The 42956-nt window shown below is 66.9% G+C and carries 43 protein-coding genes and 1 pseudogene (1 of these 44 only partly in view); 29 read left to right on the forward strand and 15 right to left on the reverse strand.

What is annotated here, in order from left to right:
* From trxB to ACZ9BC_RS14080, 4 genes are all read left to right on the forward strand, one after another.
* A protein-coding gene (gene trxB / locus ACZ9BC_RS14065; RefSeq protein ID WP_476246440.1) for a thioredoxin-disulfide reductase crosses the window boundary here: on the forward strand, positions 1 to 239 show its 3' portion. 739 nt of this gene lie to the left of the window's left edge; the window shows 239 of its 978 coding nt (coding positions 740-978); the start codon falls outside the window, past its left edge; it ends in the stop codon at positions 237 to 239.
* A gap of 145 nt (positions 240 to 384) precedes the next feature.
* Entirely contained in the window at positions 385 to 609 is a 225-nt protein-coding gene (locus ACZ9BC_RS14070; RefSeq protein WP_476246441.1) for a hypothetical protein, read from the forward strand.
* A gap of 85 nt (positions 610 to 694) precedes the next feature.
* Complete coding sequence (locus ACZ9BC_RS14075) at positions 695 to 928, forward strand: hypothetical protein (RefSeq protein WP_476246442.1); 234 nt, start codon at positions 695 to 697, stop codon at positions 926 to 928.
* Between the two features lie 74 nt (positions 929 to 1002).
* Positions 1003 to 1266 carry a GlsB/YeaQ/YmgE family stress response membrane protein gene (locus ACZ9BC_RS14080; protein ID WP_476246443.1) on the forward strand — a complete coding sequence of 88 codons (264 nt, stop codon included), beginning with the start codon at positions 1003 to 1005 and terminating at the stop codon, positions 1264 to 1266.
* Positions 1267 to 1284: 18 nt separating this feature from the next.
* Here ACZ9BC_RS14080 and nhaA read toward each other — a convergent pair whose 3' ends face one another.
* Entirely contained in the window at positions 1285 to 2640 is a 1356-nt protein-coding gene (nhaA, locus tag ACZ9BC_RS14085) for a Na+/H+ antiporter NhaA (protein ID WP_476246444.1), read from the reverse strand.
* Between the two features lie 144 nt (positions 2641 to 2784).
* Positions 2785 to 3459 (reverse strand): PAS and ANTAR domain-containing protein, encoded by a 675-nt coding sequence (locus tag ACZ9BC_RS14090; RefSeq protein ID WP_476246445.1) that lies wholly within the window; start codon positions 3457 to 3459, stop codon positions 2785 to 2787.
* Positions 3460 to 4031: 572 nt separating this feature from the next.
* Here ACZ9BC_RS14090 and ACZ9BC_RS14095 point away from each other — a divergent pair.
* The 3 genes from ACZ9BC_RS14095 to ACZ9BC_RS14105 all read left to right on the forward strand — a co-directional run bounded on the left by ACZ9BC_RS14095 (position 4032) and on the right by ACZ9BC_RS14105 (position 7436).
* Positions 4032 to 6170, forward strand: a complete 2139-nt coding sequence (locus ACZ9BC_RS14095; RefSeq protein WP_476246446.1) for a heavy metal translocating P-type ATPase — start codon at positions 4032 to 4034, stop codon at positions 6168 to 6170.
* A gap of 92 nt (positions 6171 to 6262) precedes the next feature.
* Positions 6263 to 6748, forward strand: coding sequence for a hypothetical protein (locus ACZ9BC_RS14100; protein WP_476246447.1), 486 nt, complete (start codon positions 6263 to 6265; stop codon positions 6746 to 6748).
* Between the two features lie 70 nt (positions 6749 to 6818).
* Positions 6819 to 7436: a DUF305 domain-containing protein gene (locus ACZ9BC_RS14105; protein ID WP_476246448.1), complete on the forward strand. Its 618-nt coding sequence runs from the start codon at positions 6819 to 6821 to the stop codon at positions 7434 to 7436.
* Between the two features lie 112 nt (positions 7437 to 7548).
* Here the strand turns inward: ACZ9BC_RS14105 and ACZ9BC_RS14110 are convergent, their stop codons facing one another.
* The 3 genes from ACZ9BC_RS14110 to ACZ9BC_RS14120 all read right to left on the reverse strand — a co-directional run bounded on the left by ACZ9BC_RS14110 (position 7549) and on the right by ACZ9BC_RS14120 (position 10232).
* Positions 7549 to 8403 carry an IS3 family transposase gene (locus tag ACZ9BC_RS14110; protein ID WP_476246503.1) on the reverse strand — a complete coding sequence of 285 codons (855 nt, stop codon included), beginning with the start codon at positions 8401 to 8403 and terminating at the stop codon, positions 7549 to 7551.
* Complete coding sequence (locus tag ACZ9BC_RS14115) at positions 8400 to 8726, reverse strand: helix-turn-helix domain-containing protein (protein ID WP_476246449.1); 327 nt, start codon at positions 8724 to 8726, stop codon at positions 8400 to 8402. The genes ACZ9BC_RS14110 and ACZ9BC_RS14115 overlap by 4 nt, the downstream gene beginning before the upstream one ends.
* A gap of 288 nt (positions 8727 to 9014) precedes the next feature.
* Positions 9015 to 10232 (reverse strand): FAD-dependent oxidoreductase, encoded by a 1218-nt coding sequence (locus ACZ9BC_RS14120; RefSeq protein ID WP_476246450.1) that lies wholly within the window; start codon positions 10230 to 10232, stop codon positions 9015 to 9017.
* A 269-nt stretch (positions 10233 to 10501) separates the two neighbouring features.
* On the opposite strand from ACZ9BC_RS14120, the gene ACZ9BC_RS14125 reads away from it, so the two are divergent.
* From ACZ9BC_RS14125 to ACZ9BC_RS14145, 5 genes are all read left to right on the forward strand, one after another.
* On the forward strand, positions 10502 to 11164 hold the full coding sequence (locus ACZ9BC_RS14125; protein ID WP_476246451.1) for an arsenate reductase/protein-tyrosine-phosphatase family protein: 663 nt from the start codon (positions 10502 to 10504) through the stop codon (positions 11162 to 11164).
* Positions 11165 to 11360: 196 nt separating this feature from the next.
* Complete coding sequence (locus tag ACZ9BC_RS14130; protein WP_476246452.1) at positions 11361 to 12485, forward strand: LCP family protein; 1125 nt, start codon at positions 11361 to 11363, stop codon at positions 12483 to 12485.
* Between the two features lie 181 nt (positions 12486 to 12666).
* Positions 12667 to 14358 (forward strand): alkaline phosphatase D family protein, encoded by a 1692-nt coding sequence (locus tag ACZ9BC_RS14135; protein ID WP_476246453.1) that lies wholly within the window; start codon positions 12667 to 12669, stop codon positions 14356 to 14358.
* Positions 14359 to 14458: 100 nt separating this feature from the next.
* Entirely contained in the window at positions 14459 to 15235 is a 777-nt protein-coding gene (locus tag ACZ9BC_RS14140) for a histidine phosphatase family protein (RefSeq protein ID WP_476246454.1), read from the forward strand.
* Positions 15219 to 16142: an NAD(P)H-hydrate dehydratase gene (locus ACZ9BC_RS14145; RefSeq protein ID WP_476246455.1), complete on the forward strand. Its 924-nt coding sequence runs from the start codon at positions 15219 to 15221 to the stop codon at positions 16140 to 16142. The genes ACZ9BC_RS14140 and ACZ9BC_RS14145 overlap by 17 nt, the downstream gene beginning before the upstream one ends.
* Positions 16143 to 16317: 175 nt before the next feature.
* Here ACZ9BC_RS14145 and ACZ9BC_RS14150 read toward each other — a convergent pair whose 3' ends face one another.
* Complete coding sequence (locus tag ACZ9BC_RS14150; protein ID WP_079597450.1) at positions 16318 to 16740, reverse strand: Hsp20/alpha crystallin family protein; 423 nt, start codon at positions 16738 to 16740, stop codon at positions 16318 to 16320.
* A 665-nt stretch (positions 16741 to 17405) separates the two neighbouring features.
* On the opposite strand from ACZ9BC_RS14150, the gene ACZ9BC_RS14155 reads away from it, so the two are divergent.
* On the forward strand, positions 17406 to 19646 hold the full coding sequence (locus ACZ9BC_RS14155; protein WP_476246456.1) for a S9 family peptidase: 2241 nt from the start codon (positions 17406 to 17408) through the stop codon (positions 19644 to 19646).
* 19 nt (positions 19647 to 19665) lie between these two features.
* Here the strand turns inward: ACZ9BC_RS14155 and ACZ9BC_RS14160 are convergent, their stop codons facing one another.
* On the reverse strand, positions 19666 to 20118 hold the full coding sequence (locus ACZ9BC_RS14160; protein ID WP_476246457.1) for an SRPBCC family protein: 453 nt from the start codon (positions 20116 to 20118) through the stop codon (positions 19666 to 19668).
* 315 nt (positions 20119 to 20433) lie between these two features.
* On the opposite strand from ACZ9BC_RS14160, the gene ACZ9BC_RS14165 reads away from it, so the two are divergent.
* The 4 genes from ACZ9BC_RS14165 to ACZ9BC_RS14180 are packed head-to-tail and all read left to right on the forward strand — an operon-like array spanning position 20434 to position 25011.
* The gene (locus ACZ9BC_RS14165; RefSeq protein WP_476246458.1) at positions 20434 to 21177 is read left to right on the forward strand and encodes a peptidoglycan-binding protein; all 744 of its coding nucleotides are present in this window, start codon (positions 20434 to 20436) and stop codon (positions 21175 to 21177) included.
* Between the two features lie 6 nt (positions 21178 to 21183).
* Positions 21184 to 23595, forward strand: coding sequence for a M50 family metallopeptidase (locus ACZ9BC_RS14170; RefSeq protein ID WP_476246459.1), 2412 nt, complete (start codon positions 21184 to 21186; stop codon positions 23593 to 23595).
* Between the two features lie 8 nt (positions 23596 to 23603).
* Complete coding sequence (locus tag ACZ9BC_RS14175) at positions 23604 to 23810, forward strand: hypervirulence associated TUDOR domain-containing protein (RefSeq protein WP_009356625.1); 207 nt, start codon at positions 23604 to 23606, stop codon at positions 23808 to 23810.
* A gap of 4 nt (positions 23811 to 23814) precedes the next feature.
* A complete protein-coding gene (locus tag ACZ9BC_RS14180) occupies positions 23815 to 25011 on the forward strand; it encodes an NAD(P)/FAD-dependent oxidoreductase (RefSeq protein ID WP_476246460.1) in 1197 nt (398 codons plus the stop codon).
* Positions 25012 to 25054: 43 nt separating this feature from the next.
* On the opposite strand, the gene ACZ9BC_RS14185 is transcribed toward ACZ9BC_RS14180, so the two are convergent.
* Both ACZ9BC_RS14185 and ACZ9BC_RS14190 read right to left on the reverse strand, forming a co-directional pair.
* On the reverse strand, positions 25055 to 25630 hold the full coding sequence (locus tag ACZ9BC_RS14185) for a GNAT family N-acetyltransferase (protein ID WP_476246461.1): 576 nt from the start codon (positions 25628 to 25630) through the stop codon (positions 25055 to 25057).
* Between the two features lie 15 nt (positions 25631 to 25645).
* A complete protein-coding gene (locus ACZ9BC_RS14190; RefSeq protein WP_476246462.1) occupies positions 25646 to 26806 on the reverse strand; it encodes an acetate kinase in 1161 nt (386 codons plus the stop codon).
* Between the two features lie 139 nt (positions 26807 to 26945).
* On the opposite strand from ACZ9BC_RS14190, the gene ACZ9BC_RS14195 reads away from it, so the two are divergent.
* Positions 26946 to 27233 carry a hypothetical protein gene (locus ACZ9BC_RS14195; RefSeq protein WP_476246463.1) on the forward strand — a complete coding sequence of 96 codons (288 nt, stop codon included), beginning with the start codon at positions 26946 to 26948 and terminating at the stop codon, positions 27231 to 27233.
* A 65-nt stretch (positions 27234 to 27298) separates the two neighbouring features.
* Here the strand turns inward: ACZ9BC_RS14195 and pta are convergent, their stop codons facing one another.
* Positions 27299 to 29377, reverse strand: a complete 2079-nt coding sequence (gene pta, locus ACZ9BC_RS14200; protein ID WP_476246464.1) for a phosphate acetyltransferase — start codon at positions 29375 to 29377, stop codon at positions 27299 to 27301.
* Between the two features lie 199 nt (positions 29378 to 29576).
* Between pta and ACZ9BC_RS14205 the strand changes: the two genes are divergently transcribed.
* The 5 genes from ACZ9BC_RS14205 (at position 29577) to ACZ9BC_RS14225 (ending at position 33768) form a co-directional block, all read left to right on the forward strand.
* The gene (locus tag ACZ9BC_RS14205) at positions 29577 to 30041 is read left to right on the forward strand and encodes a hotdog fold thioesterase (protein WP_476246465.1); all 465 of its coding nucleotides are present in this window, start codon (positions 29577 to 29579) and stop codon (positions 30039 to 30041) included.
* A 7-nt stretch (positions 30042 to 30048) separates the two neighbouring features.
* Positions 30049 to 31410 (forward strand): phenylacetate--CoA ligase PaaK, encoded by a 1362-nt coding sequence (paaK, locus tag ACZ9BC_RS14210; RefSeq protein ID WP_476246466.1) that lies wholly within the window; start codon positions 30049 to 30051, stop codon positions 31408 to 31410.
* 60 nt (positions 31411 to 31470) lie between these two features.
* Entirely contained in the window at positions 31471 to 32109 is a 639-nt protein-coding gene (locus tag ACZ9BC_RS14215; protein WP_476246467.1) for a TetR/AcrR family transcriptional regulator, read from the forward strand.
* 205 nt (positions 32110 to 32314) lie between these two features.
* Positions 32315 to 33436 (forward strand): S1C family serine protease, encoded by a 1122-nt coding sequence (locus ACZ9BC_RS14220; RefSeq protein WP_476246468.1) that lies wholly within the window; start codon positions 32315 to 32317, stop codon positions 33434 to 33436.
* A 26-nt stretch (positions 33437 to 33462) separates the two neighbouring features.
* Positions 33463 to 33768, forward strand: coding sequence for a hypothetical protein (locus ACZ9BC_RS14225; RefSeq protein ID WP_476246469.1), 306 nt, complete (start codon positions 33463 to 33465; stop codon positions 33766 to 33768).
* Positions 33769 to 33838: 70 nt separating this feature from the next.
* Here the strand turns inward: ACZ9BC_RS14225 and ACZ9BC_RS14230 are convergent, their stop codons facing one another.
* Positions 33839 to 34246 (reverse strand): VOC family protein, encoded by a 408-nt coding sequence (locus ACZ9BC_RS14230; protein ID WP_476246470.1) that lies wholly within the window; start codon positions 34244 to 34246, stop codon positions 33839 to 33841.
* 69 nt (positions 34247 to 34315) lie between these two features.
* Positions 34316 to 35263, reverse strand: a complete 948-nt coding sequence (locus ACZ9BC_RS14235) for a manganese catalase family protein (RefSeq protein ID WP_476246471.1) — start codon at positions 35261 to 35263, stop codon at positions 34316 to 34318.
* Positions 35264 to 35497: 234 nt separating this feature from the next.
* Here ACZ9BC_RS14235 and phnD point away from each other — a divergent pair, with 234 nt between their 5' ends.
* The 5 genes from phnD to ACZ9BC_RS14260 are packed head-to-tail and all read left to right on the forward strand — an operon-like array spanning position 35498 to position 39467.
* Complete coding sequence (gene phnD, locus ACZ9BC_RS14240) at positions 35498 to 36403, forward strand: phosphate/phosphite/phosphonate ABC transporter substrate-binding protein (RefSeq protein WP_476246472.1); 906 nt, start codon at positions 35498 to 35500, stop codon at positions 36401 to 36403.
* Positions 36403 to 37221 (forward strand): phosphonate ABC transporter ATP-binding protein, encoded by an 819-nt coding sequence (locus tag ACZ9BC_RS14245; RefSeq protein ID WP_476246473.1) that lies wholly within the window; start codon positions 36403 to 36405, stop codon positions 37219 to 37221. The genes phnD and ACZ9BC_RS14245 overlap by 1 nt, the downstream gene beginning before the upstream one ends.
* Complete coding sequence (gene phnE / locus ACZ9BC_RS14250; protein ID WP_476246474.1) at positions 37205 to 38056, forward strand: phosphonate ABC transporter, permease protein PhnE; 852 nt, start codon at positions 37205 to 37207, stop codon at positions 38054 to 38056. The genes ACZ9BC_RS14245 and phnE overlap by 17 nt, the downstream gene beginning before the upstream one ends.
* Positions 38053 to 38817, forward strand: a complete 765-nt coding sequence (locus ACZ9BC_RS14255) for a tyrosine-protein phosphatase (RefSeq protein ID WP_476246475.1) — start codon at positions 38053 to 38055, stop codon at positions 38815 to 38817. Before phnE ends, ACZ9BC_RS14255 begins: the two co-directional genes overlap by 4 nt.
* On the forward strand, positions 38814 to 39467 hold the full coding sequence (locus ACZ9BC_RS14260) for a TetR/AcrR family transcriptional regulator (protein WP_476246476.1): 654 nt from the start codon (positions 38814 to 38816) through the stop codon (positions 39465 to 39467). The genes ACZ9BC_RS14255 and ACZ9BC_RS14260 overlap by 4 nt, the downstream gene beginning before the upstream one ends.
* On the opposite strand, the gene ACZ9BC_RS14265 is transcribed toward ACZ9BC_RS14260, so the two are convergent.
* Both ACZ9BC_RS14265 and paaZ read right to left on the reverse strand, forming a co-directional pair.
* Positions 39464 to 39688 (reverse strand): hypothetical protein, encoded by a 225-nt coding sequence (locus ACZ9BC_RS14265; protein ID WP_079597472.1) that lies wholly within the window; start codon positions 39686 to 39688, stop codon positions 39464 to 39466. The two genes, ACZ9BC_RS14260 and ACZ9BC_RS14265, sit on opposite strands and share 4 nt — an antisense overlap.
* A 56-nt stretch (positions 39689 to 39744) precedes the next feature.
* Entirely contained in the window at positions 39745 to 41856 is a 2112-nt protein-coding gene (gene paaZ / locus ACZ9BC_RS14270) for a phenylacetic acid degradation bifunctional protein PaaZ (protein WP_476246477.1), read from the reverse strand.
* A gap of 164 nt (positions 41857 to 42020) precedes the next feature.
* Here paaZ and ACZ9BC_RS14275 point away from each other — a divergent pair, with 164 nt between their 5' ends.
* The gene (locus tag ACZ9BC_RS14275) at positions 42021 to 42470 is read left to right on the forward strand and encodes a PaaI family thioesterase (protein WP_476246478.1); all 450 of its coding nucleotides are present in this window, start codon (positions 42021 to 42023) and stop codon (positions 42468 to 42470) included.
* 65 nt (positions 42471 to 42535) lie between these two features.
* On the opposite strand, the pseudogene ACZ9BC_RS14280 reads toward ACZ9BC_RS14275, so the two are convergent.
* Positions 42536 to 42956, reverse strand: a pseudogene (locus ACZ9BC_RS14280) (S1 family peptidase); the annotation flags it as partial.

A 42956-nucleotide genomic window follows, 5' to 3' on the forward strand; every position in this document is an offset into this window, starting at 1 on the left:
TGGCCGGGCAGGTGGACCTGGACGCCGAAGGCTACATCAAGGTCGATTCCCCCACCACGGTGACCAACATCTCCGGGGTCTTCGCGTGCGGTGACGCCGTGGACCACCGCTACCGCCAGGCCATCACCGCCGCCGGAACCGGCTGCGCCGCTGCGTTGGACGCCGAACGCTACCTCGCCGCCCTGGACGACGCTGACAGCATCGCCACCGCCTTGGTCGAAGAACCAACCCACGCCTAGAAGCTCCACCTACGGGAGGCGCGCCGCTGTCAAAATGCTTGGCCCGACACACACCAGTAAGTACACTTAGCATACTCATCGGGCGGGCTGGGACCTGCAATTCGCTCCCCACGAGGGAGCCTGCGATGGTACGAAGGCGGCAACCATGCACGGAGACCGGCAGCCCACCCGCAACATCTGCGCTGAAGTGGCACATCTGGGCCTGCAGCTGCAGGCCATGGAGATAATTGACGAGATTCTCAGCGGAACCGAGCCCTGCGAAGCGGACGTCCGGAGCTCGTTGACCTGGCATGTGGAGCACAACCCCGGCCAGCCGCAACGGGCACTCCTGATGCACATGCTCAACCTACGGCGCAGCGATCACAGCTGACACAGAAAAAACACCCTCCTGAAACACTCCGGCAACTTCGCCACGGCAAGCTGTGCGTACGGGGATACAACAGCAGGAGGCAGCCATGGAGGCACAACGAGTCAGTACCGGTCAGCTCCGCATCGGAGACCACATCGAGGCGTGGCACAGGGGCAAGCTGTTTCACCGGGGCCGCGTGACCGACGTCGTACCCGCGCTTGAACTGTTCTGGATACTGGACGCGAGGACCGGCACGCGGAAGCTGCTGGACCCCGAAGCCCTGGAAATCCGGCACGTGGAGGAACCGGCCCAGCCGCTTAACCGGCTCTCACCCGCATAAGCCCGGGCGGCCGGGGTACGGTCAGGGCAAGGAATGCTGCCGTTGCGGCAGAAACCACCACGAAGGAGCACACCGTGATTGGATTCATCGTTGCCGGCCTGATCATTGGCGCACTGGCCCGCCTCATCAAACCCGGCGAGCAGAACCTTGGCCTGCTCGCCACCCTCCTGCTGGGCCTTGTGGGCTCGGTGATCGGCGGAGTGGTGGCGTCACTGCTGGGGACCGGGGATATCTTCGAGCTGAATGTCCTGGGCTTCATCGTGGCCGTCATCGCATCGGTGCTCCTGGTGGGCACCGCAGAAGCAGTCGCAGGCCGCCGGAAGTCCGTTCGGCGCTGAGCTAAAGCAACGCTGTTATCAGGCGCGGTCCTGGTAGACGTCCGGGATTCCGTCCAGGTCCGCGTCCACCTTCTCCAGCTCCTCGGCGGCGCGGTACTGGCGGTTCCTGGTCCGCAGCACCACTGTGGCGAGCAGGGCGGCGAGCAGGGACGCGGTGAGGATTCCCACCTTGGCATGGTCGTCGTACAGGCTGCCGTGGCCAAAGCTGAGCTCAGCCACCAGCAGTGACACCGTAAAGCCGATGCCGGCCAGGAGCGCCACACCGAAGATATCGATCCACTTGAACGAGCCGTCCAGGCTGGCCCTGGTGGCCTTCGTCAGGACCCAGGTGGTGCCCAGGATGCCGATCGGCTTGCCCAGCACAAGGCCAAAGATAATGCCCAGGGCCACCGGATCCGCGAGCGCCGAGCGAAGTCCTTCCCAGCCGCCCACGGCCACGCCTGCGGAGAAAAACGCAAAAATGGGGACCGCTATGCCGGCGGAGATGGGCCGGAACCGGTGCTCGAAGATTTCGGCCAGTCCGGGACCGGCTTCCGGGCCGCCGCCGGCCTTCGAACGGATGACGGGCACGGCAAAGCCCAGCAGCACACCGGCCACCGTGGCATGGATGCCTGATGCATGCACCAGTGCCCATACAACCATTCCCAGGGGCAGCAGGATGAACCAGGCCGCGGCCGCCTTGCGCCCGAAGAAGTGCCGGTATTTCTGAGCCAGGAAGGTGTAGAGCGCCAGCGGGACCAGGGCCAGGAGCAGCGGCATGACCTGGATGTCCGTGGTGTAGAAGAACGCGATGATGCTGATGGCGATGAGGTCGTCCACTACGGCCAGCGTCAGCAGGAAGATCCGCAGCGCGCTGGGCAGGTGCGACCCGATGATGGCCAGCACGGCAACAGCGAACGCGATGTCCGTGGCAGTGGGAATGGCCCAGCCGCGGAGCGTCTCCGGGCTGGTGAGGTTTACGACGGCGTATATCGCCGCCGGGACCACCACACCTCCCGCAGCGGCGGCGACGGGGACGATCGACTTGCTGATCTGCCGCAGGTCGCCGGCCACGAACTCGCGCTTCAGTTCCAGGCCCACCAGGAAGAAGAAGATGGCCAGCAGCCCGTCGGCTGCCCACGCCCCCAGGCTCAACTCAAGGTGCCAGGGCTCGTAGCCCACCTTGAAGTCGCGGAGCGCGAAGTAGCTGTCCGATGCCGGGGAGTTGGCCCAAATCAGTGCGATCACTGCCGCGATCACCAGGAGGGCGCCGCCCACGGTTTCCTTGCGGAGGATTTCCCCGATCCGCAGCGCCTCGGCATAGGAGCCGCGGGACAGAATCGTGGATCCGCGGGGAGCGGCTGGCGGCGGTGTTGATGGCGGCGTGGAGCTCATGAAGGCGTCCTAACATGTGGAGTCGACAAAATCATGCCGACCAGACTTCCCGGCGCACCTTCCGTCCATAGTACGGGCCCTGCCGCCGGCATGAAAATGCCGGACCACGGAAGCGCCGCGCGGGGCAGTGCCGAACGGTTCAGGCTAGCTCGCCCGGCTCCGGCCCGCCGGAGAGACCCGGCCATCGGCCTGGATGGCCCTGACGGCGGTGTCCAGATAGCTCTGGGTTTCCGCGGAATTGGCCAGCTGCACCAGCTCCGCGGCCACCACCACCAGCTTGACGTTCCGGTGGCTGCTGGTACTCACGAGCATCTTGAATGCGTCATCGGCGCCCATCTTCAGCTGGCCCATCAGGATGCCGCGGGCCTGGTCAATGACGCTGCGGGTGGACGTGGCACCGAGGACGGCGTCCCGGGCTATCTGCTCCGTTTCGCGCTGCAAGGTGGTGGTGAGATCCACCATGACCCCCTCGATCACGGTGACCACGCCTTCATCGTTCACGATTCCGTCGCCGGAGGTGAGCACCCGCCGGGTCCGTCCGCGGGCGTCAATGATGCGGTGGTACATGCAGAAGTAACCGCCGCTCTGCGCCACCTGGGCCACGATGGCTTCGCACTTGGGCCGGTCCTCCGGGTGCTTGTGGGCGTACAGCAGGTCCAAGGTGGGGACCACCTCGCCCCGCTGGTATCCGTGCAGCTGGTACATGCCGTCCGACCAGTGGATCTTCAACCCGTCCATCTCCACATGAAAAGTCCCCGCGACGCATTCGTTGTCACCAAGGGCACTCGAAAACGTATAAGGGCCGTTCAGGTCAGTCACGGGGCCACCTCCATGTAGCATCCAGCGCGCCCGCAGCAGGCCTGGTGGCTCCGTGGGCGTTCCTACCAGTATGGCCGGAGCGGGCCGCAGTTGATAGGGCCGGACGTCCCCGTGACGGGAACCACCGTCAGAAGAGCGCATATCAGCGCCTTGACTCTTATACCCCCGGGGGGTATATTCAAGGTGTTGTCAGTGAAGTGGTATGTCCCGGCCGGTGCCCCGCACCGCCTTCACAGCCGTTCAACCCCAGCACCCCGCTTCTCCAGCAAGGAATGCTCCTTCGCAAAGGAATGGAACTGACATGAACCTCGAACACCGCACAGCACTCCCCCTGGCCGCCTCTTCCGGCTGCAGCTGCTGTCCGCCCGCAGGCAGCGCACCCAAGGCTCCTGCCGCCGTCGTCCTCCCCCGCCCCGACGCTCTCTCACCTTTCGCAGTAATCCGGACGACGCTCTCTCACCTTTCGCAGTAATCCGGGCGACCCTCTCTCACCTTCCGCAGTAATCCGGGCGACCCTCTCTTACCTTCCGTGCCGCTTTTGACAGCAGCGACTGTCCTCCGAGGAGGAAACCATGCAAGACCACACCCAGCACCACCATCACGACGACGGCGGCCAGGACGGCCGTACGCTCACCGAAGCGCACGTTTCGCCAGCCCCTGCCGGACACATGCACGGCGGTCACCTGCAGCAGAACGGCGATGACCACACCGTTCACACCCATGGCCAGCACGCCGGCCACAGCACCGCGATGTTCAAGAACCGGTTCTGGCTCACGCTGGCACTGTCCGTCCCCGTGGTCTACTTCAGCCCCATGGTGGGCCACATCCTTGGCTACATGGCCCGGATGTTCCCGGGCTCCGCCTGGATCCCGCCCGTCCTGGGCACCGTGATTTTCCTTTATGGCGGGCAACCGTTCCTCAAAGGCGGCCTGCAGGAGCTGAAGGACCGCCGGCCGGGCATGATGCTGCTGATCGCCATGGCGATCACCGTGGCGTTCGCTGCCTCATGGATCACGAGCCTTGGAATCGGCGGCTTCGACCTCGACTTCTGGTGGGAGCTCGCCCTGCTGGTGACCATCATGCTGCTGGGCCACTGGATCGAGATGCGGGCGCTGGGATGGGCACAGGGCGCACTGGACGCCCTCGCGGCACTGCTGCCCGATGAAGCAGAACGGATCACCGACGGCGGCACGGAGACCGTCCCCGTCTCCGAGCTCCGGCCCGATGACCTGGTCCTGGTCCGCTCCGGCGCCCGGATGCCGGCTGACGGGACTGTGGTGGAAGGACAGGCCGAGGTCGACGAGTCGATGATCACCGGCGAGTCCAAAACCGTGGCCCGCGGCCCAGGCGAAACTGTTGTTGCCGGTACGGTGGCCACGGACACCAGCGTCCGGGTCCGGGTGACCGCCGTGGGTGATGACACCGCACTGGCCGGGATCCAGCGCCTCGTGGCGGAGGCCCAGGCCTCGTCCTCACGGGCTCAGGCCCTGGCTGACCGGGCCGCCGCCTTCCTGTTCTACTTCGCCACCATGGCCGGCATCCTCACGTTCATCGCCTGGACCCTGCTGGGCAGCGTCCCGGAGGCCGTCACCCGCACGGTGACCGTCCTGGTCATCGCCTGCCCGCACGCCCTGGGCCTCGCCATTCCGCTGGTCATCGCCATCTCCACCGAACAGGCTGCCCGCGCCGGGGTCCTGATCAAGAACCGGATGGCCCTGGAACGGATGCGCACCATCGACGTTGTCCTCTTCGACAAGACCGGCACCCTCACCACCGGAGCGCCCGAACTGAAGGACGTGGCCGCCGCCCCCGGCGTGGAGGCCGATGAACTGCTGGCCCTGGCCGCCGCCGTCGAATCCGACAGCGAGCACCCCGTGGCACGGGCCATCGTCCGCGCCGCCGCCGCCCGCGGCCTTGCACTGCCCGCCGCCAGCGGCTTCAGCTCACTGACCGGTCGCGGGGTACGGGCTGTGGTTGACGGCCGGACCGTGCACGTTGGCGGGCCCGCGCTCCTGCGCGAGCTTGCCGCCGTCGAACCCGCTGCCCTGGCCGCCACCGCCCGCGGGTGGATGGACCGCGGTGCCGCCGTCCTGCATGTGATGGACGACGGCGGCCGCGTGCTGGGAGCGGTCAGCCTGGAGGATGCGGTGCGGGCGGAGTCGCGGCAGGCGGTTGCGGCGCTGCAGAACCGCGGCATTAGGGTGGCGATGGTCACCGGCGACGCCCGGCAGGTGGCGCAGGCCGTGGCTGCCGACCTGAACATCGACGAGGTGTTCGCCGAGGTACTGCCCGCGGACAAGGACAAGAAGGTGGCCGAACTGCAGGCACGCGGACTGAAGGTTGCCATGGTGGGCGACGGCGTCAATGACTCGCCGGCGCTGGCACGGGCCGAGGTGGGCATCGCGATCGGCGCCGGCACGGATGTGGCCATGGAGTCGGCCGGTGTGGTGCTGGCCGGCAACGACCCGCGGGCCGTGCTGTCCATGGTGGACCTGTCACGTGCGAGCTACCGGAAGATGTGGCAGAACCTGGTGTGGGCGACGGGCTACAACGTCCTGTCGGTGCCGCTGGCCGCGGGCGTCCTGGCATTCGCCGGTGTGGTCCTCTCGCCCGCTGCCGGTGCCGTGCTGATGTCGGCGTCCACCATCGTGGTGGCGCTGAACGCCCAGCTGCTCCGGCGCCTGAAACTGAACCCCGCGGCGGTACGTTAGACAGAACGCTCTCTCACGTTTTGCCGCTTTATCCAGGACGCTCTCTCACGTTTGGTCACCTGACCCGACCCTGCTGGAAGGAGGAACCGCCAATGACTGCATCCATCCATGGCGTGGCGGCCCTCCTCGGCAGGGTTGCACTGCTGGCAGGTCTCTTGGTGATCGTGGCCGGAATCCTCGGCATGCACGTCATGACGGCCAGCCACTCTGCGCACGCGTCCCACTCCGTTACTCACGGAACAGTGGTGCAGGATGCCGCCGCCCTGCATGACCACGGCTCTGCACCGCGGCACACCGCTGCGCACCACTCCATGGCTGCGCACTCTGCTGCGGACCGCCCGGGGCACGCGACGCAGCCAAGCCTTGCCCCGGCGTCGTGCGAAGGCTCCTGCCCCGGAATGCAAACTTCCGGTACATCCTGCGTCCCGCTGGCCAAGGCAGGATCGCTCGCCGTCGCCCCGCCCGAGCGATCCGTCGCCGCCGCTCCGGTCCTTGCGGCAAGCATCGGTTTGGCGCCTGGCTACTCGTACATCGCGGACAGCCCCACGCCCTGCGAACTGTCCATCAGCCGGACGTAAACCGGACTGCTGCGTGCTCCCGCACGCCATCATTAGCCCGGTTCAACACCATTCCTGAAGGACATTTCACGTGAACACGAAGATCAAAACACTGTCCCTTGCTGCCGCCCTGGCAGCCTCGCTCGGCCTTGCCGGGTGCGCCGCCGACTCCGGAACCCCCGCCGACAACGGCATGCACGGCAGCGGCCACGCCGGCTCCAGCCCGATGTCCAGCATGATGCCGGATGCAGCCGCCGAGCATAACCAGGCGGACATCGTGTTCGCCCAGATGATGATTCCGCACCACGCCCAGGCCGTGGAGATGAGCGACATCGTCCTGGCGAAACCGGGCGTGCCTGCCGAGATCACGGCCCTGGCAACCAAGATCAAGGATGCCCAGGCCCCGGAAATCGAGACGATGACCGGTTGGCTCAAAAGCTGGAACGCGCCCCTGATGGGTGACCATTCCGGCCACGGCATGTCCGGCATGGTGGACGACGACGGTATCGAGAAGCTCAAGGCTGCGTCAGGAACAGACGCCGTGCGGCTCTTCTTGGAGCAGATGATCGGGCACCACGAAGGAGCCGTTGACATGGCACAGCAGGAGATCGGCGCCGGCAAGTACCCCGCATCAGTCCAACTCGCCCGGGATATTGTCGCGGCCCAGGAATCCGAGATCGCCGAAATGAAGCAGCTCCTGGCCAGCTGACCGGCCCTCCCCCGGACGCTCTCTCACCTTCTGCAACGATTCGGGCGACGCTCTCTCACTTTCGAGAAGAAAGTGAACTGGTCCCCGGTAGTTGGACTGGCTTAATGGGATTCTAGGCCGCGAGGGTCTGGGCCCGGTATTGCACCGGGCTCAGACCCTTGAGCTTTGTGGAGATTCTTTCGTTGTTGTACCAGCGGATGTACTCGTTCAGCGCCGTTGCCAGGGCCTCGGTGTTGAGGAACCGGACGCGGTGGAAGAGTTCTTCCTTGAGGTGGCCGAAGAAGTTCTCCATCACGGCGTTGTCGTAGCAGTTGCCCTTGCGCGACATCGACTGGACAGCGCCGGCGTCCTTGAGGAGGGTCCGCCAGGTGACGTGCTGGTATTGGATGCCTTGGTCCGAATGCACGAGCGGCTGCTGGCCGGGCTCGAGGCAGGCCAGAGCCTCCTTCAGCGAAGCGTTCGTAAGCGCCAGGTTCGGGGACGTGCTGATGGCATGGGAGATGATCTGCCGGTCGAAGAGGTCCATGACCGGGGAGAGGTAGAGCTTCCCGTCCCCGACGCTGAATTCGGTCACGTCGGTTACCCACTTCTGGTTCGGGGCATCGGCCTCGAACTGCCGGTTCAGTAGGTTCGGGGCAATCCTGCCCTGTTCGCCCTGGTAAGAGTTGTAGCGCTTCCTGCGCCGGACCTTGCAGAGCAGCTGAAGTGAGCGCATCAGTTTCAGCACGGTCTTCTTCGCAACCGTCCACCCTTGCTTGAGTAGCTCCGTATGGATCCGCCGGTGCCCGTACCGGCCATGGTTCGTTTCGAAGATCTCCGTGACCGCCGCTTTGAGCTTCTCTTTCGGGTCCGGGGCCTGGAGACGGGCCTGGTGATAGAAGAACGTCGAGCGGGCCAGGCCCGCGACCTCCAGCAGGACCGGGAGAGGGTAGTCAGCCTTGAGGGAAACGACGGCCTGGACCTTCAGCGTCGTCCCTGATCCCTCAAGGCCCGCAGTTTTCCCAGGTACGCCACCTCCGCGCGGAGCCGCTCGTTCTCCCGGCGCAACCGTTCCAGTTCAGGTAACTCGGCCGGTGGAGGTGGAGCCGAGGACTTCGCGGGCCTGCCTTTGGCCTTGGGACGTAATGCCTCAGCACCCTCACGGCGATACGCCCGGACCCACTTTTGCAGCAACTGACGCGAGGACAAGCCCGCCTCCACAGCCAGGTCCGGGCCGGTCTCGCCCGCGAGGAACCGTTCAACTAACGCCAGCTTGAACTCAAACGAGTACGACTTCGCCGGTTTGCTCACCAGCACTCCTTGACCATGAATCCTCCACCGCCCATACAGTGCCCTGACCGGCACGCAAGGCGCCTCAAGCAAACGAGCCACAGCCCGGTACCCAACGCCCTTCTCAAACCACGCTACCGCCGCCTCGCGCTGGACCTCAGACAAAGAACTATTAGCACGCATAAAACTGCTCCCCGGAAGTCGAAACTGAATTTCTCAGTCCAACTTCCGGGGAGCAGTTCAAAAGCGAGAGAGCGTCGCTGCGTAACCTGCGAAAGGTGAGAGAGCGTCGGAGCGGCGCAAACAGGGTCAGGCGTCCCGGCTTTTGACGTGTTCGGGGAGGACGCCGATGCCGATGAAACGGGCAGTGAAGCGGCGCAGCAGTGGTGAGGCGGCCCGAAGAAGCCGAACCGCCCAGCGGGGCGCGATCCGGCTGCCGGTGGTTGCCCTGACGATCACTTTGTGGGCGTTGCGTTGCAGCCTCTGCATGACCTTCACTGGCCATTCCCGCCGCCGTTGCACCCGGGCGAGTTTCGCCGTCGGGGCAGCTCCGGCCGCGAGGTCTGCCGCGATGGCGTTGGATAGTGCCACGGCGTCCTGGATGGCGAAGTTCACACCGACGCCGAAGACGGGGGACATCGCGTGGGCGGCATCGCCGATCGCGATGAACCCGGGACGGTACCAGCGCCGGAGCCGGTTGATTTGGACGGTCAGCAGCTTGACCTGCTCCCAGTCGGTGAGGCTGCCGACCACCGGCCGCAGTACGGGCGCAGCGTGGGTGATCTGCTCGCGAAGGCCTTCGATTCCCGCGCCGCGAAGCTGGTCAAATCCGCCTTTGCGGATGACCATTCCCGACTGGTATCTGTCGCCGCGGTCAATCGTCAGGACCATCCCCCGCCGGGACAGGTATCCCAGGGTAGGGGGCGGCGCCTCCGGCGGTTTGGGAAGGCCGAACCAGAGCACGTCGATGGGCACCCCGAACTCGTCCGGAACCATCCCGGCAGCGGCGCGGAGGGCCGAAGCGCGTCCGTCTGCGGCAACGGTGAGCGTTGCGCGGATTTCAAGCGGACCGCCAGGTGATGTGGCCCGCACCCCGCGCACCTGGCCGTCCTCGATGATCAGGCCGGTGGCCTCGGTGAGCATGCGCAGCTCGAAGTTGGGAACCGCCGCCACCTCGCGGGCCAGGAAGTTCAGGAAGTCCCACTGGGGCGCGAGGACTAGGAAGTTGTCAGGCGCCGGAAGGGTGGAGAAGTCCACGATGGTGAGGCGCTGGCCGTCAATCACGGCGTCCATGGTCGGCAGGCGGGTGAGCGGCAGTTCCAGGAATTTCTCCCTGAGTCCGAGTTCGCCGAGAAGGGTCACCGTGGAGGGGTGCACGGTGTCGCCCCGGAAGTCCCGTAAAAAGTCCGCATGCTTCTCAAGCACGGTCACACGCAGGCCGGCGCGCGCGAGCAAATAACCGAGCACCATGCCAGCCGGTCCGCCGCCGGAAATCACGCAGTCGCGTTCGATACGGCTTTCAGTCATGTCATGCTGCCTTTCTCCGCATACTCCATGGTGGTGGGATGGCACATGGATTGGTAGTGCGAGAGGATCCGGGAAAAAGCGACGAAAGGTGACAGAGCGTCCTTGGTTCGGCTGCGAAAGGTGATAGAGCGTCCGGGGTTTAGCTGCGAAAGGTGATAGAGCGTCCGTGGTTTAGCCGCAGGATATGAGGGGGCGTTGGGGCGGGGCGTGTTAAGTTGAAACGCACGGGCTGAACGGTCCGTGCACCGGCTGGGAAAAGAGAAATCTCCTTGGATACATCCGCACCAGTAAGAATCCTGACCGTCTGCACCGGCAACATCTGCCGCTCCCCCGTGGCCGAGCGGCTGCTGCAGGCAGGGCTCAACCAGGTGGTGCCGGGCGGCTTCCAGGTGACCAGCGCGGGCACGCGGGCCATGGTGGGCGACCCCATGCAGCCCATCTCGGCCGACATTGTCCGCACCTTCGGCGGCGACCCGGAGGACTTCGTGGCCCGCCAGCTGAGCCCCAAGATCCTGCGCGGGGTGGACCTGGTGCTCACCATGACCTCCGGGCACCGCGGCGAAGTGCTGCAGCTGGACGCGTCGCTGCTGAAGCGGACGTTCACCATCCGGGAGTTCGCCCGTATGCTCGACGTCCTTGACGCGCGTGCTGAGGCCAACGCAGGCGGCCCACCCGTTGCGGAGGAGTACGACGACGGCGACTGGCTGGGTGCCAACGCCGCCTTCTGGCGGGGCTTGCCGGCCCGGGCCGCCGGGGTGCGGCACCTCGCCCTGCCGGCCGACGCAGCCGAGAACGACATCGTGGACCCCTACCGGCGCGCGCCGGAGGTGTACCGGCAGATGGAGGACGAGATGGCCCCCGCCATCGTTTCCATCCTCCGCCATGCCCGCCTCAACGCCCCGGTTCGCGGGAACGCGTCCACCACGCTGTAACGTTCCGGCGTCCAGCCACCGTTCCGGCGTCCCCGGCGGTACCCCGGCGGACGGGCAAATCGTCGTGTTGGCTGCCCACACTGCCGTTGCCGGAATTTCCTTGGCACTCGCAGGTGACAGTTTGGATAAGTCTGTAGCCAACAGGGGGTTGGCGGGCGGACACTGATCCCACCCAACACGACGAGGTGACGGCACCATGAGCATGCCAGGCGGCTCCGACCCATCCGGGGCCACGGGACCCGGCCCTTCCGACACGCATCCGCACGGCCTCGCATGGGTGGCCCACGGCCGGCGGCGCTGGATCGCGGCACTGCTGGCGCTGGTGCTGGCGGCAGCGGCCGTCGTCGCCGTCGTCAGCCTGAACCGCACCGGGTCCGAAGCCCAGCCGGCGGCCACCCAAACGCAAAGCGAAACGCCCAGCCCCACGCCGTCGGAGACGCCGACGGAAACCACCCCTGCGCCTCCGCCGCCTCCACCGCCGCCGCCACCCATCCCGGAGCTGCCCGCTGTACCCATGAACGTGCTGGTGATCGGCAGCGACATGCGTGGAAATGCGAGGGAGGCAGCAGCCCACACGGCGGCAACCGGCCAGCCCCAGGACCAGCGCGCCGACACCCTGATGGTGGTCCATGTCCCGGCTGACCGGAGGGCGCTCTATATCGTCTCGATCAACAGGGACACGTGGGTGGACATCCCCGGTTTCGGCGGGGCCAAGATCAACTCGGGCCTGCAGTACGGCGGCATCGACATGCAAACCGCCGCCGTCCAGGCGCTGCTGGGGATCACCATCGACCACACCCTGATGATGGACTTCCACGGGCTCAAGGTCCTGATCGACGGGCTTGGCGGGATCGACGTCAACGTGCCCATCGCATTCCAGTCCACGCACGATACCGGGCGCGTCTTCGCCGCCGGCGTGAACCACTTGGACGGGCAGTCCGCGCTGGAGTTCTCCCGGGAACGGTACGCGTTCGTGGACGGCGACTTCCAGCGGGTCCGCAACCAGCAGATCCTGCTCCGCGCCATCCTGGCCCGGCTCACCGCCGGCGGCGCCCTGAACGACGTCAACGCCGTCCGCGGGCTGGTGGACTTCGCCTCCTGCTGCCTTACCGTGGACAGGGCTTTTGACCCGGTCCAGGCCGCCATTCTGGCCTACAGCCTCCGCAACCTGGACCCGAACGCGATCGGCACCATGACCCTCCCGACGGCGGGTGCCGGGTTTGTTGCCGGGCAGTCCGTGCTATTCCCCGATTACGGTGGCGTCGCTGCCGTGGGCGCTGCGCTGCGGGACGGCCGGATCGCCGAGTTCGCGAGACCGTAGGACCGAGCCAGTGCATTGAGCGCCGGGTTCAGTGCGCATCGACTGCCCCTGCGCACTGAATCTGAGCTTCACTGCGCACGGACGCCCGCTCTGCCGGGCCCACACCGCTGTTCAACCCGGGCTTACCGGCCGTTCACCCGCGGGAAAGGATCCGTGCGCCGGGCGGCGACAGCCTGAGGGCATGACGTCGAACTCCCGCACCGAAATTTCCCGCCGCACCATCGTTAAGGGCTCGGTCCTCGCCGCCGCCCTGGCCTCCGTTCCGGCCGCCGGCCACGCTAACACCACCCGCCCGTCCCCCGCCGGCGTGGCGCTGGTCCGCAACCGGCTCACCCTTCCCAGCGGCATCGCCACCGGAGACGTGACGTCGGATTCGGCCGTGCTGTGGTCGCGTGCGTCGGGCGCCGGCCGCATGACCGCAGTCCTGCGGGCAGTGAACGACGGCGGCGAGATCCTGCGCGGGCGAGGCGCCTTTGAGCGCACCCTCCGCGGTCCCCGGGCCACCCAGGCGTCCGACTTCACCGCCAAGATCCACGCCGGGAACCTGCCGTCCAACACACGGTTCGCGCTCGAGATCAGCTTCGAGGACGACGGCGGAGCGGCCGGCGAGACGGTCCGCGGCACCTTCCGCACGGCCCCCGACGCCGGGACGTACAACGCGAAGGGCCGCACCGGCGGGACGAGCGCCGGCGGCGACGTCCCGGCGTCGTCCGCCCAAAGCTTTGTGTGGACCGGCGACACCGCCGGCCAGGGCTGGGGCATCAACGAGGACATCGGCGGGATGCGCGGCTACCGCGCCATGCACCAGACGCGGCCGGACTTCTTCATCCACTCGGGCGACACCGTCTACGCTGACGGGCCCATCCCTGAAACCGTGGTGGAGAAGGACGGGCAGGTGTGGCGGAACCTGGTCACCGAGGAGGTGTCGAAGGTGGCCGAGACGCTCACCGAATACCGCGGCCGGCACCGCTACAACTCCATGGACGCCAACATGCGCGCGATGTTCGCCGACGTGCCCGTCATCGCCAACTGGGACGACCACGAGACCACGAACAACTGGTACCCCGGCGAAATCCTGGACGACCCCCGCTACACCGTCCGCGACGTCAACACCCTCGCCGCCCGCGGCCGGCAGGCCTGGCAGGAGAACATGCCCATCGCAGACTCCGCCGCGCTGTGGCGGCCGGGAACGTTCGACGACGCCGGCCAGTACCAGCCCGCCCGCATCTACCGGAAGATTTCCCGCGGCCCGCAACTGGACATCTTCTGCCTGGACATGCGCACCTTCAAATCCCCCAACACGGACGGCAAGGAGCCGTACGCCACGTCCATCCTGGGGCAGGAGCAGGTGGACTGGCTGATCCGTGAGGTGTCGGCGTCGAAGGCCACTTGGAAGGTCATCGCCGCGGACCTGCCGCTGGGCATCATCGTGCCGGACGGTGCCGTCAACCAGGAGAGCCTGGCGAACCGCGACGCCGGTGCGCCGCTGGGCCGCGAACTGGAAATCACCGGGGTGCTCAGCGCGTTCAAGCGGAACCGGGTGAAGAACGTGGTGTGGCTGACCGCCGACGTGCACTACTGCGCCGCCCACCACTACTCGCCCGAGCGCGCTGCGTTCACCGACTTCGACCCGTTCTGGGAGTTCGTGGCCGGCCCCATCGCGGCCGGGTCCTTCGGCCCGAACGCCATGGACGGCACGTTTGGGCCCGAGGTGGTGTTCTCCAAGGCCGGGCGTTTCCCGGGCGAATCACCGCGCGACGGCGAGAACCAGTTCTTCGGGCACGTCCAGCTGGACGACGACATATTCACCGTGAGCCTGCGCAACGCCAACGGAGCCACGGTGTTCTCCAAGGTGCTGACGCCGGAACGGTAGCCGCGGCAGGCCGCCGTCGTCCGTTTATTCTTCCGGCCCATGGGTACGCCGCTGGTAGTGTTCCTGCATTCGGCAAGGCAAGCGGACGGGGTGGTTTTTCGTGAACGACGACGGGCTGACACAGGCAGTGCAGGAGGCCGGCGCGGTGGAGTTGCTGCTGATCCGGCACGGTGAAAGCGAAGGCAACGTGGCGGCCACAGAGGCGCGGCTGGCCGGGGCTGAGGTCATCGAAGTCCCTGCCCGGGATGCGGACGTGGACCTGTCCGATACCGGGCGGGAACAGGCCAAGGCGCTGGGGACGGCGCTGGCCCGGATCGCCGAGGAGTTCCGGCCGGATGCTGTGTTCTCCTCCCCTTATGCACGGGCGGTGCAGACGGCGGAGATCGCCGTTGAGACTGCGGGCTGGCGTGCGAAAGTGCGGACCGACGAACGGCTGCGGGACCGTGAACTGGGCATTCTGGACCGGCTCACCCGGCGGGGCGTCGAGGCGCGTTACCCGGACGAAGCCGAGCGCCGGGAGTGGCTGGGCAAGCTGTACTACCGGCCGCCGGGTGGTGAATCCTGGGCTGACGTGGCACTCCGGCTGCGCTCGGTCCTGGACGAACTGAACAACCTCGGCACCGGGCACCGGGTGATGCTGGTGTGCCACGACGCCGTGATCCTGCTGTTCAGGTACGTGCTGGAAGGCATGACCGAACGGGAAATCCTTGATCTCGCGGCCAGCACCTCGGTCCTCAACGCATCCCTGACACGCTACGTGCGCCCGTCCGGCGAGGGACCATGGACGCTTGAGAGCTTCAACGTGGCGGACCACCTGGCCGAACAGGGTGTGACAGTCACCGAGCATGCGGGGGACGCCAGTGTCCACCCGAAGTGATTCCGGTTCCCCCACCCTGGTGACCCCCTCGCTGCTGCGGGACTGGCCGCTGCCTGCACCGGGCGAGGACAAATACTCGCGCGGTTCGGTCCTGGTGATCGGCGGGGCCCGGGCAACGCCGGGGGCTGCCTTGCTCGCCGGTACCGCAGCCCTGCGTGCGGGTGCCGGAAAGCTGACACTGGCCGTTGCGGAATCAGTGGCGGCGCAGGTGGGGGTCGCGCTGCCCGAATGCGGGGCGATGGGACTGCCGGAAACTGCCGATGGGTCAGTGACGGGTGAGGGCCTGGACCGCATCGCGTCGTACCTTGAGCGTGCCGATGCGATCCTTATTGGCCCGGGGCTGGACGACCCGGACCTCGCAGAGGAGATGCTGCGGGTGCTCCTGGAGCGGGAGGAATCCGACGGCGGGCCGGGCGGCTCAGGAGGTCCCGCCGTCGTACTCGATGCCTACGCCCTGGGCGGACTCGTCAAGCTCGAAGATCAGCTGGAGCCGTGGCGGGGCCGGCTGATCCTGACGCCAAATCCCAAGGAGGCGGCGGTCCTGCTGGGGCGGGACATCGAGGACCTGGAAGCCGATGTGGCGTCGGTGGCCCGGCGCTTCGACGCCGTGGTGAGCTGCCAGGGCCTGATTGCGCGCCCGCCCGGTGACGCTCCCGAGGAGTCCGAAATGTGGAAGATCACCACCGGATACGGCGGGCTGGGGACTTCCGGCAGCGGCGATGTTCTGGCGGGTGCCATCGCCGGATTGCGGGCCCGGGGAACCAGCGGTGCCCAGGCCGCCTGCTGGGGTACGCATCTGCACGCCGCAGCCGCGGACCGCCTGGCCAGCCGCCTGGGCCCGCTCGGATTCCTGGCCCGCGAACTCGCCGACGAACTTCCCGCACTGATGCTCGAGCTGAACACCTGACGCCACAAGGGGGCTTCACATGGGATGGCCCCCGGACGAATCCGGGGGCCACCGTATCGGGAAGTTCAGGCGTAACCTGCCGGTGCGCATAAGCGCTGTGGCGTGCTCAGAATGGCCATCCGCCCAAAGAGGCAGTCAACAATCAGTACCCGACGTCCCGATCCTGGGGTCGAAACTAGGCGGCGATCTCTTGCTTTGCCCCCTTCGTTTCGATCTCGATCTTGCGCGGCTTGGCCTTCTCGGCGACAGGAATCCGCAGCGTCAGGACACCGGCGTCGTAGCTGGCCTTGACGTTGTCCGTATCCAGGGTGTCCCCGAGGATCAGCTGGCGGCTGAACACGCCGCGCGGCCGCTCAGAGGCGATCAACTCGGTGTCCTTGCCCGCGGGGTCCGGACGCTCGGCCCGTACCGTCAGGACATTCCGTTCCACATCCAGATCCACTGAATCCGCTGCGACGCCGGGCAGATCAAAGGCGACAACAAATTCCTGGCCCTCACGCCATGCGTCCATGGGCATCGCTGCCGGACGCGCTGCCGTACCGAGGACCTGCTGGGCCAGCCTGTCCAGCTCGCGGAACGGATCGGTTCGCATCAACATGGCTTCCCTCCTCGTAAGAGACGGTCCAACACATTTTTGATTACCAGCCGATCTGTATTGGCTGATATAGATTTTTTAGCACTGCAGAAGGAGATCTGCAAGCGGTTCCGCAAGGAATTTTTGTAACTTTTTTGGCTCCGGGGACATGGCTGAGGGGCCCTTCACTGAGAGTGAAAGGCCCCTCAAAAGGTGCGTTTCTAGCTCCTGGTTGGGTCCGGGCGGAGCGGTGCAGGACCTGGGTCCGGCACCGGCAACGGGCCCGGCGGCTCGGGAGTGGGGAACGGATTCGGCGCCGGCGGCCCCGGATGGCCAGGCTGGGTGGGATCAGGAGATGGCCCGGGCTCGGGCGGGAACGGCTCGGGTTCATGCACTGGCGGGATGGTCATAAACTTCCCCTCTCACGCTGGGCGGATGTGCCTTGGCGTGAACAGGATACGCCTGCCGCCTAAACCCCACTAGGGCAGGCACGACGGCGGTGCGCGCCGCCGTCGAAAGAGCAGGACGTACGACAGGGCTTAGGAAAAGAGTGGAACTGCGAGAGGGTTCACGAAAAAGGGGCAGGATGTAAGAGAGCGTGCCTGGCGGTGGCGCGGGAGGGCTTGGTGCCGCTCCCCCGGTAGCGAACGGCCCCGCCTATTGTCCGGGCTGGTGGCTATATTGAAGGAATGACCCAGACTCCGCTGCAGGATTCCGCCAGCACCCCCGCGTCCGCCACGGCCACGCCGCCGGTGGCCAAGAGAGTTCCCCTCGAACGGACGCACCACGGGGACACCTTCGTGGACAACTACGAGTGGCTGCGGGACAAGGAATCGGCCGAGGTAGTGGAGCACCTGAAGGCTGAGAACGCCTACCAGGAAGCCGTCACCGCGCACCAGGAGCCGCTCCGCGAGGCCATCTTCCAGGAGATCAAGGGCCGCACCCAGGAAACCGATCTTTCCGTGCCGCACCGCAAGGACGGCTGGTGGTACTTCAGCCGGTCCGTCGAAGGCAAGGAATACGGGATCCAGTGCCGGGTCAGGGCCGCCGACACCGACGACAAAATCGCCGACTGGACCCCGCCCGCCGTCGAGCCCGGCGTGGAGATCCCGGGCGAGGAAGTCCTCCTGGACGGGAACGTGGAAGCGGAAGGCAAGCCGTTCTTCTCGGTGGGCGGCACGGCCGTGTCCGTGGACGGCAACCTGTACGCCTACGCCGTGGACAACTCGGGCGACGAGCGCTTCACGCTCCGGATCAAGGACCTCCGCACCGGCGAACTGCTGCCGGATGTCATCGAGAACGTGTTCTACGGCGTCTCCTTCTCCCCCGACGGCTCGCGTATCTTCTACACGGTGGTTGATGATTCCTGGCGGCCGTACCAGGTGAAGGCCCACCTTTTGGGCACGCCCGTCACCGATGACGTGGTGGTCTACCAGGAGGACGACGCCGCCATGTGGCTGGGCTTCGAACTCTCCGCCGACCGCCGGTACCTGGTGCTGGGCATTGGCTGCTCCGAATACAGCGAGACCCGCCTGCTCCGGTTCGACGATCCCACAGGCACTGTCACCACCGTCATCTCCCGCAACGAGCGCGTCCTCTACGAGGCCGAACCCTTCCTGCTCCACGGCCCGGACGGACAGAAAACAGAGCGCATCCTCCTCACGCACAACCGCGGCGCCATCAACTCCATGGTCTCCCTGACGGACCCGGCCGAGCTGCGGAAGCCGCTGTCCGAGCAGCAGTGGCAGACCGTCGTCGAGCATTCCGACGACGTCCGCGTCAACGGCGCCGGCGTCACCTCCACCCACCTCATCGTCTCCATCCGCAAGGACACCATCGAGCGGGTCCAGGTCATGGGGCTGGCCGGGCTGGGCACGCCGGCCCAGCAGGCACCGGTGGAACCGGCATTCGACGAGGAGCTGTACACCGCCGGCGTGGGCGGTTCCGACTACGAGGCGCCCGTCATCCGGCTGGGCTACACCTCCTACTTCACGCCGTCGCGGGTGTATGACTTTGTGCTGCCCACCGCGGAGCGGCCTGCCGGGGAACTGCTGCTGCGCAAGGAGAGCCCGGTCCTGGGCGGGTACGTGGGCAGCGACTATGTGGCCACCCGCGAATGGGCGGTGGCCGGGGACGGCACCCGCATCCCGCTGTCCGTGCTGCGCCACAAGGCCGTAAAGCAGGACTCGACGGCGGCCGGGCTGGTCTACGGGTACGGCTCCTACGAGCTGAGCATGGACCCCGGCTTCGGCATCGCCCGGCTGTCCCTGCTGGACCGCGGCGTGGTGTTCGTGATCGCGCACATCCGCGGCGGCGGTGAGCTGGGCCGGCATTGGTACGAGGACGGCAAGAAGCTCACCAAGAAGAACACCTTTACGGATTTCGTGGACGCCACCGACTGGCTGGCAAACTCGGGCTGGGTGGATCCGGCCCGGATCGCAGCCCTTGGCGGCTCCGCGGGCGGGCTTTTGATGGGTGCGGTGGCGAACATGGCACCGGAAAAGTACGCCGCTATCGTGGCGCAGGTGCCCTTCGTGGACCCGCTCACCAGCATCCTTGACCCGGACCTGCCGCTGTCTGCACTGGAGTGGGAGGAGTGGGGCAACCCGATCACGGACCCCCAGGCCTACGCCTACATGAAGTCCTACTCCCCTTATGAGAACGTGCGGGAGGTGGCTTACCCCAAGATCGCCGCGGTCACGTCCTTCAACGACACCCGGGTGCTGTACGTGGAGCCGGCCAAATGGGTCCAGGAGCTGCGGAACAGGACCACCGGCGCCGAGCCCATCCTCATGAAAATCGAGATGGACGGCGGCCACGGCGGTGCCTCAGGCCGGTACGTGCAGTGGCGCGAACGGGCCTGGGACTACGCCTTCATCGCCGACTCCCTGGGCGCCACCGAACTACTGCCCGGCGCCGGCCTGAAGTAGCACGGCACCGGGCCGCCGGTCAGGCCTCCGGGTGCTCCTCCAAATACTCGGCCAGGGTTTCGAGGTTGGCCCGGACGGTGCGCCCCTGGGCGCGCTCCACGAGCGGATCAGCGACCTTCCCGAAGATGCCGCCCAGGCCGGAGGCGGCGTCGATCCGCTGCGTCAGGCGCGTCCCGCCGTCGGCCGGTTCCATGGTGAGCGTGACCGTGAAGTCCAGTTTTCCCTCCACGGCGCGGGACACGATGCGCCTGGGCGGATCGAACTCGGCATACTCGATGGTCCAGTCGAACTTCCGACCCATGACCTTGCTGGTGCCGCGGCCCCTGGACCCCTTCCCCACGGGGCCGTCACCGACCTGTCCGGAGGAGGTGACGGAAGAGTCGAAAACCGCGATGTTTTCAAAGTTCGATAAGAAATCGAAGACCTCCTGCGGCGGACGCGCGATGACGACAGATTCTTCTACTACAGGCATCGGATTCTCCTCAAACAGTGCCTGACGCCGGCGCGGTTCTGCCGGCATGGGGGCGGGCACAGCGACAGCTTGGACCCCGGACCGGCCACTGTCAATGCCCTGTGGTCAGCGGCCGTGGCCCCAGCCGCTGACACCCCAAAAGACGACCGCGGCAATGCTGAAACGATCTTGAACTGCGGTAACACTTCCTTCCTGGCAAGCGCTTCCGGTACCGAAAAATGCTAATCATGCTTACTATTGGCTGGTGCCGGGCTGCCCGCTGGGGGCAGACCAACCCGTGCCGGACCCGGAGGTTGCATCAGCATGGAACATGACATGCGTCCCCTGACGGACGACGAACTGATGTCGGAACAGGCCACAGCTTTGCCGGACAAGGAAGTCGCGTCCGTACTCGACCTGAACGCGGACCTGGACCTGGGCATTGATGCGGCGGCCCCCATCGACTTGGCCGTTGCCGCCAACGCCAACGTAGCTGCCCCGATCGACGCGGCCGCCTCGGCGAACATTCTTTCCTTTGGCTCGGAGGCCCAGGCCCTGGCGGACCAGGGCGTGGTCATCGAGCAGGACATCGTGGCTGACGCGAACGCCGAATCCACCCAGGACAGCACCATCGACCAGGCTAATGACACGGTCGACGACGGCGATACCGCGGCAGACACCGGAACCACTGAGCCGGGCATCACAGCAGGAACGGCCGACGGCGGGAGCCTCCTTCCTGACGGCACCCTTCCCGATGGCACGCTTCCGGACGGCGTCCTTCCCGAAGAGAGCCTGCCCGACGTCGGTGCGCTGCCGGTGGACCCGGCGGCCGCCCTGGACGGGGACCTGCTCAACGTCAACGTGGACCTGGCCGCCGACGCGGACATCGCCGCCCCGATCAACGGCGCCGTGGCAGCAAATGCCAACGTGGCCGCCCCGATCGACGCCGCCGTGGCAGCGAACATCGGCTCCATCGACAGCCAGGCCTACGCCGTGGCCGAGCAGGACGCCATCATTTCGCAGCACATCGAGGGCCAGGCCAACGCCTCTGCCGACCAGCAGTCCAACCTCGAACAGTAAGCACGGATGAGCCACGCCACCGGCGGGCCGCGCCCCGAGGCCGGCCCGCCGTCGTCCCATGCCTCCCTTGCCGAGCGCCCGCTGCAGGTCCCGGTGCGCGCCGACGGCGTCCACTTGCTGGGCCAGTCCGGGGGATCCGGTTACCGGGAAGCTCCCTCGCTGGTCCGCCGGGCCGACGGCCAGACCCTGCAGCTCACCCGGCTGCTTTATCTGGTGCTGGAGGGTGCCGACGGAAACCGGACCGTGGAGGAGATCGCGCAGCACGCCACGCAGGGTTCGGGGCGGCTGGTCAGCGCGGAGAACGTGCGCACGCTGATGGACTCCCAACTGCTGCCGATGGGACTGCTCCGCCTGGCGGACGGCTCCCAGCCGGAGGTGAAGAAAGCAGACCCGCTCCTCGGTATGCGGTTCCGGTACACCGTGACGGACCCCGAACGCACCAGGAAAATCACGGCCCCCTTCGCAGTGCTGTTCAACCCGCTGATCGTGGTAGCCGTTACTGCCGCATTCCTGGCTGCCTGCTGGTGGGTGCTGATGGTGAAGGGCCTGGGCTCCGCCACGCATGAGGCGTTCGCCAATCCGGCGCTGCTGCTGCTGATTTTTGCCATCACCATCCTCTCTGCCGGCTTCCACGAGTTCGGCCATGCCGCGGCCGCACGAAAGGGCGGCGCAACGCCCGGCGCCATGGGTGCGGGCCTGTACCTCGTGTGGCCCGCCTTTTTCACAGACGTCACTGACTCGTACCGGCTGGGCAGGGGCGGCCGCCTCCGCACGGACCTCGGCGGCCTGTACTTCAACGCCATTGTGGCCGTTGCCATCATGGGGCTCTGGTGGGCCACCGGTTTTGATGCCCTGCTGCTGGTGGTGGTCACCCAGATCCTGCAGATGGTCCGGCAGTTGCTCCCACTGGTGCGGTTCGACGGGTACCACATCCTGGCGGACACCACTGGAGTGCCTGACCTGTTCCAGCGCATCAAACCCACCCTCTTAGGCCTGCTGCCCTGGCATTGGGGGAAGCCCGAAAACAAGGTGCTCAAGCCGTGGGCCCGAGCCGTGGTGACTGTATGGGTGCTGGTCACCGTGCCGCTGTTGCTGTTCAGCCTGGCCATGATGGTGCTCGCCCTGCCGCGGCTGCTGGCCACCGCCTGGGACAGCGCAGGCAGGCAGCGGGACATGCTCGCTGCCAGCCTCTCCGACGGGGACCTGGCCGGCGCTGCCGTGCGCGCGCTGGCGATCGCCGCCGTCGCGCTGCCCATGCTCGGGATGCTGTACATCCTGTTCCGGCTGCTGCGGCAGCTGGTCACCGGCCTCTGGAAGAAGACCCGGGGCAAGGTCCTCCAGCGGACCGTCGCCACGGCCGCCGTGGCGGCACTGCTCGCCGGGCTCGGCTGGGCATGGTGGCCCGACGGCGGCACGTACCGTCCCGTGCAGCCTTACGAACGCGGCACGCTGGCTGACGCCACCTCGTCAATCGTTCCGCAGGGCAGCACCGTGCTGCGTGAAGGCCGCAGCGGCACAACCGTTGCACTCTGGCCGGAAGGCGCCGCCAAGCCGACCCGGGAGAACCCCCAGCTGAGCATGGTGCTGGTGCCGGTGGAGAAGAGCGGCTCCGGCACCGCGTCCGCTGCAACTGCTGCGGGCACCGCTGCACCGTCCTGGGTGTTCCCGTTCGACCGGCCGGCCGCGCCGGAGGAGGACGGGAACCAGGCGCTGGCGGTGAACACCACCGACGGTTCGGTGACGTACAGTGTGGCCTTTGCGCTGGTGTGGGCCGAGGACGGCGAACCCGTAGATACCCGGAACGAGGCCTACGCCTTCGCCAGCTGCACCGGGTGTGCCGCCGTGGCGGTGGGTTTCCAGGTGGTGCTCATCGTTGGTGAGGCGGACGTCATCGTCCCCGAAAACCTGTCGGCCGCGGCAAATTACAACTGCGTGGACTGCCTCACCTATGCGCTGGCCAGCCAGCTGGTCCTCACCCTCGATGGCCCGCTGGGCACGGGCAGTCGCGAACAGCTCAATGCCCTGTGGGCTGAGATCGCAGAATACGGCCGGAACATCCAGAACGTTCCCCTCTCGGAAATCCAGGCCCGGCTCGCGGCCTACAAGGAGCAGATCACCGCAATCATCAAAGCGGACCCCAGCGCCACTAGGACAACCGGGACGCCTGCTCCCACGGGAACAGCCGCACCCACCGAACCTAACGCCCCGGGCGGCGCGCCCACGGGGCCCGTTTCCCAGGCACCGGCCGGAGGGGCACCCGCACCCGCACCCACCCAGATGCCCACCGCACCGGCAACGCAGCCCGCCGCGGGTGACCCGCCGCCGTCGTACGTCCCCATTGAGACGCCGGTGCCAACGGCGGATACTGGGGGCACGGCCCCCGCCGTGGAGCCCCAACCCACCGCCAACCCCAGCTAGGAGAGCCAATGTCATTGAGCAAGGGAACATCCGTGGAGTGGAATACGTCGCAGGGCAAGACGCACGGCAAGATCATCGAGAAGAAAACCAGCGACTTCGAACTGGACGGGCACACGCACCGGGCCAGCGAGGATGAGCCGCAGTACGTTGTGGAATCGGCCAAGACCGGCGCCCGTGCCGCGCACAAGGCGTCCGCCCTGACAGAGAAGAAGTAACGGCATGGCTACCCAGCACGAGGTCCTCATCATCGGCGGCGGGAATGCCGGCGTCTCCCTTGCCGCCCGGCTGGAACGCTACGGCGTCAAGGACGTGGCACTGATCGAGCCCAAGGACCACCACCTTTACCAGCCGCTGTTCTCCCACATTGCAGGGGGCCGGGCGCAGGCGAAGGAAGCCGTCCGGACCCAGCAGTCGGTAACCCCCAAAGGCGTGACCTGGATCCGCGACGCGGCAGTGGACGTCGACGCGAATGCCAACACGGTCACCCTCGCCTCGGGAAGCACGGTGGCCTATGGGCAGCTGGTGGTGTGCCCGGGGCTGCAGTACGACTGGGACGCCGTGCCCGGCCTGGCCGAGGCCGTGCACTCCCCGCACGGCGCCTCGCACTACGAGTTCGACCTGGCGCCCAAGGCCTGGACGCTGCTCAGCGGACTGACGTCCGGCACCGCCGTGTTCACCATGCCGGCCGGCCCCATCAAGTGCGGCGGGGCGAGCCAGAAGCCCATGTACCTGGCCTGCGACTACTGGAAGGAACAGGGTGTCCTGGACAAGATCCGTGTGGTGATGGTCCAGCCCTACCCCACCGTGTTCGGCGTCCCGGAAGTGGACCGGGAGCTGGACCGCAAGATCTCCGAGTACGGAATCGAACTGTGGACCAACAGCGAACTGGTCTCGGTGGACGCCGCCAGCCAGGCTGCCACCATCCGAAACATCGAAACCGGCGCCGAGGAAGTCCTGCACTATGACGTACTCAACGGCGTCCCGCCACAGTCGGCCCCGGACTGGCTCAAGGCCACGGACCTGCCGGCCGCCAGCGACAAAGGCGGTTTTGTGGAGGTGGACCGGCAGACGCTGCGTCACCTCCGCTTCGCCAACGTTTGGTCCCTTGGCGATGCCGCCGGCACCACCAACTCCAAGTCGGGCGGAGCGCTGCGCAAGCAGACCAAGGTGCTGGCGAAAAACCTGGTGGCCGCGCGGAAGGGCAAACCGCTGCCCGAGAAGTACAACGGCTACTCGGTGTGCCCCTTCACGGTGTCGCGCGACACGGTGGTGTTCGCCGAGTTCGACGACCGCTACCGGCCCATGCCCACCATCCCCCGGGTGCCCACGTGGAACGAGAGCCGCCTGTCCTGGGTGGTGGACCGGGACATGTTCCCGCAGGTGTACTGGAACATGATCCTCAAGGGCCGCGCCTAGGGGTTCCGGGGTTGGGTTTCGACGGGCTCAACCACCGGCGCGCCTAAGGGTTTCGGCTGTCCAGTTCCCTGCCGACGCGCCACTCGTCGGCGAGGATGGCGTAGATCAGCTCCGTGGCCCACTGGCCCTTGTAGTGCCACTTATCAACGTGGCGTGCCTCCAGCCGCATGCCCAGCCGGCAGCACAGGGACGCCGACGCCGCGTTGAGTTCGTCCAGGCGGGCCTCGATCCGGTGCAGGCCGAGCTCCCCGAAGCCCAGTTCGAGCATCGCCGCCGCGGCTTCGGTGGCGTAGCCCTTGCCGCGGGCTGCGGGTGCCAGCGTCCAGCCCACTTCGCCCTGCAGGTGCCCTGGCAGCCACTTGAGCACCACCTCGCCCTGAAGCCCGGGCTCGCCGTCGGCCTCGATGGCCAGGGCCACCCAGTCCCCCGCTTTTTCGAAAACGAAGTTCGCGTAACGGCCCACGCGTTCCATCGACTGGGTGTAGGTCTTCGCCGGTCCGGGCAAATAGCGCGCAGTTTCGGGCAGCGAATGGTACGCGTGGAATGCGTCCAGGTCGCCGCCGTCGAACCGGCGCAGGACCAGCCGCTCCGTGCGGATGGGCAGGCGGATGTCCGGCACTGGCCGCGCCCCGGGCTACTGGGCGGAACCGACGACGGCGGCCGTCGCCTCCGCGATGGCGCGTTCCTCATCAGTGGGCACCACCAGGACAGGGATGGCTGACTGCGGCGTGGAAATAACGCGCGGTTCCTTGGACCGCTCGGCGTTCAGGCCGCCGTCGAGCTCTATGCCCAGTGCTCCCAGCTTGTCTGCCACCAGCGCGCGGAATTGGTGCGAGTTCTCGCCGATCCCTGCCGTGAACACCAGTGCCTTGGCCCCGCCGACGGCCACGTGGTAACCGCCGATGTACTTGGCCAGCCGGTAGGAGGTGACAGCGAGAGCGGTGGCCGCCTTGGTGTTGCCGTCCTCGGATGCTTCCACCACGGACCGCATGTCGTTGTTGCCGGCCAGGCCCTTCAGCCCGGACTCCCGGTTGAGCATGGTGTCGATGTCCTCCGGGGTCCAGCCGGCACGGCCCAGGAACACCAGGATTGACGGGTCCAGGTCACCGGAGCGGGTACCCATCACCAGGCCCTCGAGCGGCGTGAAGCCCATGGAGGTGTCCACCGACTGGCCGCCCCGGATCGCCGTCACGGAGGCGCCGTTGCCCAGGTGGGCGATGACGCCGTCGAACTCCTCCACCGGGATGTCCAGCAGGGCGGCGGCGCGCCGTGTGACGTACTCGTGCGAGGTGCCGTGGAAGCCGTAGCGGCGGATGCCGTGGTTGGTGTACAGCTCGTCCGGGACGGCGTAGCGCCAGGCGTGCTCCGGAAGGGTGCGGTGGAAGGCGGTATCGAAGACGGCCACCTGCGGCATGTCCGGCCACTTTTTGGTGATGGCCCGGATGCCCAGGACGTTGGCCGGGTTGTGCAGGGGCGCCAGCGGGTTGAGCCGCTCGATGGCGCGGGTGATTTCGTTGTCGATCAGCACCGGCTCGGCGAACCGTTCCCCGCCGTGCACAACCCGGTGCCCGACGGCGCCGAGCTCCAGGTCGCCCAGCTCCCGGTGGATGGCCGCGTCCACCTGCTCCAGCGCCTCGGCGTGGTCCCGCGGGCCCTCGATCTCGCCGTCGCCGTCTCCCCCGTTGCCCATGCCGATCTTCTCGATCAGCCCCTCGGTCAGGACGGTCCCGGCTGCAACGTCGCGCACCTGGTACTTGAGCGAGGACGAGCCGGAGTTGATGACGAGCACGAGCATGTGGGGCCTCCTGAGCCTTGCGTCTGCGGTTCAGTCCCCACTATATGTGCCGCGGCGCGGCGCCCAATTCCTTGCGGATGCGGACCGTCTGTGCCTAGAGTCGGCGGACAGGCTGGACCACGCCCGAGAGGACATTCCAATGACGAACGAGCCCACTTCGATCGACGAGAACGACCCCACCAACACCGGCTCCAGCAGCACCCCGCCGCTCCACACCGGCGCCGGATCCGGAAGCAAGGACCCCACCGGTGTGGAGGGCGCGAACCCGGCCCTTGACGACACCGGCAACGTCAAGGCCGCCGAAACGGGAGAGGCCCCGCAGGCCCCCGAGAACACCGAGGATCTCGACCTCACGCCGCAGGGCCTCTCCGACGAGCCCGCCAAGCAGGAGGACAAGGAGAGCCTGGCCAAGCCGGACAACAGCTGACCAGCAACGAAGACGACGCCGGCACCTGCGTGGGCGCCGGCGTCGTCCTCTGCCCGGGGAAGGTCCTACAGAGCCGGCGCCTGCGCCTGGATGGCGGTGATGGCCACCGTGTTCACGATGTCCTCCACGGTGCAGCCGCGGGAGAGGTCGTTGACCGGCTTCCGCAGCCCCTGCAGGACGGGCCCGACGGCGACTGCACCGGAGCTTTGCTGCACCGCCTTGTATGTGTTGTTGCCGGTGTTCAGGTCCGGGAAGATGAACACGGTCGCCTGCCCTGCGACTGAGGAGCCCGGCATCTTGGACTCGGCGATCGAGGCGTCCACGGCGGCGTCGTACTGGATGGGGCCTTCGACGGCGAGGTCCGGGCGCCGCTCCCGCACCAGTTCGGTGGCCTGCCGGACTTCGTCCACGGCCTCGCCGGAGCCCGAACCGCCCGTGGAGTAGGACAGCATGGCCACCCGGGGCTCCACACCGAACTGCGCGGCAGTTTCGGCTGAGGCGAGCGCGATGTCCGCCAGTTGCTCCACGTTGGGGTCCGGGTTCACAGCGCAGTCGCCGTACACCAGCACCCGGTCCGGCATCAGCATCAGGAACACCGAGGACACGATCTTCACGCCCTCGCGGGTCTTCACGAATTCAAGGGCAGGGCGGACGGTGTGCGCGGTGGTGTGCGCGGCCCCGGAGACCATGCCGTCCACCACGCCCAGCTGGACCATCATGGTGCCGAAATAGCTGACATCCTGCATGATCTCGAGCGCCTTGGGCAGGTCAACGCCCTTGTGCGCGCGCAGCTCCGCGTACTGCTCGGCGAACTTCTGACGCAGGTCTGAGGTGGCAGGATCCACCACGTTGATGCCGGTGAGGTCGATGCCCCGGGCGGCGGCCAGCTCCCGGACGTCCGACTCAGGCCCCAGGACGGTCAGGTCACAGACGTCGCGGCGGTGCAGGATTTCCGCCGCGCGGAGGATCCGGACGTCGGTCCCCTCGGGCAGAACCACGTGCCGGCGCTGCGCGCGGGCCCGCTCGATAAGGTCATGCAGGAACCGCAGCGGCGTCATCCGCTCGGCCCGCGGCAGGTGCAGGCGCTCCATGAGCTCGGCCTCGTCCACCTGCCGGGACCAGAGCCCCAGCGCCGAGGCAACCTTCCGCCGGTGCCCGGACCAGATCTCGCTCCGGACCTCCGAGACGCGCCGGGCCGTGGTGTAGGTGTCCTCCCGCGCCGCGAACACAGGGAACGGCGCCTGCGCCAGGAGCGGGTAAATGTTGGCGTCCGGTGCCAGCCCGCCGGTCAGGATCAGGGCGGACGCCACCGGGAACTCGGGCGAGAAGGACGACGCCAGGCACGCGACCATCACGTCCGCGCGGTCCCCCGGCACGATCACCAGGGCGCCCTCGTCCAGCACGTTCAGGAAGTTGCCCACGTTCATCGCGGCCACCTTGATGTCCCTGACGTCACGTTCCATGTCCGCCCGGCCTGCGATCTGCCGGACGCCCAGGGCGGCGGCCACCTCGCCCGTGGTGGGGCGGGCGATCTCCTCAAGCTCGGCCAGGACATAGACGGGCCGCCCGGAGGCGCCCGGCTTCACGGCGGCGGCGATAGCCTCGACGTCGTCCGGGTCAGCGCGGTTGACCATGATGGCGAGCAGCGCGCACTTCTCCGCTGACAGTTCCTTGCGGGCCACCTCGACGGCGGCCGCGGCCTCGGCGACGGTGCGCCCCTTGGCGCCCACCACGGCCACCACGGGGGCGGCCAGGTTGTTGGCCAGGCGGGCGTTGAGGTCGAATTCGACGGCGGCGTCCTGGCCGGTAAGGTCCGTTCCCTCGACGATCACCACGTCACAGTGGCGGGAGATTTCTGCGAAGATCTCCACGCAGCGGGCATCAATGTCGGCCCGTTTTCCCTCGGCCAACAGGGTCCTGACCTCTTCATGGGTGAGGCCGCCGCGGCAGCGCTCATCCTCCATCGCGAAGCGGGATTTCATCAGGGCAACCATCGGGTCGTCATTCGCGTCCGGGCCGTGGACCACGGGTTTGAAGAAGCCGATCCTGTCCGCGTGGCGGTGCAGGGTGTCCGCCAGGCCCAGGGCCACAAGGGACTTGCCCGATCCGGGCGTGGTTGCGCTGACGTAGATGCCTTTGGCCATGGTCTGCCCTTTGCTGTCTGCTGGTGCCGGTCCTCCCATCCTCGCACCTCCCACCCCGCGAGATGGCACTTCACGGCAGTATCCGACCCCGGGACTGCCGTGAAGTGCCATCTCGGGAAGGCCGCACGCCCTTGACACCGGACCCCCTCATGGGATTACCTAATGAACATTCGGTAAATAAAGCTGGAGGCAATGACGCATGGCTGAAACAACCCTTTCCGGGCCCCATCACCAGATCCTGGAGAACGATTACGCCTCCGAGTGGATGGGCATCAAGGTCCTCTCGCTGAGCGACGGCCACGCCACCATCCGGATGACCCTCCGGCAGGAAATGCTCAACGGCTTCGGCATGGCCCACGGCGGAATGATCTTCGCCTTCGGGGACACGGCGTTTGCGCTCGCATGCAACCCGGCCGTCCCGGCCCCCGGGGAGGAAAACAACATCACCGTGGCCTCCGGCGTGGACATCAACTTCCTCAAGCCCGCCTTCCGCGGCCAGGTGCTGACCGCCGTCGCGGACCGCCGTTCCAGCGCCGGGCGCAGCGGCCTGTACGACATCCAGATCTTCGCCGCCGACTCCCCCCAGGCAGAAGCCACCTCCGGCACCCCCGGCGAACTCATTGCCGAGTTCCGCGGACGCAGCCGCACCATCCCCAAGAAGTAGGTAGACCATGACCCTGCACGCCCCCGAAACCCCCGCCGCAGCAACCTCAGCACAGGCGGACGCCGTCCTGGACCGCGAGGAGACCATCTCCCGCGACGAGCTCGAGGCGCTCCAGCTCAGCCGCCTGCAGCACACGGTGGCCTACGCCTACGAGCGCGTGCCGCTGTACAAGCGCAAGTTCGACGACGCCGGCATCCACCCCTCCGACCTGCGCGAACTCAGCGACCTGGGCAGCTTCCCGTTCACCACCAAGGAAGACCTGCGCGCGGAATACCCGTTCGGCATGTTCGCCGTGCCGCAGAACGAGGTGGCCCGCGTCCACGCCAGCTCCGGCACCACCGGGCGGCCCACCGTCGTCGGGTACACCAAGCAGGACCTGGCCGACTGGGCCAAGCTCGTGGCCCGCTGCTTCCGCGCGTCCGGCATCCGCCCCGGCATGAAGGTCCACAACGCCTACGGCTACGGCCTGTTCACCGGCGGCCTGGGCGCCCACGCCGGCGCCGAGGCACTGGGCTGCACCGTCATCCCCATGTCCGGCGGGCAGACCGAACGCCAGATCCAGCTGATCCAGGACTTCCAGCCGGACGCCATCCTGGCCACGCCCACCTACCTGCTGACCATCGCCGACGCCATGGCGCACATGGGCATCGACCCCACCTCCACGTCGCTTAAATACGCGGTGCTGGGCGCCGAGCCGTGGACCCAGGAGATGCGGCACGAGCTCGAAGTCACCATGAACATCAAGGCCTGCGACATCTACGGGCTGTCCGAGGTGATGGGCCCGGGCGTCGCCGGCGAGTGCGTGGAGACGCAGGACGGCAGCCACATCTGGGAGGACCATTTCCGCCCCGAAATCATCGACCCCTTCAACCCCGTGGCGGGCAAGGAAAACGTCCTGGGCGACGGCGAGCACGGCGAACTGGTGTTCACTTCGCTCACCAAGGAAGCGCTCCCCATCATCCGCTACCGCACCAAGGACCTTACCCGCCTCCTCCCGGGCACCGCCCGCCCCGCACACCGCCGGATGGGACGTATCACCGGCCGCAGCGACGACATGATCATCCTGCGCGGCGTGAACCTCTTCCCGTCGCAGATCGAGGAGATCGCGCTGCGGATCCCCGAGCTCAGCCCGCACTTCCAGCTCGAACTCACCCGGCCGGAGGGCCAGCGGATGGACCAGCTGACGGTCCGGATCGAGCGCCGGGACAACGTCACCCCCGAGCAGAGCACGACGGCGGCGCGCGCCTTGAAAGAGCAGATTAAGATCCACGTGGGTTCTTCGTGCGCGGTGGACGTGGTGGAGCCGGGCTCGCTGGAGCGGTCCAACGGCAAGCTGCGCCGGATCTACGACCTTCGGCCGAAGGGGTAGCAGGACCGATGGTGCGGGGGCGTCCCGGACTTACCGACCGTTCGTGAGAAACTAGCCACTATGCCCAGCACCACCGAAACCTCAAGCCCCGGCAGTTCAGCGAGCAGCGCCGGCACCAAGCGCGGGCGCCCCGGCTATGACCAGCAGTCAGTGCTGCGCATCGCCGTGGACGTCTTCAACCGGCACGGCTACGACGCCACGTCCATGGGCATCCTGGCCGAAAACCTGGGCATCTCCAAGTCCGCCATCTACCACCACGTGCCGTCCAAGGGCGACCTCCTCAAGCTCGCCCTGGACCACGCGCTGGGCGGCCTCGAGGCCATCCTGGAAGAGCCGGAGGCCACGTCCGGAGCCGCCGACGCCCGGCTCGAGTTCGTCCTCCGGCAGACCGTGGCCGTGCTGGTGGACCGGCTGCCGTTCGTCACGCTGCTGCTGCGCCTGCGCGGCAACACCGAGATCGAACGGGACGCGCTGGAGCGGCGGCGCACGTTCGACCACAAGGTGGCCGGACTGATTTCCGCGGCCCGCGACGAGGGCTCGCTGCGCCAGGACATCGATCCGCGGACGGTCACCCGGCTTTTGTTCGGCATGATCAACTCGATTGTGGAGTGGTACAAGCCCGGCGGTGCACTCTCGCCCACAAGGCTTGCCGACGACGTGATCACCATGGCGTTCGACGGCCTCCACGGCCACTCCTAGGCTCTCCCAACCAAGTAGCGCCAACTGTCGTTATGGAGCCTCTAAACGACAGTTGATGCTACCCAGTTGGGCTGCCGCGCCACTTTCGGTTGCCCCGCGCGCTGCCAGGCACGACCCAATTTCCGCAGATACTAAGTGTGCTTGGTATTTCAGTCGCTCCCCGGCTACGGTGGTAGGAAAGCCACCATCTGCAGGGAGGTTGAGAATGAGCCCGGCCACACGTCCAACGCGTCCCGGCCGATGCAGGACTGCCGCCGCAGCAGCTGCCGTAAGTGCCGCCGTCGTTCTTTCCGCCTGCACCGGCGGCTCTCCTCCTCCCCCGGCCCCGAGCGAAACCGCCGCGACAGCAACGAACACCGGGACTACTGCCAGGCCCTCGGCATCAGCCCCGGCAACCGCGGCGCCGGCCACAGGCAGCGGCGCTGATGCGGCCGGAAACGTTCCCCAGCTGGTGGAGAATCTTTCGCCATCGGTGGTCACCATCTTCACTGACGGCGGGCTGGGCAGCGGGGTGGTCTACTCCGAGGACGGCCTCATCCTGACCAACGAGCACGTGATCCGCGGCAACACCACGGTGGAAGTGGCATTCGCCGACGGCCAGCGGGTGGAGGGCACGGTCCGGGCCACCGACGCCGTGACAGACCTCGCCCTGGTCCAGGCCAACCGGACCGGCCTGCCGAAGCCGACGTACCAGACCAACCTGCCGAAAGTCGGCGAGGGGGCACTGGTGCTGGGCTCCCCGCTCGGCTTCGAAAACACCGCCACTGCCGGCATCATTTCCGGGCTCCACCGCTCCATCCCGGGCTCCGCCTCCAACAGCCTGTCCCTGGTGGACCTGATCCAGACCGACGCGCCCATCAGCCCGGGCAACTCGGGCGGTGCCGTGATCAACATGCGCGGCGAGATCATCGGGATCAGTGAGGCCTACCTCCCGCCGTCCACCGGCGCGGTGGCGCTGGGCTTTGCCATCCCCGCGGCCACGGCAGTGGAAGTCGCGGAGGAGCTCCTGGCCGACGGCACCGCCGAGCACGCCTATGTGGGACTGACGCCGGGCGAACTCACGCGGCAGATCGCCGAGCAGCTGGGCATCGACGCAAGCACCGGCGTCGTGGTTCTGAACGTTGACGAGGACGGCCCTGCCGGACGTGCCGGCATCCGCCCCGGCGACGTCCTGGAATCCATGGAAGGCGTGGAGCTGGACGCGCCGGAAAGGCTCCTGGCTGAACTCCGCAACCGCAACCCCGGCGACTCTATCGGGTTCAAGGTCAAGCGGGGGGACGAGAGCCTGGACATCAAGGCGGAACTCACCGAACGGCCCGCAAGTTAGCACCACCCCGACAGGAAGGTAAGACAATGAGCCACCCCAAAGATGAAGCAGACGCAGGATTCATCATTCCGGATCCGTCCAAGGTCCGCGAGGACGTACCCGGCGACGCCGGCGACGAAGCGAACGTGATCCGCTTCAGCGAAGAGCAGGCCCTTATTGAGGAGCAGGCCCACGGCATCCGGCCGGACACGTACAGCGTGCCCTCCGGCGGACCCACCATGGACGAGGCCCGCGGCAACATGGACCTCTCGGACCAAAGCCGGAGCGGGCGCGGAACAGGCCCCGAGGACGACAGCAGCGACGACGGCCTACACGGCGGCGCCGAATCCTGACTTATTAGCTCACCACAACGGCAGGGGCGCCCCGGATGATCCGGGGCGCCCCTGCCGTCTTTTTGTTCTGTTAGAGCTGGTACTCCATGGTGCTTCCCAAGCCTTCATGGACGCACAGGATGTTGTGCTCGGTGTCCATGAACCAGGCAGACTTCTCCGAGTCCCTGGTGCAGATATGGTTTTCGGTCTTGAGATTCGGCAGGTCGTAGTCCTGGAACTGCACCCCCATCGATTCCATATCCCGCACCGTCTTCTCGATGTCCGTCACTTCGAAGCTCAGGGCGGTGTGCTCGGAGTGTCTGCCGTCCGAGACATGCATCAACTGCAGCATGGGGCCGCCGTCGGTGCCGAGCAGTTCGCTGCCGTCGTCAGCCGTGCCGCAGTGCGGGAGTCCGAGCTTTTCCGTATAGAAACTGTGGGCGCGAGCGGGGTCATCGACTGGCAGGATGGTTGTGGCTGTGTTCATTTTCAGGCTCATGTGGCCACCTCCTACGGGCAGAATCTTACGCCTGCGGCACCGGGAAAGAACCCCGAATTTTCGGCCCGGCTACTTTGGCTCTTTGGGGTTGTTGGCTTCCGCCAGTTCCACTTCGGCCGTGGCCTGGATCAGGGCCAGCAGTTCGGGGTCCAGGCCCGGGGCAAACTCCTCTTTCCGCTCCGGGGACATGGACATCGGGAAACCTTCGGGCATAACGTCCGTGGTGAGTTCGGTACCGTCGTTTGATGGCGAGGCGCCCCGGTACAGCTTGCCCGCCTGGCTGAGGTTGTCCGCACTGAAGGTGTACTGGATGCTCTGCAGCCCCGTGTCCAGCAGCTTTTTCACTTCGGGGAATTGTTCGGCGTTGGTCTTGGGGATGGGCAGGACCTTGCCCCAGTTCACGCCCAGGCTTTCCAGTGCCTTGGCGAAGGCGTTCTCGTGGGCCTGGTCCCGGACAATGAGGTAGGCGATGGTGGAACGCGCCGTCTTGTTGTCCGTCATCTCGTAGATGCGGCACTTCTGCAGGCGGCCGGTGGATTCGAGCATCAGGTTGTAGAGCAGGTCCAGGACCAGATTGCCGCTGTTGTAGACGTAGGAGCCGCTCCACGGATTGCCCGCCGCATCCACGGGCAGGGCACCCTGCGCGCCCACCAGGTAGTGGTGGATGTTGCTGGTGTCGAGCGCGATCTTGAGGGGCGTGGCACCCTTGGCGCCGGGCTCGTCCACGGGGTCGGTCTTTTTGCCCTGGTAGCGCGGGGATCCGTCCAGGAGCTGCGAAATGGTGGTGCCGATCAGTTCAACGTGGCTGATCTCCTCCGTTCCCACGCCCTGCAGGAGGTCCTTGTAGGGCTTGGAGGAAGGGTCGCCACGGAAGTTCATGCTCTGGAAGAGGTACTGCATCATGGTGCGCATCTCGCCGAACTGGCCGCCCAGGCCTTCCTGCAGGGCGTTGGCTGCAGCCGGATCCGGCTCATCGGCGGCAATTTCATTGATCAGAAGCTGGGTATGCAAGTACATGGGCCATTTCCTCGTTTCGCTGGTTTGCTCTCACCGAAGGTCCTGCTCAGGTGAATGGATGCCACCACCGTAAGCATGCTTAGCTTTAATCGCAAGGGTACTTACTACTTTTCGCCTCCCATTGTTAACCTGCCGTTTCTTTTGCAGTACGGCGTTCTCGTAATTTCCCGTTGTCTGGCGGAGTTTGGATATCGGTGTTCTCGATAATCCCCCTCATCTTCCGCGAAGGACATCATGCGTTATCCCACTCCTCCTGCCCTCGGCATCCTGGGTGTCAGCACCCTCCTTGCACTCACGGGCTGCCAGGCAGCCGCTTCCGAGCCTGCGGACCCTGCAAGCGCTCCGATCACCATCGCCACCATTCCCCTCGGTGATGACCCCACCCAGGCGAACCCCATCGAGGCGTTCGCCGAACTGCTGGAGGCCGAAACCGGCCGCGAGGTGGAGGTCACGGACGTACCCGACTACCTCAGCGTTGTGGAAGCCATCCGTGGCGACCACGTGGACATCGGCATCATGAGCGGTTTCCCGTCTGCCCTGGCTGTGAACACCGGCGAGGTGGACTCCCTGATGGCGTGGGCCGGCAGCGACGACCCCGTCTCCACCTGCGTGGTGCTGGACGGTTCCCCGGTCCAGAAGCTTGAAGACCTGCGGGGCAAGACTGTTGCCTTCGCAGACCAGGCATCGAGTTCCGGCTATTTCATGCCGGTCTACATGCTGCACGAGGCAGGACTGAAGAAGGGCCAGGATTACGAGGCCATCTTTGCCGGCGGGCACGAGGGCAGCTTCGCCGCACTGAAGCAGGGCCAGGTGGACGCCGCCTGCACCGCCGTCATGCTCACCGAGCTCGGCGCACCCATGTTCCCCTTCGCGGAGGGTGAGTGGCGCGGCATTGGCAAGAGCCCCGCGATGGACGTCATGGGCAGCGTGCTTGCCCGCCAGTCTCTGGACAGCGAGACCCGCCGGCAGCTGCAGGAGGCGCTGCCCAAGGTGTTCTCGGAGAACAACGCCGAAGCGCTGGGCGCACTCGGCAAGGGCTTCATCGGCCTCGAGGAAGTCATGGATCCGGAACCGGCCATCTTCGACTCCTTCGCCGAGATCGCCTCGGTGGCCGATGTGAAGCTCGAGGACCTGGGCTGATGAACGCCACCATCTCCGCAGCAACCTGTACTCCCGAGGCACAACTGCTGCAGGCACTCCCGCTGATCTCGGTCCGGAACCTCACCGTGGCTTACGGCAACCAGCCGGTGCTGGACGGCGTGGACCTGGACGTCCGCCCGGGCGAAATGGTGGCTCTCCTGGGCGCTTCAGGCTCCGGCAAGTCCACGCTCATGAAGAGCCTCACCGGCTTCGCGCCCATCACGGCGGGAACCGCCAGGGTGGCCGGCTACGATGCCACCAACCTTCGGCGCGGCGACCTGCGGAAGCTGCGCTCCGACGTCGGGCAGGTCTTTCAGCAGTTCAACCTGATTCCGCGCCTGAGCGTCCTCACGAACGTCCTCACCGGTGCCCTGCACAACGCGGGGCCCGGCAACCTCGTGGGCGGGTTCAGCAGCGCGCACCGCCGCCTGGCCATGCATTACCTGGACCGGGTGGGCATCGCGCATAAAGCGAAGGAGCCTGCCCGTTCGCTAAGCGGCGGCCAGCAGCAGCGGGTGGCCATCGCCCGGGCGCTGATGCAGCAGCCCCGCGTCATTCTCGCCGACGAGCCGGTGGCCTCCCTTGACCCGAAACTCGCCGGCTCCGTGCTGGGCCTGCTGCGTGAAATCGCCACGGAAGACGGCATCCCGGTTCTCGTAAGCCTCCACGTCCTTCCCCTCGCCCTCGAGTACAGCGACCGCATCGTGGGGCTCCGGCAGGGCCGGATGCTCATCTCGGCGCCCACCCCCGGGCTTGATGCCCCCAAGCTGTCATCGCTCTACGACGACGAAGGAGAGCCCGTTGACCACCACCTCTGAAGCCACGGCGGCCCGCGGAGCCTCAACAGCGGGCCCGCCCATGGACCCGGCAGAACGGCTGCGCCTCGAGCGTGCTTTCCGCGTGCCCCGCGCACGGTTCCTCACGGGCATTCCGCTCGCGCTCATCGTGCTGGCCTGGTCCTTCTGGGGCGCCGAATTCAACTTCGCCAAACTCGGCGAAGGAACGGTCAACATGGGCGAGTTCCTGTCGCGGCTCTTCCCGCCCGACTTTTCCAAATTCGGCACCATCGTTGCGCTGCTGGTTGAAACGCTGCAGATGGCCATCGTCGGAACCGTGCTCGGCGCGGTCCTCTCGCTGCTGGTGGCGTTTGCCGCGGCGTCCAACATCGCCCCGCCCTGGCTCTACTACCCCGCGCGCTGGGTCATGAACATCATCCGCTCGGTACCCGACCTGGTGTTCGCGCTCATGTTCGTCTCCGCCGTCGGCCTGGGACCGTTCGCCGGAATCCTCGCCATGACACTTGGCTCCCTCGGCTCGATTGGCAAGATCTTCGCCGAGGCGATGGAGTCGGTGGACCGCGGGCCCGTCACCGCGATGGAGGCGGTGGGCGCGTCGAAGCGCCAGGTCATCCACTACGGCATCGTCCCGCAGGCAGCACCGCTGCTGGTCTCGTACACGCTCCTGCTGTTCGAGGGCAATGTTCGCGGAGCGACAATTCTGGGCCTCGTGGGCGCCGGCGGCATTGGCCTTGAACTCACCACGGCAATGCGGATGTACGACTACGGACACCTCAGCGCCATCATCATCTGCATCATCGCGCTCGTCACGGTCATTGACCAGGGCAGCGCACTCATCCGAAGGAGAATCACATGACAGCACCAATCATCGACATCGAGCTCAGCGCTCCGGTCAACCTCCGGGACCTTGGGGGCATCCCCATCGAGGGAGGTGTCCTGCGGGAAGGCCTGGCCCTGCGCGCCGATGACCTCTCCGTCATCACCGACGAGGACGCACGCCTTCTGGTGGACAACGGGCTCGCCGCCGTCATCGATCTGCGCACCAACGACGAAGCCGCGCTCACGGGCCGCGGCCCGCTCGCCAACTACCCGGTGGCCTACCACCACCTGCCCCTGATGGAGAGCATCACCGCGGGAATGCCCGACGGCGGCACTCCAGTCATCGAGCACGTCGCCATGGGCGAGATGTACGCCCGGATGGTGGAAACTGCAGCGCCGCAGCTCGCCAGCGCCCTGGGAATCATCGCCCTTGCCCCCGGGGCCACCGCCTTCCACTGCGCCGCAGGCAGGGACCGGACCGGCGTCCTGGCCGCGGCCCTGCTGCTGGCACTGGGTGCCGGCGATGACGCCATCGTCGCCGACTACGCCCGCACCCACTCCAACATGACCGCAATCCTGCAGCGCCTGCGGCCCACCATGGGTGCGCTGATGGCCCGCCTCGGTTTCGACCTGGACGCCATGACGGCGGTGACCTTCTCCGACGAACCGATGGACATCTCGATGCTTACGATGCTTGCCAGGCTGCGGGAACGCCACGGAGACGCGCTGGCTCCCCTCCGGGCCGCCGGACTAAGCAACGGGACCATCACCCGCCTCCGGGAACGGGCCCTTGCATGACCGCTCCCGCCACCGGGACTCTTGCCACCGGTAGGGGTGAGGCCCCCGCGCGTAGCCAGCGACGGGGCCCCGGCCGGCCACGCAATGAGGACATCGACGCCCAGGTCCTGGCAGCCGTCCTGGAACTCATTGACGACAAGCAGGACGTGACCGCGGCGCGGATCGTGGACCGCAGCGGAGTCAGCCGTGCCGCCCTGTACCGGCGGTGGCCCTCGCTGGCCACCCTCATCGCTGCCGCACTCGACGTGGGGCGTGAAATGCCTCCCGCGATCCCTGCTGACGGCAACCTGCGGGACGTTATCCTCGAAACCCTGCTGGGCGCCACGGCCGGCACCGGGCCGGTGGACTACCCCGACGAGCGGTTCCGGCAGAGGATCCGGCTGGCCATGGCGGACCGTGAACTGCAGAAGGCGTACTGGACCTCCCATGTGTCCCGGCGGCGGGCACCCATCGAGAATGCGCTCCGCACCGGCATCCAGCGGGGCGAACTGCGGGCGGACCTCGATCCCGAAGCCTGTTTCGACCTCATCGCCGGTGTGTTCTACTACCAGCTGGTGGTCCGCGGCGATGACCTCTACGACGGGAACACCAGGGCCCGCTGCCGGTCCGCGCTGGAGGTCGCCTGGCGGGGCATGGTGTCCGAAGCCTAGATCGGGTTGTTGCTGTCGTCCCGCTTGTCGGGGTCCTGGCCGTCCCCGTAGCCGGTGGCCGAGGCCAGTCCGCCAACCTGCTGGCCGGCATTGGTCTGGCCGGGCAGGAAGTGTCCGTCCGGGGAGGCTGCCTGTTCCTCCCCGGACCCGGGGGCGATGTCCTCACGCAGATGCTCGTCAGTGGGAAGATCCTGGTTGCCGGGGGTTTCCTTATCGCTCATGCCACCAGCGAATCACCCTCTTGCCGTGACGGCAACCACCGGCCATGGTGCCCCGGCTACTTTTCCACGAGGGTGAGGACATCGTAGGTGGCCACGATCTCGTCGTTCTGGTTGGTGAGGACGGCATCCCAGGCCACCTCGCCGTACTCGTCGGTTTCGCGCGGCGTGATCCTTTTGGCGGTGAGGGTCACCCGGATGGAATCGCCGGCGGCAACGGGGGTGATGAAGCGCAGGTTCTCCAGGCCATAGTTGGCCAGGACGGGCCCCGGCGCGGGCTCCACGAACAGGCCGGCCGCCCAGCTCAACAGCAGGTAGCCGTGGGCCACGATGCCCGGGAAGAACGGGTTGGCCTCGGCGGCTTCCTGGTTGGTGTGGGCATAGAACGTGTCGCCGGTTGAGTTGGCGAACGCGGTGATGTCCTCCAAAGTGACCTGGCGCAGGTCGGAGCGGACGGCGTCGCCGATCCGCAGTGTCGCCAGGGATTTCCGGAACGGGTGGATTCCCTCAGTCTCAACGGTGAAGTTCCGGTCTGCCCCGGCATGCCAGACGCCGGTGATTGCGGTGAGCATGTTCGGCGACCCCTGGATGGCGGTGCGCTGCATGTGGTGCATGACGGACCGGATGCCGCCCAGCTCCTCGCCGCCGCCGGCCCGTCCGGGACCGCCGTGGACCAGGTGCGGGACAGGTGAGCCGTGGCCGGTGGAGCTTCTGGCGTCCTCGCGGTTGAGCATCAGGACGCGTCCGTGGTGCGCGGCGATGCCCGTCACGAGTTCGCGGGCAACGTCAGGATCGTTGGTGCACACCGTGGCCACCAAGGAACCGCTGCCGCGGGCGGCGAGGCGGACGGCGTCGGCGGTGTCCTTGTACCCGATCACCGACGAGACCGGCCCGAACGCCTCCAGCGAGTGGACTTCCTCCGCCTCGGGGTTGTTCCAGTTCAGCAGGACCGGCGCCATGAACGCGCCTCCGTCCACAACCCCGGTGGAACCGTCCGCAGAGGTGACCGACGGCGAATCAAGCGTTCCGTACGCAAGCTCACCGCCGGCGTCGAGCATTGACTGCACGGCCGCGCGGACGTCCTTAAGCTGTTCCACGGATGCCAAGGCGCCCATGGTGACGCCGTCCGCGCGGGGATCACCCAGCACCACGCGTTCGGTGAGCCGCTGGCCGATGGCCTTGCTGACCGCGGAAACCAACGCTTCGGGAACGATGGCCCGGCGGATGGCCGTGCATTTCTGGCCCGCCTTGGCCGTCATTTCGGTAACAACGGAGCGGACAAAGGCGTCGAATTCGGGTGTTCCCTCCACGGCGTCGGGGCCCAGGATGGCCGCGTTCAGGGAGTCGGTTTCGGAGGTGAAGCGGACGCCGCCCTGGACCACGTTGGGGTGGGACTTAAGGGACAGGGCCGTGGACGCGGAGCCAGTGAAGGCCACCAGGTCACGGTAGTCCAGCACGTCCAGCAGGCCGCGGACCGAACCGGAGATCAGCTGCAGCGAACCCTTGGGCAGGATATTGGATTCGACGATGGCCTTGACCACGGCTGCGGCGACGTAGCCGGTGGGTGTTGCGGGCTTGACGATGGTGGGAACGCCGGCCAGGAACGCGGGCGCGAATTTCTCCAGCATGCCCCAGACCGGGAAATTGAAGGCGTTGATCTGCACGGCGACGCCGGGAATGCGCGTGTAGATGTGCTCGCCGGCGAAGGAGCCGTCCTTGGACAGCACCTCCATGGGCCCGTCCACCACCACCTGCGAGTTGGGCAGTTCGCGCCGGCCCTTGGAACCAAAGGTGAACAGGACGCCGATGCCGCCGTCGATGTCGATCAGGTTGTCGATCTTGGTGGCGCCGGTCTGCGCGGAGAAGGCGTAGAAGTGTTCCCGCCGGGCGTGCAGGTACTGCGCCAGTTCCTTGAGCTTCAGGGCGCGCTGGTGGAAGGTGAACTGGCCCAGTTCCGCCTGGCCGGTGGTGCGGCCGTACTCCACGACGGCGGCCAGGTCCAGCCCTTCGGTGCTCACCTTGGCCAGGATCTCCCCGGTGCTGGCGTCACGGACAGGGACGGCTGACGCCGTTGATCCGGCGTCGGGCGTCCACCAGGAATCCTGGATGAAGCTGGGTACCGTTTCCACGGTGTCGAGCGTGGCGTGGGGAGCTGTGGCAGTGGTGGTCATCGTTGACGGTCCTTCCAACAAGGAGGCAGGAAACGGCAGCCGATCATTACTGACCGTCCGTTCGGTAATATAAGTACCTTACATGAATGTGCCGCCGTGCACACTAGAACGGACTACACCGGAACGCTGCACACTGGAAGCACATCCGCCCTGAAGGAGAGCACATGAACGCCCCATCACCGAACGAATCAGACACCCAGGCGCATCCCGCCGCCGAGCATGAGCTGTGGAAGATCCACCTCGGCGAGCTGGACGAAAAGATGGGCGTCAAGATCGTCGAAGAGTCCGTGGAGCGCGTGGTGGCCACCATGCCCGTGGAGGGGAACCGGCAGTCCTTCGGGCTGCTGCACGGCGGGGCGTCGCTGGCTGTCGGCGAGGCTGTGGGTTCGTGGGCCGCGGTCATCCATGCGAGCACCATGGGCAAGACCGCCGTGGGAGTGGACGTTTCCGCCACCCACCACCGCTCCGCGCGCGAGGGACAGGTGACCATCACGGCCACGCCCATTCACCTGGGCGGCACGCTCACCACGCACGAAGTGGTTATCACCAACGAAGCCGGCCATCGGCTCTGCACCATGCGCATCACCAACCTGCTGATGCGGCGCCATAAGTAGCCGCACCGTGGGTTGAGCCTGCCGAGACCTACAGGAGCCGCACCGGTGGTTGAGCCTGCCGAAACCTACCCGTTGCGCTTCCTGCGCCTGACCAGCGCCATCAGGACTGCCCCGACGGCGATCGCTGCGCCGGCAGCGACGGCAACCGGCAGCAGCGCCGACGAACCGGTGAAGGCCAGGTAGCCGGCACCCGCCGCGGCACGTGAGCCATTCCCCGTGTTGGCGAGATCAGCCGGAGGCGTACTGGCAGCGGGCGGTACGACGACGGGGGCGCCGTCTGAAGGATCTGCCGGCGCCGCTGGGGCCGGGTCAGCCGGAACGGGTGCCGGGTCAGCCGGGTCAGCCGGAACGGGTGCCGGGTCAGCCGGGGCAGCCGGAACGGGAGCCGGGTCAGCCGGAACGGGAGCCGGGTCAGCCGGAACGGGAGCCGGGTCAGCCGGAACGGGAGCCGGGTCAGCCGGAACGGGAGCCGGGTCAGCCGGAACG

Source organism: Pseudarthrobacter sp. TE3704, from assembly GCF_056279405.1.

Excerpts from the sequence above, each read along its gene's own strand:
- ACZ9BC_RS14195 (WP_476246463.1), top strand. The coding sequence starts at position 26,946 with ATGACGAACGAGCCCACTTCGATCGACGAGAACGACCCCACCAACACC.
- ACZ9BC_RS14175 (WP_009356625.1), top strand. The coding sequence starts at position 23,604 with ATGTCATTGAGCAAGGGAACATCCGTGGAGTGGAATACGTCGCAGGGC.
- ACZ9BC_RS14235 (WP_476246471.1), bottom strand. The coding sequence starts at position 35,263 with ATGTACTTGCATACCCAGCTTCTGATCAATGAAATTGCCGCCGATGAG.
- ACZ9BC_RS14095 (WP_476246446.1), top strand. The coding sequence starts at position 4,032 with ATGCAAGACCACACCCAGCACCACCATCACGACGACGGCGGCCAGGAC.
- ACZ9BC_RS14135 (WP_476246453.1), top strand. The coding sequence starts at position 12,667 with ATGACGTCGAACTCCCGCACCGAAATTTCCCGCCGCACCATCGTTAAG.
- ACZ9BC_RS14190 (WP_476246462.1), bottom strand. The coding sequence starts at position 26,806 with ATGCTCGTGCTCGTCATCAACTCCGGCTCGTCCTCGCTCAAGTACCAG.
- ACZ9BC_RS14245 (WP_476246473.1), top strand. The coding sequence starts at position 36,403 with ATGAACGCCACCATCTCCGCAGCAACCTGTACTCCCGAGGCACAACTG.
- ACZ9BC_RS14150 (WP_079597450.1), bottom strand. The coding sequence starts at position 16,740 with ATGTTGATGCGAACCGATCCGTTCCGCGAGCTGGACAGGCTGGCCCAG.
- ACZ9BC_RS14260 (WP_476246476.1), top strand. The coding sequence starts at position 38,814 with ATGACCGCTCCCGCCACCGGGACTCTTGCCACCGGTAGGGGTGAGGCC.
- ACZ9BC_RS14165 (WP_476246458.1), top strand. The coding sequence starts at position 20,434 with ATGCGTCCCCTGACGGACGACGAACTGATGTCGGAACAGGCCACAGCT.
- ACZ9BC_RS14120 (WP_476246450.1), bottom strand. The coding sequence starts at position 10,232 with ATGACTGAAAGCCGTATCGAACGCGACTGCGTGATTTCCGGCGGCGGA.
- ACZ9BC_RS14255 (WP_476246475.1), top strand. The coding sequence starts at position 38,053 with ATGACAGCACCAATCATCGACATCGAGCTCAGCGCTCCGGTCAACCTC.
- ACZ9BC_RS14180 (WP_476246460.1), top strand. The coding sequence starts at position 23,815 with ATGGCTACCCAGCACGAGGTCCTCATCATCGGCGGCGGGAATGCCGGC.
- pta (WP_476246464.1), bottom strand. The coding sequence starts at position 29,377 with ATGGCCAAAGGCATCTACGTCAGCGCAACCACGCCCGGATCGGGCAAG.
- ACZ9BC_RS14100 (WP_476246447.1), top strand. The coding sequence starts at position 6,263 with ATGACTGCATCCATCCATGGCGTGGCGGCCCTCCTCGGCAGGGTTGCA.
- ACZ9BC_RS14205 (WP_476246465.1), top strand. The coding sequence starts at position 29,577 with ATGGCTGAAACAACCCTTTCCGGGCCCCATCACCAGATCCTGGAGAAC.
- paaZ (WP_476246477.1), bottom strand. The coding sequence starts at position 41,856 with ATGACCACCACTGCCACAGCTCCCCACGCCACGCTCGACACCGTGGAA.
- ACZ9BC_RS14075 (WP_476246442.1), top strand. The coding sequence starts at position 695 with ATGGAGGCACAACGAGTCAGTACCGGTCAGCTCCGCATCGGAGACCAC.
- ACZ9BC_RS14155 (WP_476246456.1), top strand. The coding sequence starts at position 17,406 with ATGACCCAGACTCCGCTGCAGGATTCCGCCAGCACCCCCGCGTCCGCC.
- ACZ9BC_RS14130 (WP_476246452.1), top strand. The coding sequence starts at position 11,361 with ATGAGCATGCCAGGCGGCTCCGACCCATCCGGGGCCACGGGACCCGGC.
- ACZ9BC_RS14215 (WP_476246467.1), top strand. The coding sequence starts at position 31,471 with ATGCCCAGCACCACCGAAACCTCAAGCCCCGGCAGTTCAGCGAGCAGC.
- nhaA (WP_476246444.1), bottom strand. The coding sequence starts at position 2,640 with ATGAGCTCCACGCCGCCATCAACACCGCCGCCAGCCGCTCCCCGCGGA.
- ACZ9BC_RS14170 (WP_476246459.1), top strand. The coding sequence starts at position 21,184 with ATGAGCCACGCCACCGGCGGGCCGCGCCCCGAGGCCGGCCCGCCGTCG.
- ACZ9BC_RS14225 (WP_476246469.1), top strand. The coding sequence starts at position 33,463 with ATGAGCCACCCCAAAGATGAAGCAGACGCAGGATTCATCATTCCGGAT.
- ACZ9BC_RS14275 (WP_476246478.1), top strand. The coding sequence starts at position 42,021 with ATGAACGCCCCATCACCGAACGAATCAGACACCCAGGCGCATCCCGCC.
- phnD (WP_476246472.1), top strand. The coding sequence starts at position 35,498 with ATGCGTTATCCCACTCCTCCTGCCCTCGGCATCCTGGGTGTCAGCACC.
- ACZ9BC_RS14265 (WP_079597472.1), bottom strand. The coding sequence starts at position 39,688 with ATGAGCGATAAGGAAACCCCCGGCAACCAGGATCTTCCCACTGACGAG.
- ACZ9BC_RS14220 (WP_476246468.1), top strand. The coding sequence starts at position 32,315 with ATGAGCCCGGCCACACGTCCAACGCGTCCCGGCCGATGCAGGACTGCC.
- ACZ9BC_RS14230 (WP_476246470.1), bottom strand. The coding sequence starts at position 34,246 with ATGAGCCTGAAAATGAACACAGCCACAACCATCCTGCCAGTCGATGAC.
- ACZ9BC_RS14160 (WP_476246457.1), bottom strand. The coding sequence starts at position 20,118 with ATGCCTGTAGTAGAAGAATCTGTCGTCATCGCGCGTCCGCCGCAGGAG.
- ACZ9BC_RS14070 (WP_476246441.1), top strand. The coding sequence starts at position 385 with ATGCACGGAGACCGGCAGCCCACCCGCAACATCTGCGCTGAAGTGGCA.
- paaK (WP_476246466.1), top strand. The coding sequence starts at position 30,049 with ATGACCCTGCACGCCCCCGAAACCCCCGCCGCAGCAACCTCAGCACAG.